Raw genomic sequence first — 56,781 nt, 5'->3', positions numbered from 1 at the left:
GCTCTGGCTCGGGCGCACCCGCGTCGAGGAGGCCTGGACGATCAAGCCGGACGTCAGGGCGCGGGCCGTGCAGGCGCGGCGCGTGCAGGCGTTCCAGGAGGCCATGGAGTCGGCCAGGGGGCCGCTCTTCACCGCGGCCTCGCTCGCGCCGTCCGATCCGGTGCCCTGGGAGTCGATCATGTGGCTCTATCTCGGCCTCGACCGGCCGCGCCAGGAGAAGGACGCGGTCTGGTACGAGGCCGTCCGCCGTTATCCGACGCTGTTCCCGGCCCACGTGGCCCGGCTCATGACGTTGTCCCCCGCCTGGGGCGGCAGTGCCCAGGAGATGCTGGAGTTCGCCAGGCAGGCCGTCTCGCGGGCGCCGGACGGGGATCCGATGGCGGCCCTGGTGCCGCTGGCCCACTTCGAGCGGGTGGCCGCCGAGCGGTCGCCGATGTCGCGCGGCGGCTGGTTCTCCGACGGGGCGCTGCGCGAGGTCGTCTCGCACTCGGGGCGCTGGCTGGGCCGCGACGGCCATCCCCGGTCGATCGAGGCGCACAACCTGTTCGGGGCCGCCTTCTACCTCGCGGACCTGCGACGGCCCGCGCGCGGGCACCTGATGCGGACGGGAGGCAGGGCCAGCCGGTTGCCGTGGTCCTACCTCGGTGATCCCGCCCAGCAGTTCCAGCGGGCCTGCGGGCGGCTCCACCTCGTCGCGGCGTGAACCCGGCCGGGCCTCCGGCGTGGCCGTGGAAGATCACACCATGACGTCGAGGGTCCACGGCCGTTTCCCCGTGGGCGGCGCGGAGAGGGTGACGGAGTGGCCCAGGTGATCCAGGACCTTGGCGAGCTCCCCGGGGCTTTCCGGATCGACGTCCCCCTCCAGCAGGGAGCGGGCGATCACCCCGCGGGTGGCCTTGGCCATGTGGCTGACCACCTTTCCGTCCTTGAGCACCCGTACCGCCACCGCCCGGTCGCCCGGCTGCCAGGCCGCCGCGTACGTGCTGGAGCGCAGGTCCACGACCAGGCCGGGCTCGGCGTCGAGCAGCGGGGTGACCGACCGGCGCCAGAAGGCGCCCAGGCCGCCGAGAGGCGGCAGCCGCACCCCCATCGACAGGCGGTACGGCGGCACGCGGTCGCCGATCCGCAGCAGGCCCCAGAGGCCGGAGAAGATCAGCAGGCTCTCCGAGGCCCGTGCCGAGGCCTCCGGGGACAGCGAGGCCAGGCCGAGGTTGTCGTAGAGCACGCCGGTGTACAGGTCGGCGGCCGCCAGCGTCGGCGCGGTCCGCAGGAGCAGGTTCCTGCCCACCTCGCCGGCCTGCCCCGGCGACAGGCCGAGCGTGTCGCGCGCGGCGGGTTCGCGGCACAGCGCGGTGAGCGCGTCCAGGACGGTCTCCCTGGACGTGCCGAGGGCGGGAAAGCTCAGCCCGGGCAGGTCGACGGCCGAGCCGTCACCTCGCGCGGCCTTTCCCTCGGACGGAGGCAGCAGAATCAGCACAGTGGCCGAGCGTAGCGGGGCGATCGGGGGGTTAGGATCCTTCAGCATGATCGATGAGGTCTTCGACCGGCTGGTCGACCGGGCCTGGCCGGCGTTGGAGCGGGTGGACGCGGGAGGCTGGACGCTGCGCGCCTCGGACGGGGTGACCAAGCGGGCCAACTCCGTGCTGCCGCTGGGCGAGCCGGAGGATCTTCGAACGGGCATCGAGAGGGCCGAGAAGTTCTACGCCGATCGGGGTCTGCCCTGCGTCTTCTCGGTGGGAGGCGGCGCCACGCCCGGCCTGGACGCGTCGCTGCGGGCACGCGGCTATCGGGTGGTGGACCCCACACTGGTCATGACGGCGCCCCTCATGCCCGCGGGAGCGGGAGACGAAGAGCCTGGGGAGAGGGTCGAGCTCGCTGAGGCGCCCTCACAGGCGTGGTTGGACGCCTGGTGGAGCGTGGACGGGAGGTTCGGTGACGACGGTCTGGCGACGGCCGCGCGAATCCTCACCGGCGTGCCCGCCGTATACGCCTCGCTCGGCCGGGAGGCCGTGGGACGGGGCGTGGTCCAGGGGGAGTGGTTCGGGATCTACTCCATGGCCGTGCTGCCGCACGCGCGGCGCAAGGGTCATGGACGGAAGATGTTGCGTGCCCTGCTCTCGCATGCGCGGGCGCAGGGCACACAGAGGGCATATTTAGTCGTAGTGGAGTCGAACACCGCCGCCAGGACGCTCTACGAGCGTCAGGGCTTCACGGTGGCGGGCCGATATCACTATCGGGTCCGATGATGGCTCCATTCGTCTGGTTATCGTTCGTCGTTGCCTGCCGTTGCCGGGGCGTCGCTGAGACGAGCGGACTCGTCCTGGATGTTGGCGCCCTTGTCTCTCAGCACGGCCACGTGCTGCCGCCCGTGATGGGCGCAGAACAGCAGCTCCCCACCTACGGGCAGGGTCGCGCGGATGTAAGCCTGGGCGCCGCACCGGTCACAGCGGTCAGCAGCTGTGAGCTGCTTGGCGGGGGCGAGGGTTCCAGTCACGTATCGCCTTTCAGGTCATCCCCTGAGGTGGAGGATCTGGCGTCAGTCACTTGAGAGAACATCTAACCCGATACGAACGTTCCCAACCGACCCCCTGCTACGCCCAGAGCGGAAAGTGGCCGAAAGTAACGATGATCACGCCGGATGTAACACCCGCGCCCCCCGGATGGCAAGCTTGTACGCGGCGTGGTGGGAAGAACGGTAAGCTGCGCACACGTGTTCGACAGAGTGGGAGTGGGCGTGACCGCAGTTAGCGCGGAGACGGGCTATACGGCCCGCCACCTGTCGGTGCTGGAGGGTCTCGAAGCCGTCCGCAAGCGTCCAGGCATGTACATCGGGTCGACCGACAGCCGCGGTCTCATGCACTGCCTGTGGGAGATCGTGGACAACGGGGTCGACGAGGCCCTGGCCGGTTACTGCAGCCGCATCGAGGTCGAGCTCCACCCGGACGGCTCCATCGAGGTCCGCGACGACGGCCGGGGCATCCCCGTCGACGTCGAGCCCAAGAGCGGCCTGGCGGGCGTGGAGCTCGTCTACACCAAGCTCCACGCGGGCGGGAAGTTCGGCGGCGGCTCCTACGGCGCCTCGGGCGGCCTGCACGGCGTCGGCGCCTCCGTCGTCAACGCCCTGTCCTCGCGGCTGGACGTCGAGGTCGACCGCGACGGCCGGGTCCACGAGATCAGCTTCCGCAGGGGCGTTCCCGGCGTCTTCGACGGCGACGGCCCCAAGGCCAAGTTCAAGAAGAAGTCGGGCCTGCGCGACGGCGGCACCGTCGCGAAGAACGTCACCGGCACCCGCGTGCGCTTCTGGGTCGACCACCAGATCTTCCTGCCCGAGGCCGAGGTCTCCCTCGACGAGATCCACGTCCGCCTCCGCCAGACCGCGTTCCTGGTCCCCGGCCTCACCCTGGCCGTGCGCGACAGCCGCGGCGAGGAGGCCGTCGAGGAGGAGTTCCACTTCGACGGCGGCATCTCGGAGTTCACCGAGTTCCTCGCCCGCGACGAGGCCGTCTGCGAGGTGCTGCGCCTGCAGGGCGTCGGCCACTTCCACGAGACCGTCCCGGTCCTCGACGACCTGGGGCACATGACCCCGACCGAGGTCCAGCGGGAGCTCACCGTCGACGTGGCGGTGCGCTGGGGCAAGGGGTACGACAGCACCGTCCGCTCCTTCGTCAACGTGATCGCCACCCCCAAGGGCGGCACCCACGTCAACGGCTTCGAGCGCGCCCTCGTCCGCACCCTGAACGAGCAGCTGCGCGAGACCCGCCTGCTCAAGAACGGCGACGCCCCGGTGACCCGCGAGGACATCATGGAGGGCCTCACCGCCGTGGTGACCGTCCGGGTGCCCGAGCCGCAGTTCGAGGGCCAGACCAAGGAGGTCCTGGGCACCTCCGCGGCCTCCAGGATCGTCGCCCACGTCGTCTCGCGAGAGCTCAAGGAGCTGCTCGCCAACCCGTCGCGCAACGCCAAGGCGCAGCTTCGCGCGGTCCTGGAGAAGATCGTCGCGGCGGCCAAGGCCCGCATCGCCGCCCGGGAGCACCGCGACAACCAGCGCCGCAAGACCGCCCTGGAGAACTCGGCGCTCCCCGCCAAGCTGGTCGACTGCCGCAGCGACGAGGTCGACCGCAGCGAGCTGTTCATCGTCGAGGGCGACTCGGCGCTGGGCACCGCCCGTGCGGCCCGCAACTCGGAGTTCCAGGCGCTGCTGCCGATCCGGGGCAAGATCCTGAACGTGCAGAAGGCGTCCGTCGCCGACATGCTCAAGAACGCCGAGTGCGCCGCGATCATCCAGGTCATCGGCGCGGGCTCCGGCCGCTCCTTCGACATCGAGGCCGCCCGCTACGGCAAGGTCATCCTGATGGCCGACGCCGACGTCGACGGGGCGCACATCCGCTGCCTCCTGCTGACCCTCTTCCACCGCTACATGAAGCCGATGGTCGAGGCCGGGCGCGTCTTCGCCGCAGTGCCGCCGCTGCACCGCATCGAGGTGATCAACCCCACGCGCGGTCACGGCAAGTACGTCTACTGCTACTCCGACGCCGAGCTGCAGAAGGTGCTGCGCGACCTGGAGCGCCGGGGCAAGCGCTGGAAGGACCCGATCCAGCGCTACAAGGGCCTGGGCGAGATGGACGCCGACCAGCTGGCCGAGACGACCATGGAGCCCCGGCACCGCACCCTGCGCAGGGTCCGCATCGAGGACATCGAGGAGGCCGAGCGCATCTTCGCCCTCCTGATGGGCAGCGACGTGGCCCCGCGCCGGGAGTTCATCGTGAGCAGCGCGGCTGAGATCGACCGCGACCACATCGACGCGTGACCGCCCCCGCCGGGTGATCTCCCGGCGGGAACGGCCGACGGCGGATCTCGCGGCACCGGTCGGCCGGTCGTGGCGCCGGTCGGCGTGTTTCGTGGCGCCGGTCGGGCTGATCGGGCGCCGGTCGGCATACTCCGCTGCCCGGTCGAGTTGATCGGGGCGTCGGCAGGCGTGTTTCGCCGCCCGGCCGGCTGATCGGTGCGTCGCCGCCGATCGCGTGTGCCCGCGCCTCCCTCACCGTGCCCGGCGCCCCCGGACGCCGGGGAACACGGCCGATCGTGAAACCGTGATCCGGCCCGGGCCCGGGCCGGATCACGAGGTTCAGATCTCCACCGGCGTCAGCTTGCCGGTGCGCACGTCGTAGATGGCCCCGCCGACCGGCATGCCGACGGGCAGGAACGGGCTCGTCCTGATCCGTACGAGATCATGACGGAGCGCCGCGTCCTGGTCGGGGACGGTGTGGAAGTCCAGGCTGCGGGTGTCGACGCCGCGCCGGGCGGCGATCGCGTGCACCTCGTCGTCGGTGACCTTGGTCATGCCGCAGTCGGTGTGCGGCATGACCAGCACCCGCTCCACTCCCAGCAGGTCGACCGCCAGGACGAGCGTGCGCAGGACGTCGTCGGTGACCCGGGCCCCGGCGTTGCGGAGGATCTTGGCGTCGCCCGGTTTGAGGCCGAAGAGCCCCAGCGGGTCGATCCGCGAATCCATGCAGGTCACCAGGGCGAGGCCGCAGGCGGCCCTGCCGGTCAGCCCGGCGTCGGTGAACGTGGTGGAGAACTTCTCGTTGGCGGCCAGCAGGTCGTCAAAAGCACTCACGTGTGCATCCCTCGGTCGGTGCGATCAACGGACTAATGATGCTTCATGCCCGTTCCAGGGATGTTGCCGGGGGCGCACCGGGTGACGACTTCACCAAGATCCCACCACCGCTCATCGCTCTGGGTCATGATGTCGTCACCCAAAGTCCGGAAGTGTGGAGAGGCTGATGAGCAGGACCGAATCGCTGGCGGACTATCTGCGTGACCAGGGGAGGCGAAAGCTGGACCGGGTCGAGGTCAGGGACGGGGGGCGCAACGCGCGCTCGGCGCTGTCCCTGCTCGACGCGGCGGTCTACACGCGGTCACTCAAGGAGGACGACCCGTTCGTGGCCGTTCTCGCGGAGGCGGGGTGTTTCGGCCCCGAGGGCACCGGTGAGTTCGAGCCGACGGACCGGGTCGCCAGGGTCGTCCGCTTCTGGGAGTCGGGGGAGCCCTGGCAGCTGCTGATGGCGATCCGGTTCGCGCTCCAGGGCGCGCTCACCTGAGATCACGGGTTTCGGCCCGTCCGCCGGGGAAAGGCGGACCGGGGCCGGAGGTGTGGCACCGGGCCGATCGGCGCGGCGGCCATTGAGGCTCCCGGTGACACCGCCATAGGATCTTCGTCGGTGCCGAGTTCGGGAGGAAACATGGGAATCGCGCAGCTGAGGTCGATCGTCCTCGACTGTCCAGACCCCAAGCAACTGGCCGATTTCTACAGCGCGCTGCTGGGCTGGAAGATCGCCAGCGTCGAGGAGGACTGGGTGGTGGTCACCGGAGGCAGGCCCGGACGGCTCTGTTTCCAGATGGTCTCCGACTATCAGCCGCCGCAGTGGCCCACCACCGAGCGGCCCCAGCAGTTCCACCTCGATCTGACGGTCGAGAACCTCGACGAGGCCGAGAAGGAGGCGCTGGCGCTGGGCGCGTCCAAACATTCGTACCAGCCGGGCGAGGACGAGGGTTTCCGGGTCTTTCTCGACCCCGCCGGGCACCCGTTCTGCCTGTGCGTCGACTGACCCTCCTGGGTGATCTCAGGGCCTCCGGGCGATCGGGCGTCCCGGACGCTCCCGGGGGCTCCTGGGGGCTTCGTGCCGGCCGGACGCCCGGTGAGGCGGCCGATCGGCCGCCCCGCGTGATCTCAGGCAGGGGCGCACCGCCGGAAGCCTCGTGGCCCACCGGCCATCTCAGGTGATCTCGCAGCCGCACAGGGCCCCGGGGGCTCCCGCCGTCACGGCGGGAGCCCCCGGGGCCCTGTCGCGGACGAGGGTCACTCCTCGGGGGCGGGAGCCGCCGCCGAGCCCTCCTCGCCGTCTCCGGTGCCGAAGGCGCCGAGGGCGCCGCCTACGGCCGACACGGTGTGGGTGAGCCGTACGCCGGAGCCGTCACGGCGGCCCAGCTCCTCGGGCAGCGGCACGGGCTTGCCGACGGCCGAGACCGCGCGGGCCGGGCCGGGGCCCGCCCAGGCGAGCAGCAGGACGTCCTCGCCCTTGAGGAACCGCTGGACGCGGACGCCGCCGGTGGCCCGGCCCTTCGGCGGGTATTCGGCGAAGTCGGAGACCTTGGCGCCGCCGACCTGGGTGCCGGGCAGCGCCGTCGAGGAACCGGCGATGGTCACGACCTGCGACTCGCGCGACGGATCGACCGCGCCGAACCAGACCACCACGGCACCGCCGTCCAGCCGCACCCCGGCCATGCCGCCCGCGGGACGGCCCTGCGGGCGGACGACGGAGGCGGAGTAGCGCAGCAACTGCGCCTCGGAGGTGATGAAGACGAGGTCGTGGTCCTCGCTCTCGAGCTCCACCGCGCCCACCACCGTGTCGCCCTCCTTGAGGGTGATCACCTCGAAGTCGTCGCGGTTGGCCGGGTAGTCGGGCACGACCCGCTTGACCACCCCCTGCGCCGTGCCCAGCGCCAGGCCGGGACCGTCGGGATCGAGCGAGCCGATGCCGACGACCGTCTCGCCCGGGTTGAAGGTGACGTACTCCGCGACCGGGTGGCCGCCGGACAGCGACGGCGGGTTGGCCGAACGGGGCAGCGTGGGCAGGTCGACCACCTGGACCCTGATCATCCGGCCCTGGTTGGTGACCACGCCCACCTCGCCCCTGACCGTGCTCCGCACGGCGGAGACCAGCACGTCGTGGGACGATCGGTCACCGTCGCCCGCCAGCGGCGAGGCGTCGAAGGTGCGGGCCAGCAGGCCGGTGGAGGAGAACAGCACCAGGCAGGGGTCGTCGGCCACCTCCAGGGGGACCGAGACGTTCCTCGCGACCCCGGAGGACTCCAGCAGCACCGTGCGGCGCGGGGTGCCGAAGGTCTTGGAGACCTGGGCGAGCTCGTCGGAGACGACCTTGCGGAGCTTGTCGTCGGAGGACAGGATCGCGGTCAGCTCGGCGATCTCGTCGCGCAGGGTCTGGCTCTCGCGGTCGAGCTCCAGCTTGTCGTAGCGGGTCAGGCGGCGCAGCGGGGTGTCGAGGATGTAGTTGGCCTGGGTCTCCGACAGCTCGAAGACCTCCGTCAGGCGCTCGCGGGCCTGGGCGGAGTTGTCGGAGGAACGGATGACCTGGATGACCTCGTCGATGTTGAGCAGGGCGACGATGAGGCCCTCGACGAGGTGCAGGCGCTCCTCGCGCTTGCGCCTGCGGTAGAGCGAGCGGCGGCGGACCACGTCGATGCGGTGGTCGACGTAGACCTGGAGCAGCTCGCGCAGGCCCAGCGTGCGCGGCTCGCCGTCGACCAGGGCGACGTTGTTGATGCCGAAGGTCTCCTCCATCGGCGTGAGCCGGTAGAGCTCCTCCAGCACGGCCTCGGGGATGAAGCCGTTCTTGATCTCGATGACCAGGCTCAGGCCCTTGTGCCGGTCGCTGAGGTCCTTGAGGTCGGAGATGCCCTGGAGCTTCTTGGCGGTCACCAGCTCCCTGATCTTGGTGACCACGCGCTCGGGGCCGACGTTGAAGGGCAGCTCGGTGACGACGATGCCCTTGCGGCGGGGGCTGACCTGCTCGATGGCGCACTTGGCGCGCATCCGGAAGGTGCCCCGGCCCTTGGCGTACGCGTCGCGGATGCCGTCGAGGCCGATGATCGTGCCACCGGTGGGCAGGTCGGGGCCGGGGACGAACCGCATCAGGTCGTCGAGCGTCGCGTCGGGCTTCTTGATCAGGTGGCGGGCGGCGGCGACGACCTCGACGAGGTTGTGCGGCGCCATGTTGGTGGCCATCCCGACCGCGATGCCGGTGGCACCGTTGACCAGCAGGTTGGGGAAGGCCGACGGCATGACCGTGGGCTCGGTCTCCTGGCCGTCGTAGTTGGGCTTGAAGTCGACCGTGTCCTCGTCGATCGACTGGACCACGGCCATGGCCGCCGAGGCCAGCCGGGCCTCGGTGTAGCGCATCGCGGCGGGCAGGTCGTCGGGGGAGCCGAAGTTGCCGTGCCCGTCGATGAGCGGCAGGCGCATCGAGAACGGCTGGGCCATGCGGACCAGCGCGTCGTAGATGGCGGTGTCGCCGTGCGGGTGGAGCTTGCCCATCACGTCGCCGACGACGCGCGAGGACTTGACGTGGCCCCGGTCGGGCCGCAGGCCCATCTCGCTCATCGAGTAGAGGATGCGGCGCTGGACCGGCTTGAGGCCGTCCCTGGCGTCCGGCAGCGCACGCTGGTAGATCACCGAATATGCGTATTCGAGGAAGCTGGTGCGCATCTCGGTGGAAACGTCGATGTCGACGATCCGCTCCTCGAAGCCCTCGTCGGTCGGGGGTGTGGTCGTCCGTCGAGCCATCTGATTTCCTGCGCGCGCGCCCCGGCCGTCAGGCCGGAGGGAGGCGCATCCTCCTTCTGTCTTCGTGGTCCAACCGTCGGCGCCGGCTCTCCGGGGAGCCTTGGCCGGGATGTCCGATGGGAGCCCGGTGACGGGGGCGACCGGGCATCATACCGAGACTCGATACCATACCCAGCGCATACGACACTTCCGGGCCCTCCCGGCCTGTTTAAGGGTGCCGGGGCCGTTCCGGCGTGGTTCCCGGGGCGGCCGTGGCGCCGGTGGCGCCGGTGGCGCCGGTGGCGCCGGGGAGGGCGCGGGTCCGGGGGCCCGCCCCCGGCCAGGGGCCGGGGGTCTCGCCCTCGTGCTCGTCGCCGGGCACGTTCACCTTGGTGTCGTAGACCCTGAAGCCGCGCGCCCTGTAGTTGGCGAGCGCCACCGGGCTGTCGAGGGAGCAGGTGTGCAGCCACACCCGCCGGGTCGCCTCCCGCTCCGGCTGCCGGTCGGCCAGGTCCCAGGCCCTGGCCACGCAGGTCTCCAGCAGGTGGCCGCCGACGCCCTTGCCGATCGCCCACGCCAGGAGGCCGAAGGAGGCGATCTCGACGGTCCCGCCGTCCTGCGGGACGAGCTCGGCGTAGCCCGCCGGGGTGCCCCGGTGGTAGGCCACCCAGGTCTCCACGCCGCCGGCCAGCCAGTCGGCCCACTCGTCCCAGGTCCACGGCAGCTTGTTGGTCCAGTGCCAGTCTCCGCCGACGGCCGTGGTGAGGAACCGGCTGAACTCGGGCGAGGGCAGCTCGGCGCGCACGACGTCGACCTCGATCGACGGCGGCTTGGCGGGCAGCAGGTCCGAACGCGAGGTCTGTTCGAGGTACCAGGTGGTGACGTCCATAGTGGATGCATCAAATCACGGCTCGGAGCCCCTGCGGTCCCCCGTTCCCGGCGCCGCGGGCCCGGCGGCGCCTCACGGCGCCCTGCCGGGCACCCGTCTCGTGCCCGGAGGCCGTCGATCACCCCTCTGACCTCCTGTCCGGTACGGCGCACGCCGGGCTCCATCCCCCTCCGGACACGGCATGTGCCGCCCGTGTACGCCGTACCGGGGAAAAACAGTCGGCGAGACCTGGTACCAATGACCGGGTGAGCGAAGAGCTGATGCTGCGCGAAGAGGCCGCCGACCGGCTGCGGGCGCTCGCCGGGGAGCACGCCCGGTTGCGCGAGGACCAGTGGGCGGCGATCAAGGCGCTGGTCATGGACCGGCGCCGGGTGCTCGTGGTGCAGCGCACCGGCTGGGGCAAGTCGGCGGTCTACTTCATCGCCACCGCGCTCCTGCGCGAGCTGGGCGAGGGGCCGACCGTGATCGTGTCGCCGCTGCTGGCCCTGATGCGCAACCAGATCGCCGCCGCCGAGCGCGCCGGGATCAACGCGGTCACGGTCAACTCGGCCAACCCCGAGGAGTGGGAGCAGGTCTACAGCCAGGTCGCCGAGGGCGAGGTCGACGTGCTGCTGGTCAGCCCCGAGCGGCTCAACAACCCCGACTTCCGCGACCACGTGCTGCCCGAGCTGGCCGAGAGCGCGGGCCTGATCGTGGTCGACGAGGCGCACTGCATCTCCGACTGGGGTCACGACTTCCGCCCCGACTACCGGCGACTGCGCACGCTGTTCGAGGAGCTCACCGAGGGCGTGCCGATCCTCGCGACCACCGCCACGGCCAACGCCAGGGTCACCCGCGACGTCGCCGAGCAGATGGGCGAGGAGACGCTCGTGCTGCGCGGCGCGCTGGAGCGCGACAGCCTCCACCTCGGGGTCGTGCGCCTGCGCGGCGCCGAGCAGCGGCTGGCCTGGCTCGCCCGGACGCTGCACGAGCTTCCCGGGTCCGGCATCGTCTACACGCTCACCGTGGCCGCCGCCCAGGAGATCGCCGCCTACCTGCGCGAGCAGGGCCACGAGGTGATCGCCTACTCCGGGCAGACCGAGCAGGCCGAGCGGCTCGCCGCCGAGCAGGCGCTGCTCGACAACAAGATCAAGGCGTTGGTCGCGACCTCAGCGCTCGGCATGGGCTACGACAAGCCCGACCTCGGCTTCGTCGTGCACGTCGGCGCGCCCCAGTCCCCGGTGGCCTACTACCAGCAGGTCGGCCGCGCGGGCCGAGGGGTCGAGCGGGCCGAGGTGATCCTGCTGCCCGGCGCCGAGGACCGCGACATCTGGGCCTACTTCGCCTCGCTGGCCTTCCCGCCCGAGCCCGTCGTGCGCGCGGTGCTGGCCGCGCTGGAGGAGGGCGGCGTGATGTCCACGGCCGCCCTGGAGAACCGGGTTGACCTCAGCAGGAGCCGCCTGGAGACCATGCTGAAGGTCCTCGACGTCGACGGCGCGGTGCGCAGAGTCAAGGGCGGCTGGGAGTCCACCGGCGAGCCCTGGGGCTACGACGCCCCGCGCTACGCCAGGGTCGCCGCCGAGCGCGAGGCAGAGCAGCGGGCCATGCTCGAATACCTCGACACCACCGGCTGCCGCGAGGAGTTCCTGCGCCGCCGCCTCGACGACGACACCGCCTCCCCCTGCGGGCGCTGCGACAACTGCACCGGCGCCCACCGCTCGCCCGAGGTGGACGAGCGGGCCGTACGGTCGGCGGCCGACCGGCTCCAGCGGCCCGGGGTGGACGTCGAGGCGCGCAAGCAGTGGCCGACCGGGCTGACCGACCTCAAGGGCCGGATCAAGCCGGAGCTGGGCGCCGAGCCGGGGCGGGTGCTGGGCAGGCTCACCGACATCGGCTGGGGCAACCGCCTGCGCGGCCTGCTCGCCGACGGCGCCGCCGACGGCCCGGTCCCCGACGACGTCTTCGCCGCCGTGATCAAGGTGCTGTCGTCCTGGGACTGGGCCCAGCGCCCGGTCGGCGTCGTCGCGGTGCCCTCGGGCAGCCGCCCCCTGCTCGTCCGCAGCCTGGCCGAGCGGCTGGCCCAGGTCGGGCGCCTGTCCTACCTGGGCGACCTCGGTTACCGGTCGGGTCCGCCCGGGCGGCAGTTCAACAGCGCGCAGCGCGTCCAGGCGATCAGGGGCACCCTCGCCATGCCCGCCGCCCTGGGCGCGGCCGTCGCCGGGGCCGGGGGCCCGGTCCTGCTCGTCGACGACCTGGTCGACACCGGCTGGACGATGACGCTGGGAGCCGCGATGCTCCGCCACGCCGGGGCCCCGGCCGTGCTGCCCCTCGCCCTCGCTGTCACCAGCTAGGCCCGCCCGCTCGGGGGCGGGCCCTCAGGGAGGCGGGCTCCCGGGAGGGCGCGGCCCAGGGACGCGCCCCTCAGGAAGGGCGGGCCCTCAGGAGAGCCCGAGGTCGACGTAATCGTAGTCGGAGAAGGCGTGGCTGACGTGCACGTTGGTCAGGCGCTTGCCGCGGAGCAGGACGCGGGTGTCCCACTGGACGGGCAGCACGAGGGCCTGTTCCATGACCGTGCGGTCGACCCGTGACCACAGCTCCTCGCGCCGGGCGGGGTCGAGCTCGGCGCCGGCCTGGTCGATGAGGTGGTCGGCCTCGGGCAGGCGCACGCTCACGTTGAACGACAGGTCGTCCTCCAGGATCTCCCGGCTGTCGGCCAGATAGGGAAGATAGCTGGCGCCCTCCGGCCAGTCGGCGGTCCAGGCCCGGAGGGAGAGGCCGATCTTCTCCTTCCTCAGATAGGACGGGCTGCCGCCGTGCTGGGCCGTGTGCTCGGCCTGGGACAGGCCCTTGAGCGTGAGCCGGATCCCGACGCGCCCCAGGGCCGTCCTCAGGGCCTCGGCGGCCTTCCGCTCGGAGGGCTGCGCGGCCCGGAAGACGATCGTGGCCGCGAAGCCGCCGGGCCGCCCGCACGCGGCCAGCTGCCCGCGAGCCGCGGCCACGTCCCCCTTGCCGGTCTGGTACAGGTTCAGCGGGCGGTGCCCGGAGATGGTCGGCGGGAGCAGCCCGGTGGCGATCGTGCCCGCGCGCAGGCCGCGGCCGTAGGCGTCGCGCAGGGCCTCCCGGTCCGCGGCGGCGAACACGGCCCTGCGGCAGGCCACGTTGTCGAAGGGCAGCACCTGCGGGTTGATCGTGACGTACCGCAGCCAGCCGATCGTGGGCGTGTCGGCCCGCGCCTTGAGGGCCGGGTCGGCCGCGATCCGCTCGGGCAGGCTCGCGCTCGCGCCCGAGTCGAGGTCCAGGTCGAGGTCGCCGGAGACGAGGCCCCTGTCGACGGCGCCCTGGTCCATGGCGAAGGTGATCTCGTAGCGGTCGGGGAGCGCCCGGCGGTTCGGGTCGGTCGCCGGTGACCAGTGGGGGTTGCGGACCAGGACGAGCCGCTTGCCCCGCTCCGCGCTCTCGAACCGGTAGGGGCCCGAGGAGAGCACGTGCTTCTCGTACGCCACGCCGGTGTCCTTCGCCTCGGGGACCGGCATGGTCTGGGTGACCTGGGCGACGTGGTCGAACGCCCCGTGGGGCTTCCTGAGGTGGAACACGATCGTCCGGTCGTCCGGGGTCCGGATCGCCCCGTCGGTGTCGGCCTTCGGCGAGGCGAAGTAGCCCCGGTAGCCCGAGGGCAGGTTCAGCAGCTGCTCGAAGTGGTACGGGCCCCGGCTGAGGGTGTCCTTGCCGATCGCGCGGAGCACGGCGTGCTTGACGTCCGCGGCGACGATCGGCGTGCCGTTCTCGTACTTCAGGCCCGCCCTGAGCCGGTACGTCCACGTCCTGCCCCCGTCGCCGGGCACGCCGGGGCCCTCCGCCAGGTCGCCCACGAGCTCCCGGCTCCCGGTGCCGGGGGCGGGCCGGTACATCGTCAGCGAGCGCCCGTAGAGCCGCGCGACGTTCCACATCGACGGGTAGTAGGTGTTGCCCGGGTCGAAGGAGTCGGCGACGAAGCCCGCGCCGAACCGCATCGTCCCGCCCTTGCGCGCCGACGGGTTGACGACCGAGGCCGAGGCCGCGTCGAAGCCGGTCGGCGCGGGCTTCGGCGTCACCCGCGAGACGGCGTCCGGCTCGCCGGACGGCAGGACCAGCCAGGTGGCGACGCCCAGCACGCAGGCGGCCGCCAGGGTCGAGGCGACGGTCAGGACGCGGCGGCGCTCCGCCGTACCGGCGAGCCGGGCGAAACGGGCGGGCAACGACGAGGAGAACCCGGTGGAGGGCGTCGCCGGGGCCGGGGCGGGGGAGTCGGCCGGCACCGGCGCGGGAGCCGGCGCGGGGCTCCCCGAGGAGGAGCCGGCCGTTTCCGGCGCGCGAGGCGGCGGGGGAGACACGGGTGCGGGGAACGTTCCCGGGGCCGGGGCCGGGGTAGGTACAGGGGCGGGACCGCCCGCGTCCAGCAGCATGTCCAGCACCTCGGCCGAGCCGGGCCGGGACCGGGGGTCCTTGGTGAGGGCCGCGCCCAGCAGCGGGCGCAGCGACTCCGGCACCCCGGACAGTTCAGGCTCCGCGACGAGGATCCGGCGCATCACCACGGGCAGGTTGCCCAGCCCGAACGGGGGCTGCCCGGTCGCCGCGAACACCATGGTCCCGGCCCAGGCGAACACGTCGCCCGCCGGTCCGACCTCCTGCTCGTGGAACTGCTCGGGCGCCATGTAGGCGGGCGTGCCGACCAGGTCGGTGGTCAGGCTGTACGCGGCGTCCAGCGCCCTGGCGATGCCGAAGTCGATGACGCGGGGGCCGTCGGGGCCGAGCAGGACGTTGCTGGGCTTGAGGTCGCGGTGCACGATCCCGGCGCGGTGGATCGCCGCCAGCGCGGTGGCGGTGGCGACGGCCAGCCTGAACAGCGCGTACCTGTCGCGCGGCCCCTCCCTGGACACCACCTGCTGCAGCGACTCGCCGTCGACGTACTCGCTCAGGATGTACGGCCGGTCGCCGGTGGCGTCGGCCTCCAGCACCCGGGCGGTGCAGAACGGGGCGACCCGCCGGGCGGCGTCGGCCTCCCGCTGGAAGCGCCGCTTGGCGTGCGCGTCGTCGGAGAGCCTGGCGTGCAGCACCTTGAGCGCGACGCGTTCACCCGAGGGCGTGCGCGCGAGGTAGACCACGCCCTGGCCGCCCTCGCCGAGGAACCCGACCAGCCGGTGCGGGCCGATCAGCTCCGGGTCGCCCGGCCGCAGGGGGCGGGGCTCCGGCATGCGTCACTCCAGGGGGTCGCCGCGAACATGGTCCGACCACATTATTGGATCACTGTGGGGACGGGGCACCCGGCGCGGACGGGCGGTCAGAGGCGGGGACGGGCGCCCAGGTGCGAGATGGCCCGGGAGGCCAGGTGGCAGCCGGAGGCGAGGGCCTCGGCCGGGGGCTTGCCGCCGAGCCAGGCGGGCAGGAACCCGGCGGTGAAGGCGTCGCCGGCACCGGTGCCGTCGACCACGCGCTCCACGGGCTCGGCGGGGACCTTGATCGGGTCGGGGCGGTTGTTGGCGTACCAGAGCGCGCCCTCGTCGCGGAGCTTCACGACGACCTGGGGGAACCAGGCGGTGAGGACCTTGGCGGCGGCGGCGGGGTCGTCGCGGCCGGTGAGGACCTTGGCCTGGTCGGCGTTGGCGAACAGGAGCTTGGCGCTCTGCGTCCATTCCAGGAACGGCTCGGCGCCGGTGCGCTCCAGGGGGGCGGAGGAGGAGCAGTCGACCGAGACGGACATCCCCGCGCGGCGGGCCATCTCCAGGGCGGCCATGCCGGCGTCGCGGGACCCCTCGTTGATCAGGGTGTAGCCGGACAGGTGCAGGTGCCCGCCCTGGGAGAACAGGTCGCGGGGCAGGTCCTCGGGGGACAGGGCCGCGTTCGCGCCGGGGTCGGACAGCATGGTGCGCTCGCCCTTGTGGGTGACGAGCACCACGCAGGTGCCGGTCGGGCGCTCGGGGTCCATGACGAGGCGGGCGTCGACGCCGTAGCCCATCAGCTCCATGTCGCGGTTACGGCCCGTGATGTCGGCGCCGCGCCGCCCGATGAAGGCGACCTCGGTGCCCTCGACGGCGAGCCAGGAGGCGATGTTGGCACCCGAACCACCGCCGTGCATGGTGACGATCGCCGGTGTGTCGCTGGCCCTCGCCAGCGGGTAGCGAGCCCGCGCGACCGCGTCGGTCATGAGATCGCCCACCACGACCACCCGCGTCATGATGTCACCACCTTGCTGCCTTCGATGCCGACGTGCCTCTAGACATGCTTCAAGCCATACCTCTGGTCGTGCCTCTAACCGCGAAAAACTTAACAGCTTCCGGCCAGCGTATGGGGTCTTGACCGGACACCGGACCATAGTCGATGCACAAGCGTTGCGTGAATCCGTCCGGGTGGTCTTCCGGATGAGATTCGCGTCTACTCTCGGGACTGTGGAGGCTGCTCAGTATCCCGCTCACTGGGAGGCGGACGTCGTCCTGTCGGACGGCGGCACCGCTCACGTACGCCCGATTCGGCCCGCCGACGCCGACCGGTTGCGTTCCTTCTACGGCCGGCTGTCCGACGAGTCGATCTACTTCCGCTTCTTCGGTCCCCGGCCGCGGCTGTCGGAGCGGGAGATCACCTGGTTCACCAACGTCGACTACGAGAGCCGCGTGGCGCTGATCGCCACGATCGGCACCGAGATGGTGGCGGTGATCCGCTACGACCGGATCGAGCCCGGCGAGGCCGAGGTCGCCTTCCTCGTCGAGGACGCCCACCAGGGCCGGGGGGTCGCCTCGGTGCTCCTCGAACACCTGGCCGCCACCGCCAGGGAGAAGGGCATCGCCCGCTTCGTCGCCGACGTCCTGCCCGCCAACCAGAAGATGATGGCGGTGCTCAAGCAGGTCGGCTACACCGCGCAGAGCCGCTTCGCCGACGGCGTGGTCAGGATGACCCTCGACCTCACCCCGACCGAGACCGCCCAGGAGGTGACCGCCTCCCGCGAGCACCGCGCCGAGTCCCGCTCCATCGAGCGGCTGCTCTCACCGGGCTCGGTGGCGGTCGTGGGGGCGGGCCGCGAGCCGGGCGGCATCGGCCAGACCGTGCTGCGCAACCTGCTGGGCGCCGACTTCGCCGGCCCTGTCTACCCCGTGCACCGCGAGGCGCGGTCCCTCGCGGGGGTGCGGGCCTACCCGAGCGTGACGGCCATCGACGGCGAGGTGGACCTCGCCGTGCTCGCCGTACCCGCCGACGGGGTGATCGACGTGGTCAAGGAGTGCGCGGAGAAGGGCGTGCGAGGCCTGATCGTGGTCTCCTCGGGGTTCGGCGAGACCGGCGCCGAGGGCCGGGCCAGGCAGGACGAACTGGCGCGCATCGCCCGCGCGTACGGCCTGCGGGTCGTCGGCCCCAACTGCCTCGGCATCGCCAACACCGACCCCGCGGTACGGCTGAACGCCACCCTCGCCGCCACCCTCCCGGAGCTCGGCCGGGTCGGCTTCTTCAGCCAGTCGGGCGCCCTGGGCACCGCGCTGCTGCAGCGGGTGGCCCAGCGCGGCATGGGCATCTCCTCGTTCGTCTCGGCGGGCAACCGCGCCGACGTGTCGGGCAACGACCTGCTGCAGTACTGGGAGGAGGACCCGCGGACCGACGTGATCCTGCTCTACCTGGAGTCGCTGGGAAACCCCCGCAAGTTCGCCCGCCTCGCGCGGCGCATCTCGCGCCGCAAGCCGATCGTGGTCGTCAAGAGCGGCGGCACCACCCAGAACGTGCCCACCGGCCACGCCGCGCCCGTGCTCGGCCTGCCCGACACCGCGCTCAGCGCGCTGTTCGAGCAGGCCGGGGTGATCAGGGTCGACGACCTGATCCAGCAGTTCGACGTGGCGCAGCTGCTGGCCTACCAGCCGCTGCCCGCCGGGTCCAGGGTCGGCCTGGTCAGCAACTCCGACGCGATGGCGCTCCTCGCGGCCGACGCCTGCGTGCGGGTGGGCCTGGAGCCCCGGCCGCCGGTCAACCTCGGCGCGCGGGCCTGCGCGCGGGAGTTCGGCGAGGCCCTGACCTCGGTGATCCCGGACGTGGACGCCGTGGTCGCGATCTACATGCCGCCCGTCCCCGGCGACGGCGCGGAGGTCGCCGCCGAGCTGTTGCGCGCCTCCCGCGACTGCGGCAAGCCGGTGCTGGCCACCTTCGAGGGCAGGATCGGCATGCTCGACGAGCTGCGGGTCGGCACCGTGCCGGGGCGGGGCTCCATCCCCTCGTACGCGGCGCCCGAGGAGGCGGTCCGCGCGCTCGCCCACGTCGTGCGGCACGCGCGCTGGCTGGAGCGGCCCGCGGGACTGCCCGAGGAGATCGAGGGCGTCGACACCGCCGCCGCGCGCGACCTCGTGCTCGCGACGCTCGCGGACGCCCCGGCCGAGATCGACGCCTCGGCGCTGCTCGCCCGCTACGGGGTGGAGGTCTGGCCGTCGGAGACGGTGGAGTCGGCGGAGGAGGCCGTCGAGGCGGCGACGAGGCTCGGCTGGCCGGTCGTGCTGAAGGCGGCGGGCCCCGAGGCGGCCATGCGCGCCGGGACCGTGCGTCTCGGGCTGTCCGGGCCCGACGGGGTGCGCGACGCCTACGCCGACCTGACGCGCCAGCTCGAACCGGAGGCCGTGCTCGCGGTGCAGCGCATGGCCCCGCAGCCCGCGGTGCCGACCGTGGCCGGGGTGACGGACGACCCGGCCTTCGGCGCGGTGGTCTCCTTCGGGCTCGGCGAGATCACCGCGCGGCTGCTGCGCGACGAGGCGTACCGGCTGGCCCCGCTGACCCGCGAGGACGCCGCGGCGCTGGTGAGGTCACCGCGCGCCGCGCCCCTGCTCCTCGGCGAGTACGGCTACCCGCCGGTCGCCGTCGAGGCCCTGGAGGACCTGCTGATCCGGCTCGGGCGGCTGGCCGACGACCTCCCCGAGGTGTCGCGGCTCACCCTCGACCCGGTGCTGGTGGGGGAGTCCGGGGTGATCGTGCTGGGCGCCCGGGCCGTGCTCCGCAGCCACGAGGGCCCGCGCCCCGACGGCGGCCCCCGGCGCCTCGGGTAGGTCGTCTCGTGCGGATCGCCGCATCGGCGGTCCGGGGATGCCGTCGACCGGCACGCGGCGGGCATGGATCCGGCCGGATCCAGCCGCCGCCTCCCGGCCGGGACACGCCCGCCCCCCGAGGGTGGCGGCCCGGCGGGGTGGGCCCGGGGCCCGTTACCCGAACTGGCCGGGCTGGTAGTCGCCGGCGGGCTGCTGGACGACGACGTTCACGCGGTTGAAGGCGTTGATGACGGCGATGAGCGACACCAGGGCGGCGAGCTGGTCCTCGTCATGGTGCTTGGCGGCGTTCGCCCAGGCGTCGTCCGTGACGCCGCCGGCCGCGTCGGCGATGCGGGTGCCCTGCTCCGTCAGCTCCAGGGCGGCGCGCTCGGCCTCGGTGAACACCTTGGCCTCCCGCCAGGCCGCGACCAGGTTGAGGCGCGCCGGGGTCTCCCCGGCGTGGGCGGCGTCCTTGGTGTGCATGTCGGTGCAGAAGCCACAGCCGTTGATCTGGCTGGCGCGGATCTTCACCAGCTCCTGCGTCGCGGCCGGCAGCGTCGAGTCCACGACCGCCTTGTTCGCGGAGGCGAGGTATCTCATGACTCTGGCGCCGACCGGGTTGCCGGAGAGGTTCAGGCGGGCATCCATGGCGTGCTCCTTGTCGTTGTCGGTGGTCACACCTCTCGGACGGGACAGCCCGGCGGGATGTGACACGTGTCCTTCCCGCCTCTCGACGGCGGGGGCCCGGACGACGCCCGGGCCCCCGCCAGAGAGGCCGCCCCTCCGGCCCGGCTCCGCACGCGGCCGGTCCGCCCGACGGTCCGGACGGAACCTCCTGACCTGTTCACCGGGTCGCGGGGACGATCTGGACGGTGCTGGCGACGGTGGCGGGCGCGGGACCGTGCTCCACGTGCTCCACATCCTCCACGTCCTCCCGGACGAAGTGGACGGCCCTGCCGGACGCGGTCAGCGTCCCCGAGGCGTCCGGCGACACGGCCACGCCGACCGTGATCCGGGGAAGCTGGAACCCGGGGGCGGCCAGGTCACGCGTGCCGCAGCCGACGATCCCGGCCGTGATCCGGCACCTCCAGCCCGTACCCGAGGCGCTCACCGGCGTCAGGCCCGAGGGGAAGTGGTAGGTCACGCCGGTCGGACGGGTGATCCCGCCGGAGCCCGGGGCCGCCGTGACGTCGATGGAGAACGTGCCGGAGCCACCCGCCTCGAACGGGCCGTCGTGGACGGTGGTGAGGATCAGGTCGCCGGGTGGGCGCGTCCCCCAGGTGGGCGGGCCCACGGCGGTCGCCGCCGCGGTGGTCATCGCGGTCGTCACGACGGTCACCGGGACGGCCATCGCGAGGCGCGAGAGGCCGGTCCACCACCCCGGCCGTGCCCGTCGCGGTGAACCCGGCCGGGCCACTTCGGCCCGTTCCGCCGGCTCGGACGATGTCACCTCGGCCCGTTCGGCCGGCTCGGACGATGTCACCTCGGCCCGTTCGGCCGGCTCGGACCGTGTCATTCCGGCCCGTTCCGCTGGATCCGCGTCCTCGTCGGCCATATTCCCTTGCCCCCGATTCCGGTAGGGATTTACCGTTTCCGATTTCGGCGCCGCACGCCGCATGTCCCGGATATGTGAAACAAGGCGGGAGAATGCTAAGAATCGCCCGTCACCGCTGTCCGGGACGGCACGCGCACGCCACCGCCACTGTTCCCGGTAGCCCCGATGGAGCCATGCCAAACCAGGCGAGGGGTAAAGCCGCAGGCAGGAAAGGGCTCCCGGACCGCCTCCGATGACGTTTTCCCGGCCGGAAGAAGCCGATGGCGGGCCGCATCACGATTTGCACCGCCGGCCGAAGGTCACGTGCTCCCGGTGAAAGCGCTGCCCCGGACAGGGCAGGATGGACCCATGAGGGAAACCCGACTCTCGTCCGCCGGCCTGCGCGACGCCATCGACCGCAGTGGCTACTATCCCGACCTGGTCGCCGACGCGGTCGAGTCCGCGCTCGGCAAGGAGCAGGTGGGCGCCTACGTCGTGCACCACGAGGCCACCTTCGACCCGGCCATGGAGGTGCGCAGGCACGTCACCGTGCTCGTGCTCTCCCCGACCCGGCTGCTCGTCTGCCACACCGACGAGCACCCGCCGGTGGAGGGAGTGTCGGCGTCCCACGCCTCCACGACCACCGAGGCCGTGCGTCTCAGCCGGATCCAGTCGGTCGCGGTCACCCGGGTCGTCCCCGATCCCGCCTCCTACGTGCCCGGAGTGCCGCCCACGGAGGTCACGCTCACCATCGGCTGGGGGGCCATCTCCCACGTCGACCTGGAACCGGCGACCTGCGGCGACGAGAACTGCGACGCCGACCACGGATACACCGGCGCCATCACGGCCGACGACCTCTCCCTGCGGGTGAGCGAGGCGGCCGACGGGCCGGAGGCCGTCTCCCACGTGCTGGCCTTCGCCAAGGCACTGTCGGAGGCCACCGCCCGCACCGCCTCGTGAATCCCGTGAACCCCCTGGTCCCCGCGTACGGGACGGCCTCGCTCGCGGACCTGTCCTCCTCGCTGCTCGCCGCGGTCGGGGTGGACGGCGACAACCCGCTGGATCTCGCCCCGGCCGGGCGGGTCCTGCTGTTCCTCGTCGACGGCATGGGCGCCGAGCTGCTCCGTGCCCACCCCGGCGTCGCGCCGTTCCTGTCCTCCCTGTCCGGCGGGGTGTCCGGCGGGGTGCTCACCGCGGGCTTCCCCGCCACGACCGTGACCAGCCTGAGCACCCTCGGCACCGGCCTGCCGCCGGGCGGCCACGGCATGCTCGGCTACCAGCTCGCCGTGCCCGGCGCCGGTTACCTGCTCAACTGCCTGCGCTGGACCGCTCCGGGCCCCCTCGTCGAACCCGGCGAGTGGCAGCCGACCCCGACCGTCTACGAGCGCGCGGCGGCGGCCGGCGTCCAGGTCAGCTACGTCGGCCCGGCCAAGTTCGAGACCACCGGTTTCAACAGGGCCGTCTACCGGGGCGTGCGCTTCGTGGGGGCCGACGAGGTCGACGACCGGGTCGCCGGGGTCCGCCACGCGCTGGCGGCAGAGCCCCGGGCCCACGTCTCGGTCTACTACGGCGACCTCGACGCCACCGGCCACGTCACCGGCTGGGGCTCCCCGGCCTGGCTCGACCAGCTCGCCCTGGTCGACCGGATGGCCGAGCGGCTGGCGGAGACGCTCCCGCCGGGCTCGGCGATGTACGTCACCGCCGACCACGGCATGATCAACGTCGCCGAACGCGTCGACGTCGACGCCCTGCCCGCGCTGCGCGAGGGCGTCGCCCTGCTCGGCGGGGAGAGCAGGGCCCGCCACCTCTACACCGCCCCCGGAGCCTCGGCGGCGGTCCTCGACACCTGGCGCGAGGTCCTCGCCGGAAAGGCCTGGGTGGCCTCCCGGGAGGAGGCGGTCGAGTCCGGCTGGTTCGGGCCGGGGGTCCGCGCGGAATGGCTGCCCAGGATCGGCGACGTCCTCGCGGTGCCGTACACCGACTGCGCTCTCGTCGCCTCGGTCGCCGAGCCGCACGAGGCGGGGTTCATCGGCTGCCACGGCTCGCTGACACCCGCCGAGCAGTACGTTCCCCTTCTTGAGGTAAGCACCCGTTGACATCCCCCCACAGCCAGAGCCGGGATCTTCACGCTGGAGGTATTCGATGAGCCCGCTGATCACTCCCGCCGAGCTGGAGGGCCTGACCGGGGTGAGCGTCCTCGACGTGCGCTGGAAGCTCGCCGTCGCGCCCACGGGGCCGGCCGGGATCGACTCCTACCGCGAGGGGCACATCCCCGGCGCGGTCTTCTGCGACCTGGAGACCGACCTCACGGCCCACCCCGGGCCGGGAGGCGAGGGAGGCCGCCACCCGCTGCCCTCCGCCGAGGCGTTCCAGGAGGCGATGCGCCGGCTCGGCGTGTCCGCTTCCCGGACCGTCGTCGTCTACGACGGCGCCGACTCCACCGCGGCCGCCGCCCGCGCCTGGTGGCTCCTGCGCTACTTCGGTCACCCCGACGTGCGGGTCCTCGACGGCGGCCTGCGCGCCTGGGTCTCCGAGGGCCTGCCGGTCTCCGCCGAGGAGAGCCGCCCCGAGCCCGGCGACTTCGAGGCGCGGCCGGGCGGGATGCCGCTGCTCGACGCCGCGCGGGCCGGTGAGCTCGCCGCCGACGGGGTGCTGCTCGACGCCCGCGCCGCCGAGCGCTACCGGGGCGAGGTCGAGCCGATCGACCCGGTCGCCGGGCACATCCCGGGCGCCGTCAGCGCCCCCACCGGCGAGAACGTCGACCCCTCCGGCCGCTTCCACCTGCCCGACTTCCTGCGCGAACGCTTCAACACCCTGGGCGTCGTCCCCGGGGTCGAGGCCGGCGCCTACTGCGGATCCGGTGTGACGGCCGCGCACGAGGTGCTGGCCCTGGAGGTGGCGGGCATCCCGGCCGCGCTCTACGTCGGGTCGTGGTCCGACTGGGTGACCGACCCCTCCCGGCCGGTCGCCACCGGCTGACCGCTCCGGGCGACGGGCTCCTCCCGCCGGTCGCCACCGGGCGACCGGCTTCGCCCTGCCGGTCGTCACCGGCCGACCGCTCTAGGCGACCGGCTCCTTTGGGCCGGTCGCCGCCGGCAGGTCCCCGCACCCGAAGCAGACGAAGCCCGCCACGCCGGTCTTCCCGCTCGCGAGGGCCAGCGCCCGCGCGGGAGGGGCACCGGCGGCCAGCGCCCGGTGGAAGGCGGTCATCAGCGTCAGCGTCTCCTCGTCGCGCACCGGCACCAGGCTGGCCACCACGCACCGCGTCCCCAGCGACAGGAACGTGCCCGCCAGCCCGAGGGGCGCGCCGTCCGCGGGGGCGTGCGCCATCCCCGCGTCGCACGCCGACAGCACCACCAGCGCGGGCGGGGTGCGCAGCCGCAGCAGGTCGTACGCCATCAGCGGGCCGTCGTCGAGGTCGATGCTCGACAGCAGCGGGCTGCGCGGGGAGAACATCCCGTGCGCGGCCAGATGGGCCACGTCGGCCCGCTCCAGAGCCGCCATCACCTCCGCCCGCCGCGCCGCCACCCGCTCGGTCCCCGGATGGCACTCGCCGACCATGCGTGCCTCGGTCTTCGCGTACCGCAGCCCCGGTCCCGCCACCGCCATCGGCACCGCCGCGCCCCTCCCGGCGCGTACGGCCGGCACCCGGCGCCCGGCCAGCCAGGCGGCGGCGCTGGCCGCCACGGTCACCGGCCGGTCGGCGTTCATCGGCAGCAGCGGCCAGGGCAGGGTGTGCAGCGTCCCCGTCGGCACGATCACCAGCGGCCGGTCGCCCAGCCGGTCACGCAGCGAGCCGAAGAGGAGCCGTTCCAGCTCCGCGGCCTCCGCGCCGGGCTCGGCGGCGCTCCCGTCGAGCAGGTGCGTCCTGCGCAGCCCGTAGCGGAGGCGGACGGTGGCCTCGGCGACGGCGGGGAACGGGCCGAGACGGCGCAGCGTCACGCGGTCGCGGGTGACCACGACGGCGGCCAGGTCACCCTCGTGGCGGACGAACTCCACCAGGACCGACTCGCCGAGCGCCGCCCGCAGCGCGGCCGGGTCGGGCGCGAGCGGCCGGCCCGCACCCCCGGTGACCGCCCGCCACCGCTCGGCCCAGGCCAGGACCGCGCTACCCCGCCCGGTCCGCATGGCCAGGGCCAGCCCGAACCCGGCCAGCGGCTCACCGGCCCTGGCGGCGTGCGCGCGCACCACCGGATCCTCGAACGTCCGCGTCCCGGCGCCCACCTCCGCCAGCCCGGCCAGCACCGCGGCGAACGCCCCGCGCCGGTCTCCCGCCAGGGATCGCCGCAGCGCCGTCGCCTGGAGGGCGACCACCCCGTGGCCCGGGCGGGACAGGAGGGCCAGCTGGTCCTCGGCGGACGGCCGGTCGCCGAGGCCGAGCGCGACCTCGGCGGCGGTGAGCCTGAGCGCCGCCGAGGCGTCCCGGTGCCCGGAGGCGTCGAGGGCGTCGGCGCACGAGAGCATCGCCGAGGGCAGCTCCGCCGAGGGCGGGTCCAGCGCGAGCCGGGCCCGCAGGACGATCTCGTCGGCGACCGGGACCAGGACCGTCCGCCCCTGCGCGGCCAGCTCGCGGGCGGCCAGCTCCGCGCTCTCCCGGGCACGGCGGGGATCACCGGTGCGCAACTCGACCCTGGCGAGCAGCAGGAGGGCCTCGGCCAGGACCGTCCCGGCACCCGCCGCCGCCAGCTCGGGAACCGCCATCTCCAGCAGCACCCGGGCCTCGCCGGGCAGATGGGCGCCGACCAGCGCCTCGGCCAGGTCGCAGCGCACCGTCGCCAGCCGTTCGGGAAAGCCGACCAGGATGCTCTCGGCGCGCCGGTAGGCGCCGAACGCGGCGGCCAGGTCACCGCGCCGCGCGGCCAGGAACGGCAGGTTGCCCTCGGCGAGCGCGAGAACGTGTTCCAGGCCCGCCTCCCTGGCCAGCTCCGCGCACCGGCTCAGGTCGGCCTCCGCGGCCTCGAACTCCCCGAGGAACACCCGGGCGAGCCCGCGGTTCAGCATCGCCCCGGCCAGGAACCTGACGTCGCCGCCGAGGACGGGAACGGCGAGGTCGCAGTGGTCGACGGCCTCGCGGTAGCGGCCGAGCCGGGCCAGGGCCACGGCCCGGTGCACGCCGAGCTTGCCCACCTCGGCCGGGGTCAGGCCGGGCTCGGCGTCCGCGGCGACGGCCAGCGCCTGCTCCGGGTGCCCCAGCTCGGTGCGGACGTGGACCAGCGACAGCCGCGCCTGGGCCGCCCGGTGCGGCAGCCCCGCCGAGATCGCGATGCGCACCGCCCGGCCCAGGCGTTCCTCGGCGAACGGCAGGTCGCCCAGCTCGCGCGCCGCCACCGCCAGCGCCCGGTGCGCCACCACCTCGACCTCGCAGTGCCCGCACCCCGCGACCCGGCCAGAGATCGCGCCGCCGTCATGACCGCCGTCGAAATCGTCGTCGGGGCCGCCTTCCGGATCGCGCCCCGGGACGCCGTCGTCCGGAGTGACACCCGGGACGGCCCCGCGGGCCGCCTCCCGGCAGGACGCGGGCAGCGCGGCGAGCACGGTGCGGGCGAGCGCGAGGGCGCGGGCCGGGTCGCTGCCCGAGAGGTCGACCGCGTGCTCGGCGGCGGCGAGCGCCTCGTCGGAGGTCACCTACGGGCGGATCCGGGTCCAGCTGGTGACCACGGAAGAGCCCTCGGGCCGGTGGCACACCACGCTGAACCAGCCCGGAGGCAGGCCGGTGACGGCGAACTGGCCCGTCGGGGACAGCGCGCGTGACTCGGTGAGATGCAGGGTGCGGATCTCGACCAGCGTGCCCGCCTCGGGGCAGGGCGAGACCTGGCCCGCCAGGTCGACCAGGCCGTCCAGGGAGGTGACCTCCAGCTCCACCGTGAGCCCGCCGGCGGTGAACCTCAGCAGCCGGGGCTCCTCGGCGGACCGGACACCTCGCGGCACGGGCGTGGCCACGGGGCGGGCCGTGGTGGCGTCGGGCAGCCGCAGGCCGAAGGTCGCGCGGGCGGCGGCCGTCACCCGCGCGGGCACCGGGTCACCGCCCGAGGCCAGGCGCAGCGCGGCTATCAGGGACTCGTCGTCGATCGCCGTCGGATGTCGCGTCACGGTGTCGCCTCCCGGGCGGTGAGCAGGGTGCGGAGCCGGTTCAGGCAGCGGCCCCGGGTAGGGCCGTAGCTGCCGCTGGGCATGCCCAGACGCCCGGCCAACTGGTGGACGCCCGCGTCGGGGGCCGTGGCCATCAGCCGGAACAGCGAGCGGCACGGCTCCTGCATCTCGTCGACGGCCTGCCACAGGCGGCGGCCCTCGTCGGCGCTCAGCACGGCCAGTGCGGGGTCGGCGTGGGCGTGCCCGGCGCCGGCCGGGGCGAGGTGCGCGTGCTCGGCGTCCGCCGGGTCGGCGACCAGCCGCTCGCCCCGGTGCCGCCGGCTCAGCAGGGACGCCTCGCGCTTGGCCGTGGTGAACAGCCAGGGGCCGATCCTGCCGGGGTCGCGGATGGTGTGCAGGCTTTCCAGCAGCCGCAACCAGGTGCCCTGCACCGCGTCGGCGGCGTCGGCCGGGCTCAGGTCGTAGGCGCGCACGGCCGACCACAGCAGCCCCTGGAAACGGACGACCAGCTCGTCCCAGGCCACCTGGTCGTCCACCAGGACGGCGTCGATCGTGTGCTGGTCGCCCACCGGCACCTCCATGACCGCGTAGAACACTCTGAGTGTTCGCGTGAAGACTTTGGGTGAGACTTTAGCCGGGCATGGGCACGACGGCTCCCAAATCGGGGATCCGCCTGACCCCGGACGGGGCGAGGACGTGCTTCACGGCCTCGGGGGAGGGCCGGTCCGCGCACGCCGCGGCGATCGCGCCGCTGACCAGGGCGGTCGCGAAGGAGGTCCCGCTCCAGCGCGCGTAGCCCTCGAACGCCCCGTGTTCGAGGAAGGTGCTGGACAGCCACTCGCCGCGGGCGCACGCGTCCACCCACGGGCCGTACGCCGAGAACGGGGCCCTCGCCTCCCCGGCGGTGTCCAGCGCTCCGACGGCGATCACCCGGGGCGACGCGGCGGGCCAGAAGGGGCGGTCGGAGGCGGTGTTGCCCGCGCAGGCCACGGTGACCGTGCCGGCCAGTTCCTCCAGGGCCGCCTCCACGAGCGGGGAGGGCTGGTCGTCGAAGGTGTGCCCGCCGAAGGACAGGTTGAGCACCCGCGGCGGCCCGGCCCGCAGCCGCCCCAGGACGTGCAGCAGCCCGGCCTCGTCCCCGATCCCGTGGCCGTCCAGCACCCTGATCGGCCGCAGCCGCGCCAGGGGAGCCGATCGCAGGACCAGCCCCGCGACGAACGTGCCGTGCCCCGCCTGGAGGTCCATCTCCCCGTCGCCGTCCGAGTCGGGGATCTCGGCGGACTCCCGTCCCCGCTCCAGGAACCACGGGCTCTCCTGCCACCAGGGGTGCTCGGCCAGGCCGGTGTCGGCCAGGGCCACGGTCACGGCGCTCGCGGAGGGCCCGGCGGGGGCCGGCTCGGGCGCGGGGAGGGCGGCGCTGGGGAAGGGGCGCGAGGCCGGGCCCCCGAAATAGAGCGGCTGGCCCGTCAGGACGTGGTTGGGGGAGGCCAGGACGCCCCGTGCCCGCACCGACGCCACCAGGTCGCAGACGTCCACGCCCGGTGAGAGGCGCACCCGGTAGATTCCCCCGGTCTCGGTGACGGCGTCGGCCCAGCGGGCGGTGGCCGCGAGGCCCGAGGCGTCGGTGAGCAACTGGCCTTTCCTGATCAGGGCGGGTGAACCAGGGAAGGGTTCGACCCGTTCGATACCGGTATGCATCTGGTCCTCCGGGGGGCGATCACCAGTTCGTGGGTTTCCTTCATTCCCGAGGATGCCCCGGCCAATTGTCCGCGCCGCAACATCTCGGTATGACCCCCCTCTGGTGCGGCGTCACAACCGACGGTAGTCTCTCCTTCAGTCACTTGTGATCATCCTGGTATGAGGCCGTTGGGGAAGGCGCACCTCGTACGAAACGGGAGGTCCGGTGTCTGCTCGTGGCGTGCTTTACGTCCACTCGGCTCAGCCTGCGCTGTGCCCTCATATTGAATGGGCGGTCGCAGGTGTCCTTGGCGTGCCCGTAGACCTGACCTGGACGCCACAGCCCGCCGCGCCCGGCCACGTGCGCGCGCAGGCCGAGTGGGAGGCCCGTGTCGGTACCGCGGCGGCCATCACCTCGTCGCTGATGGGCTGGCAGCGGATCCGCTTCGAGATCACCGAGGACGCCTCGCCGGGCGCCGACGGGACCCGGCACGCCTACACCCCCTCCCTCGGCGCCTTCACGGCCGTGGTCGGGGCCACCGGCGACATCCTGATCCCGGAGGACCGGCTGCGCTCCGCCATGCTGATGGCCCGCCAGGGTCGCGTGGTGCTCGAGGAGGAGCTCGACCGCCTGCTGGGCAAGCAGTGGGACGCCGAGCTGGAGTCGTTCCGCTACGCGGGCGAGGGCGCTCCGGTCCGCTGGCTGCACGCCGCCGTCTGATCGGGCGTGTCCGGCCGGCGCCGTCCGCCTCCTCGTGGAGGAAGGCCGTCCCGGACACGGTTTTGGAACGTGCCCGGGAGCCGTGCCCTTTCCCGGCGCGGGGAAGGGCGGCGGGAAAACGGGTGAGCCCCCGCCGGGGAGACCGGCGGGGGCTCGTCGGACGACCGTCAGAGGGGGATGTTGCCGTGGGCGCCCCTGGCGGGGGTCGCCTGGGCCAGGACCCTGGCGATGGCGCCCCGGGTCTCCTCGGGCTTGATGACCTCGTCGATCACGCCGAGCTCGATGGCCCGGTCGAGGCCGCCGGCGAGGATCTCGTGCTCCTCGGCGAGCCTGGCCTCCAGGGCGGCGCGCTCCTCCTCCGGCGCGGCGGCCAGCTCGCGGCGCTTGAGGACGCGCACCGCGGCGACCGCGCCCATGACCGCGATCTGGGTCGTCGGCCAGCCGAACACTTTGGTCGCGCCCAGCGAGCGGGAGTTCATCGCGATGTAGGCGCCGCCGTACGCCTTCCTGGTCACCAGGGTGACGCGCGGCACGGAGGCCTCGGCGAAGGCGTGCAGGAGCTTGGCGCCGCGGCGGACCACGCCGTCGTGCTCCTGGCCGACGCCCGGCAGGTAGCCGGGGACGTCCACCAGGACGACCAGCGGCACCCCGAAGGCATCGCACATCCGGACGAACCGTGCGGCCTTCTCCGCCGAGGCGGAGTCGAGGCAGCCGCCCAGGCGCAACGGGTTGTTGGCCACCACACCCACGGTCCGGCCCCCGAGGCGGCCCAGGGTGGTGACGACGTTGGGCGCCCACTTGGCGTGCAGTTCCACACCGGGCTCGTCCAGCAGGCCCGTGACGAGCGGCTTCACGTCGTAGGCGCGGCGCACGTTGTCGGGAAGCAGGCCGGAGAAGTCGACCTCCTCGACCTCGGTGCGCACCCGGCCCTGGTGGCCGAGGAGCACCGCCAGGCGACGGGCCTGCAGGTAGGCGTCGGTCTCGGTCTTGGTGACCACGTGGACGACGCCGCTGCGCCTGCCGTGCGGCTCGGGACCGCCCAGGGCGGCCATGTCGATCTGCTCGCCGGTGACGCTTCGGACCACGTCGGGGCCGGTGACGAAGATGCGCCCCTCGTCGGCCAGGATCACGATGTCGGTCAGCGCCGGGCCGTACGCGGCACCGCCGGCCGCGGGGCCGACGACCACCGACAGCTGCGGGACCACGCCGGAGGCGCGGGTCATCGCGGCGAAGACGCGGCCGACGGCGTGCAGCGACTCCACCCCCTCGGCGAGGCGAGCACCCCCGGAGTGCCAGACGCCGATGACGGGAACCCGCTCGCGGACCGCGACGTCGTAGGCGTGCACGATGTGCTCGCACCCCTCGCTGCCCATCGCACCGCCCTGGACGCGGGCGTCGCTGGCGAACGCGACGACCGGCACCCCCTCGACACGGCCCGTCGCGGCGAGGACGCCGCTGCGGTCGACCGGCGAGATCAGGCGCAGCGAGCCCGCGTCGAACAGGGCGGAGAGACGCACCTGGGGGTCACGGGGATCGGGAGGGTCCTGTTCGGACCCCTCGCTCACCACCCTGTTGTCGAGCACGGTCATCAGCTACCTCCGGCATGGAGACCTTGGATCTCGGTCCTGGGCGGGAAACGCGGCGCGTCGCCGCGCGATGTGGGCAGGGTCCGGCGGTCCGGTCGTCCGGCCGTCCGGCGGAGAGGAGCGGGCCGCCGGGCCTGCCGCCCTAAGCCCGTGGGAACCGGGTGAGACCCCGTCCCCGGTCCGATCGCCCGCGAAGCCCGGCCCCTGAGGGCCGGAACTCCCCGGCGCGCGTCGCGGGGGGAGACCGGTTCCCTGCCGGGCCGGCCCCCCGCCGGATGGTGGTGAACCGTCAGATGCTGGTGAAGGCCACGGCGACGTCGTGCCCGCCGAACCCGAAGGAGTTGTTGATGGCGGCGATCTGACCGTCGGGCAGGGCGCGCGGCTCGCCGCGCACGATGTCGACCTCCACGCCGTCGTCGAGGTCGTCCACGTTGATCGTTCCAGGCGCGCGACGCTCGTGCAGCGCGAGGACGGTGAAGACGGACTCGATGCCGCCGGCGCCGCCGAGCAGGTGCCCGGTCATCGACTTGGTGCCGCTGACCAGGGGGTGGTCGCCGATGACCTCCTTGATCGCCATCGTCTCCACCACGTCGCCCGCGGGGGTGGAGGTGGCGTGCGCGTTCACGTGCTTGATGTCGGAGCCCGTGAGGCCGGCGTTCTCCAGGACGCGGCGCATGGCCAGCATGACCCCGGCGCCGCTGGGCTCGGGCTGCGCGATGTGGTGGGCGTCGGCCGAGTAGCCGACGCCGGCGGCCACGGCGTAGATCGTGGCGCCGCGCGCGAGGGCGTGCTCCTCGGACTCCAGCACCAGGATGCCCGCGCCCTCGCCGAGGACGAAGCCGTCGCGGCCCTTGTCCCACGGCCGGGAGGCGCGCTGCGGCTCGTCGTTGCGGGTGGACATGGCGCGCATGGCGGCGAAGGACCCGATGTTCAGCGGGTGGATGGCCGCCTCGGTGCCGCCGGCCACGACCACGTCGGCCCGGCCGGAGCGGATCATCTCGATGGCGTACCCGATCGACTCGGCGCCGGTGGCGCAGGCGCTCACCGTGGCGTGGACGCCGGCGCGCGCGCCGACCTCGATGCCGATCCAGCCCGCCGAGCCGTTCGGCATCAGCATGGGGACGGTGAACGGCGAGAGTCGCTGCCAGCCCCTCTCCTTGAAGGTGTCGTAGGCGGCGAGGATCGTGGTGATGCCCCCGATGCCGCTGCCCACGACGACGCCGAGCCGCTCGGGGTCGACCTTGTCGATCGCGGCGTGCGCCCACGCCTCACGGGCCGCGACCAGGGCGAACTGCTCGGCCCGGTCAAGCCGCCGCGACTCCGGCCGGGGCAGGACCTCGGTCGGGTCCACGGCGGCGAAGCCGGCGAACTTCACCGGGACGGAGTCGACCCAGTCGGCGGTGGTGGTGCGTACCCCCGACTGACCGGCGAGAAGCGCCGACCAGGTCGAGGCGACGTCCCCACCGAGGGGCGTGGTCGCGCCGAGCCCGGTGACGACGACGCGTACCTGGTCTGTACTCACTGCTGCGCTCCTTGTGAATCGCTGGTCAAAAGGGTCGGAGGGAAAAGCCGTGACGTCTCAGTTCTGGATGAAGTTGATGACGTCCTTGACGGTCTTGAGGTGCTTGAGCTGGTCGTCCGGGATCTCGACGCCGAACTCGTCCTGAGCGGCGACGGCGATCTCGACCATGGACAGCGAGTCGATGTCGAGGTCGTCGACGAAGCTCTTCTCCGGGGTGACCTCGGTGGCCGGGATCCCGGTGATCTCATTGATGATCTTGCCGATGCCGGCGAGGATCTCCTGCTCGGTCAGAGCCATGTCGCGTGTTCTCCTTGCGATCGGTTTTCTTCTTTGTTTCCCGTGCGGCGGGGCCGCGCGGAAGCTCCAAGGGGGTGCTTCAGGGGATCTCGACGACCTGGCCCGCGTAGGTCAGGCCCGCGCCGAAGCCCAGCAGCAGGGCGAGCCCGCCCGACCGCACCTCGCCGCGCTCGATCATCCGGGACAGGGCCAGCGGGATCGAGGCGGCGGAGGTGTTGCCCGCCAGGACGATGTCCTTGGCGACGACGGCGTTGTCCGCGCCGAGCTTGCGGGCGATCGTCTCGATGATGCGCAGGTTGGCCTGGTGGGGTACGAAGGCCGCGAGGTCGGCCGGGTCCACCCCGGCACGGTCGCAGATCTCCTTGGCGACGGGGTGAAGCGTGGTGGTCGCCCAGCGGAACACGGTCTGGCCCTCCTGGTGCAGGAAGGAGTCGCGGTCCTTGATGATGATCGCGTCGAACTTGTCCCCGGCGCTGCCCCACACCACGGGGCCGATGCGCGGGGTGTCGGAGGGGCCGACGACCGCGGCGCCCGCGCCGTCGGCGAAGATCACCGCGGTGGCCCGGTCGGTCCAGTCGATCCACTGGGAGAGCTTCTCGGTGCCGACGACGAGCACGTGGGTCGCCGAGCCCGCGCGGACCGCGTCGTTGGCGAGCGCGAGCGCGTAGCAGAAGCCCGAGCAGGCGGTGTTGACGTCGAACGCGCCGGGGGCGTCGATGCCCAGCCGGGTGGCCACCCGGCCGGCGGCGTTGGGGATCTGCGTCTCCAGCGTGCAGGTGGCGACGATCACCAGGTCGATGTCGGAGGCCGACAGGCCGCTCGCGGCGAGGGCCTTGCCGCCCGCCTGCACGGCCAGGTCGATCTCGGACTCGTTGTCCGGGGCGATGCGGCGCTCCTTGATGCCGACGCGGCTCTGGATCCAGGCGTCGTCGGTCTCCATGGTCGCCGACAGGTCGTCGTTGGTGACCACGTTGGAGGGCTGGTAGTGGCCGAAGGCCAGGATCCTCGCGCCCGGCGAGCCCTGTGAGATCCTCATTCGTCGATCACCGCTCCTCATTCGACCCAAGGGCGGCTCGCGCGGCCTCCAGGTCGTCGGGGGTCTTCAGGGCGACGGTCGTCACCCCGCGCAGAGCACGCTTGGCCAGGCCGGTGAGCGTGCCGCCGGGGACAAGTTCGATCATCGTGGTGACGCCGCGCTCGGCCATCGTGGCCATGCAGGCGTCCCAGCGCACCGGGTTGGCGACCTGGGCGACCAGGCGCTCGACGAACTCGGCGCCGCCGGTGACCACCGCGCCGTCCCTGTTGGACAGCAGCGTGACGGAGGGGTCGGCCGGGGTGAGGCCCGCGGTGGCCTCGCGCAGGTGGCCGACCGCGGAGGCCATGTGCTCGGTGTGGAACGCGCCGGCGACCGACAGCGCGACCACCCGGGCCCGCGCGGGCGGCTCGGCCTTGAAGGCCTCCAGCTGCTCCAGCGTGCCGCCGATCACGATCTGCCCGGCGCCGTTGATGTTGGCGGGGGTGAGGCCCTTGTCGGCGATGGCCGCCAGGACCTCCTCCTCGACGCCGCCGAGGACGGCGGACATGCCGGTCTCGGTGATCGTCGCGGCCTTGGCCATGGCCTGGCCGCGCTCGCGGACGAGGCCGACGGCCTGCTCGGGGGTGATCACTCCGGCCAGGGCGGCGGCGGTGAACTCGCCGACGCTGTGCCCGGCGACCATGTCGGGGGAGGCTCCGAGAACCTCGGCGACGGCCAGGCCGGCGGCCACGAGCAGTGGCTGCGCGACGGCGGTGTCACGGATCTTGTCCGCGTCGGCGGTGGTCCCGTAGGCGATCAGATCGAGGCCGGCCAGCTCCGACCACGCGGTCAGCCGATCGGCCACGCCCGGTAGTTCGAGCCATGGACTGAGAAAGCCTGGAGTCTGGGCACCCTGGCCCGGAGCGACGATGACGAGCACAAAATCCAGCCTGCCCTGTAGAGGTTCACTACATGGATGGAGATCCAGACGAAGTTTGTCCCTACTTCTTTGTAGGGAAGCTACAGCGGGAGTTTCGCGAAGGTTAAGTAAAGAGCTTCAGGTAACCGGCGTTTCGGACAGACGCCCGAGAATCAGCCCCACCTGGAGGGTGAAGGCGGACCGCCCCTCGGTCGGCTGGTAGCCGGTCAACTCCGTGATTTTACGAAGACGGTAGCGCACCGTGTTCGGATGGACGAACAACAGCCGGGCCGTCGCCTCCAGTGAGGTGCCCTGCTCCAGGTAGGTCGCGAGGGTGTCGAGGAGCGGGGTGCCGATCAGCGGCAGGTAGACGTTCTCGACCAGCTGCGCCCTGGCGTCGGCGTCGCCGTCGATGGCCCGCTCGGCCAGCAGGTCCTCGGCGTGGACCGGCCTGGGCGCGTCCGGCCACCCCGCGGCGGCCCGCAGCCCGGCCATCGCCGCCCGCGCCGAGCTGGCGGCCGAGTGCAGGTCGGCCACCTCCGGCCCGATCACGATCGGGCCGGGGCCGAAGCGCGGCACCACGTGCCTGGCCGCCGCGGCGACGCTGTCCGCCCCGCCCACGATCACGATCAGCCGGTCTCCCTGCACCCCGGCCAGCATGTCCAGGCCCGACCTGCGGCCCCGGTCGCGCAGCGCGTCGATCACCGCCTGCGGGTCGTCGTCGGGGGTCTGCCCGGCCAGCACCACGACGGGCGCTGAGGTCCAGCCGAGCGCGGCGGCCCACGAGTGCAGGCCGTCGTCGACCTCGCCCCGGACCAGGGCGTCCACGATGAGCGCCTCCAGCCGCGCGTCCCAGGCCCCGCGCGCCTCGGCCTCCCGCGCGTACACCTGCGCGGCGGCGAACGCGACGTCGCGGGTGTAGCGGAGCATCGCCTGCTGCAGCTGGTCCTCGCCGCCCGGCGCGGCCAGCTCCCCGGTCTGCGCCTCGACCACCTCGACCACGACCCGCACGATGTCGACGGTCTGCTGCAGCGAGATGGACCGCTTCAGCTCCCTGGGCGCGGTGCCGAAGAACTCGATGCTGGGCGTCGGCCGGCCCTCGCCCGCGTGCTGGAACCACTCCACGAACGCGGCGATCCCGGCCTGGGCCACCAGCCCGACCCAGGATCTGTCTTCGGCCGACAGGGCACGGAACCACATGAGCCGGTCGTCCATCCGGGACATGGCCGCCGTGCCCAGCGTGCCCATGGCCCGCTCCAACCGGCGCGTGGTGTCCTCCCGGACCCGGTCCGAGTCGAGATCACTCCCGTCCTCCCCGGTCACGACGTCGCCGTTCCTGAACCCTCGCGCGTTCCGCTCCCTCACGCCACTAAGAGTGCCAGGTCGCGCGAGATGCGCCAGCCGCGGCCGGTGACAGCGCGCGCTCCCGGATCCTGTACGTCTCGCACGAACGGATCCGTGCGTCTCGTATGAACGGATCCGTGCGTCTCGTATGAACGGATCCCGTACGTCTCGCACGAACGGCCCCCGCGCGCCTTGCACGAACGGCCCCGCGCGTCTCGGACGAACGGATCCGTGCGTCTCGCACGAACGATCCCGTACGCCCGCCGGGGCGCGGACGTACGCACGGCGGTGCGCCGGCTCAGATGACCGCGACGGCGGTGATCAGCCCGATGGCCAGGTGGGTGACCGCCAGCAGCCGGGCGCCCGGCTGGAGATCCGGCTCCGTGACCAGCTCGCGCACCGAGATGCCGGCCACCTTGTCGAACGCGACCATCGCCACGGTCTGCACGGCGATGCCGACCAGGCCGAAGACGAACGTCGCGAGCAGGCCCTCGTGCAGGGCGCCGCCAGAGGACCAGATGGAGGCCGCCACGATCAGCCCGACGGCCGCCAGCCCCGAGCCGGTGAGCAGGGTGGCGTTGGGGTTGCGCTCCTCCTTGATGAGCCTGCTGAGCTTGCCGGGGATGACCAGGTCGATCACGTAGAAGCCGATGATCAGCAGGATCACGCCGAGGGCGGCGTACGAGACGATCGCGAGCGCGCCGCGCCCGAGGGTCTCGGCGAGCGAGACCGTCATGTCGGGCACGGCGGGCACGGACGTCAGGGCCGGCGCGGGGGTGGGACTCATGTGTTGTTTCTCTTTCCGGGACTCAGAGTTCGATGCGGTGCGGGACGAATGACGACGTGTCGTCGGTGATGAACCCCGAGGTCTCGCGGATGCCGACACCCGCCGCCTCGTCGTGGACGACCCAGGCGCCGAGCACGGGGCGCCAGCCCTCGAAGACGGGCAGCGCCTGGAACTCCTGGTAGACGTATCCCTCGGCGCCGTAGCCGCCGGTGGTCTCGACGTGCTCGCCGGGGGTGACGATCCGCATGTTGGCGCCCTCGCGGCCGAGCAGCGGCTTGACGATGTACGAGGGCATGTCGCGGGGACCGTCGAGATAGGCGGGCAGCAGGTTCGGGTGCTGGGGGTACAGCTCCCAGAGCACCGCGAGCAGCGCCTTGTTGGACAGCAGCATCTTCCACAGCGGCTCGATCCAGGTCGTCGAGACCTGCTGGCGCACCGCCCGCGTCCCGAACGGGTCGGCGACGGCCCACTCCCACGGGTACAGCTTGCAGAGCGAGCGGATCACCCTGCGCTCCATGTCGACGAAGCGGAGGTTGAGGTCGTCCCAGCCGATGTCCTCCATGGCCACCGCGACGGTCTTGAGCCCCGCCTGGTCGGCGGTCTCCTGCAGGTAGGCGAGGGTCATCACCTCCTCGCCCGACTCGTCCATGTTGGTCCAGGCGAAGTGGGTGGGCCCGGTGGGCAGGCCGGTCGAGATCTGCTGCCACCTGGCGATCAGCCGCTCGTGGATGGAGTTCCACTGGTCGTCGTCGGGGTAGCGGTCGCGCAGCCAGAACCACTGCACCACCGAGCTCTCCAGGAGGCTGGTGGGGGTGTCGGCGTTGTACTCCAGCATCTTGGCGGGGCCGGTCCCGTCGTAGCGCAGGTCGAAACGGCCGAACAGGTGCGGGTCGTTCCGCTCCCAGGAGGCGGCGATCTCCGGGGCCAGCCACTCGGGGATCGCGAAGTCGGCGTAGCGGCCCTTGGCGACGACGTGCTCCACGGCGTGCAGGCACATCCGGTGCAGTTCCTCGACCTGGTTCTCCAGGTCGAGGACCTCGTCCATGGAGAAGACGTACTGGACGGCCTCGTCCCAGTACGGGCGGGTGAGGCCCTCGGGGTGGGCCGAGCGGTGGTAGGCCAGGCCGTGGCCCTCGATGACGCTCTCCCAGTCGTCGCGGGGGAGCGAGGTCTCGCGTCTCATCTCCTGCTCACCTGCTGCTCACCTGTTGCTCATCGGGCCGGATCAGCTTCCGCCGCCCGATCCGCTGCGCCCTCCGAAGCCGCCCCGCTGGATCACCGTGCCCTTACGGCTGGTGATGTGGACGTCCGCGGGACGCACGGTGGTGCCCTGCCGGATGTGGGTGCCGGATCTGACGCCACCGTAGTACCAGCCGTAGGCGCCCCGTGACCCGTAGTAGTGCCTGTCGTCGCAGTAGTCCTCGTCCACGACCGCGTAGGTGCCGTCCGGCTGGCGGCTGTTGAGGTCGACGCACTCGGCGCCCACCTCCTCGTAGTCCTCCTGCGCGGAGCAGTAACCGATCAGGAGCAGGGAGACGACACCGATCCCGGTGATGGTGACCGCTTTGGAGGCCTTGAAACCCGAGGACTTCTGGGGCATTTTGCCCGAAGGGTTCTGCGGTGAGGCCATTGGGTGTTTTGGTCGTGCGGCCATCGAGCTCCAATGAGATGCGTCGCCACAGGTTACCGAGGTGGTTTTGTCTGTTCAACCGTCATCCGGATCTTTCACAGGAATTCGTCCGCGCGGGAAACCGCAGGTGCCCGCCGGGGCGGTGGTGAGCCGCACCGGCCCGGCGGCCCGGACGCGGAGCCGGGATCACAGTCGTACGGTGACCACCAGCCCCCCGCCGGGGCGGGGGCGGGCCTCCGCGGAGCCGCGGTGGGCCCGGGCGATCGCGCGGACGATGGACAGGCCGAGGCCGGCGCCCCCGGCCGAGCCGGTGCGGTCGCTGTCGAGGCGGCGGAACGGTTCGAAGAGGTCCTCGACCCGGCCCGAGGGGACGACGCGGCCGGTGTTCTCCACGGTGACGACGCTTCCCCAGCGGTCGCTGTGGGTGCGCAGGACGACCAGGGCGCGCTCGTCGTTGTACTTCACCGCGTTGTCCAGCAGGTTGCCGATCATCCGCTCCAGGAGCACCGGGTCACCCTCCGCCGGGGCCGGGCGCAGGTCGGCGGTCGTCTCGGGAACCGAGGTCATCGCGCTCCCCGCGAGCTCGGCGAGGTCCACGGGCAGGCGTTCCGCGGGCTCGCGCTCGCTCTGCGCCAGCAGGAGCAGCCCCTCGATCAGCCGCTCCTGGCGGGCGTTGGCGTTCAGCAGCTCGGTGCCGACCGTCCTGACCTGCCGGGGCAGTTCGGGGTCGGTCATGGAGACCTGGAGCAGCGCCCGGTTGATCGCCAGGGGGGTGCGCAGCTCGTGGGAGGCGTTGGCGACGAACCTGCGCTGGCTGTCGAACGCGTGGCCGAGGCGTTCCAGCATCGAGTCGAAGGTGTCGGCCAGGTCCCGGATCTCGTCGCGGGGACCTCCCAGGGCGATCCGCTCGTGCAGGGTGCTCTCAGACAGGCGGCGGGCCGCCTCGGTCATCGTCTGCAACGGGGCCATCGCCCGGCGGGCCACGATCCAGCCGATCGCGAGCCCGGCCACCCCGACGACGGCGACCGCCAGCAGGGACCACTGGAGCATCGACCCCATCACGTCCTCGCGGTACTGGGTCCGCACGTCGCTGATGGCCCGCAGGAAGAGCGTGTCCTTGGGGATCGACGCCACCATGGACGGTTCCGACGGCTTCAGGGCGGCCAGCGCCTCCGGGACCCCCTGGAAGGTCATCTTCGAGGGGCGCGACAGCACGTCCCGCACGAACAGGTAGTTGACCCCGACGAGCACGACCCCCACCCCGAAGAACAGGCTGCCGTAGACCAGGGTCAGGCGCAGCCGGACCGAGACGCGCCGCGAGGTCAAAGCCGGTATCCCGACCCTGTCACCGTCTCCACCACCGGCGGGGCGCCGAGCTTCTTGCGCAGGGTCATCACGGTGACCCTGACCGAGTTGGTGAAGTAGCTGATGTTCTCGTCCCATGCCTTCTCCAGGAGGTCCTCGGCGCTGACCAGGCCACCGTCGGCGCGCATCAGGATTTCCAGTACCGCGAACTCCTTGGGGCTCAGCGCCACGTACCGGCCGTCGCGGAAGACCTCGCGGCGGCCGGGGTCCAGGGTGATGCCCGCCCTGCTCAGCACCGGCGGCACCGACCGGGGGGACCGGCGGGCCAGCGCGCGCAGCCGGGCGACCAGCTCGGGGAAGTCGAAGGGCTTGGTGAGATAGTCGTCGGCACCGATCGACAGGCCCTCGACCTTCGAGCCCAGGTCACCGGCGGCGGTCAGCATGATGATCCTGGCGGGGACCCGGCCGGCCACGAGGCGGCGGCAGACCTCGTCCCCGTGCAGCACCGGCAGGTCCCGATCCAGCACGATCACGTCGTAGTCGTTGACCGCCGCCCGCTCCAGCGCCGCGTCACCGTCGTAGACGACGTCCACGGCCATGGTCTCCCGGCGCAGGCCGGTCGCCACGATGTCGGCGAGCACCCGCTCGTCCTCCGCAATGAGCACTCGCATGGGCGCCATCCTGCTTTCCCGCGGCTAAACATCGGATAAAGGTCCCCGGCCCCCTCTCCTCGGGTCACGGGCCCCGGGCAGGGGCGTACGGGAGAGAGGGCCGGGTGTTCAGGCGGCGCCGAGGGCGAGGGTCGGCGACATGCGGGCCGCGCGCGTCGCGGGGTAGATCCCCGCGACGGTCCCGACGAGCAAGGTCGCCCCGACACCGCCCGCCAGGGCCCAGAGGGGGATCACGGCGGGCAGGTCGCCCACGGCCGCGTACCCGACCGTCACCAGCGTCCCCAGCACCGCCCCCGCGACGCCGCCCGCGCCGGACAGCAACAGCGACTCGGCCAGGAACTGGGCGCGCACCTGGCCCCTGGTGGCGCCGAGCGAGCGCCGCAGGCCGATCTCCCCCCGGCGCTCCAGCACCGAGATGACCATGGTGTTGGCCACCCCCACCCCGCCGACCAGCAGTGCCACCCCGCCGAGGCCGAGCAGCAGGCCGGTGAGGGCCCCGTCGGCCGCCGCCCTGGCCACCAGCGCGTCGGACGGCCGGCTGACCTCCACCTCCTCGGGGTTCTCCGGGCTGACGGTCCTGGGCAGCACCTCCCGTACGTCGCCGACGGCCTCGTCGGCCGAGCGGATGTAGAGCGTGGTCGGGTGGCCGTCGAAGCCCAGGTGGGTACGGGCGGCCTCGAAACCGGTCAGCACGGACCGGTCGATCTCCGGGGCGAGCGGCGAGGGAGCCAGGACGCCGACGACCGTCCACCACTGCCCGCCGATCCAGACCTGGTCGCCCACGTCCCGCAGGCCCAGCCGCGGCGCCGCCACCGCTCCGAGCACCACCGCCCGCTGCCCTCCCGTCGCCCGGTTGAGCCAGACACCCCGCTCGACCCGGGTCTGGAGCGTGGCCGGCAGGTCCGGCGAGGCCGCCCGGACGGCGATCCCGCCGGTGCGCTCCCGGGGGATCGCGGCGGTCCGCCGCACGCTCTCGCCGGTGTCGCCCGTGGCGCTCGCGCTCGTCACCGGGCCGATCCCGGCGGCCATGGCGACCGAGCTCTCGGGCAGCGCGGCCTTGTCGCCGAAGAGGGTCTGGCCGGGGGTGACGGTGAGCAGGTTCGTGCCGAGCCTGTCGAGCTCGTCGAGGAGCCTGGCCTTGCCGGAGGAGGAGATCCCGACGACCGAGACCATGGTGGCGACGCCGAGCGCGATGCCGAGCGCCGACAGCACCACCCGGCCCGTCCGGGTCCGCAGTCCTGACGCCCCCACCCGCAGCAGGTCCGCCCAGCCGAGCCGCCCCGGCACCAGGTCACGCCCGGTCCCGGCGCTCATGACGTGCTCCCCGTGCTCCCTGCGCTCTCTGTGCTTCCCGCGCTCTCTGTGCTTTCCGCGCGGGTCGTGCCGAGAGGCCGCTCATCGGCGACGATCAGGCCGTCGCGCAGCCTGACGCGGCGCGGGGCGGCGGCGGCCACCTCCTCGTCGTGGGTGATGATCGCCACGGTGGTGCCGGAGGCGTTGAGCTCGCGCAGGATCGCCAGCACGTCCTGGCCCGAGGAGCTGTCGAGGTTCCCCGTCGGCTCGTCGGCCAGCAGCAGCGACGGCCCGCCGGCCACCGCCCTGGCCACCGCGACCCGCTGGCACTCGCCACCGGACAGCTCGTGCGGCCGGTGCGCCAGCCGGTGCCCGAGGCCGACGCGCCCGAGCGCGTCGGCGGCCCGTTCCCGCCGTTCCCGGCGCGGGGTGCCGCCGTACAGCATCCCGTCGGCGACGTTGTCGAGCGCGCTGACCCCGGCGGCCAGGTGGAACCGCTGGAAGACGAAGCCGATGTGCCGGGCGCGCAGCGCGGACAGCTCCCTGTCGGGGAGCGTTCCGGCGTCGTGCCCGGCGATGCGGACGGTTCCGGCCGAGGGACGGTCGAGAGTGCCGATCAGGTGGAGCATGGTCGACTTCCCCGATCCCGAGGGGCCGACGATGGCGACGAGCTCGCCCGCGTCCACGAGCAGGTCCACGCCCCGCAGGGCGCGCACCCCGCCCGGGTAGCCCTTCTCCGCCCCCGACAGCTCGATCACCGGCCGCCGCCCGGCCCGCACGGCCCGTCCGGCGGGAGCCCGGGAGGCAGGGTCCTGTACAGCCGGGTCCTGTGTGGCCGGGTTCTGGACAACCTGGTTCTGTGTGGCCAGGTCCTGTACGGCCTGGTTCTGCGCGGTGGGGAGGGGCGGTCGGTCGAGGTTCCGGCTCATGAGCGCGGCACCTCGGCCTTCATGCCCTCGGCGAGACCGTTTCCCGAGACCTCGACGCGGCCCGCCGCGAACAGGCCGGTCTCGACCGGGACGATCCGGCCACCCGCCAGGCGCAGGCCGTACCCGCCCTCGCGCAGGGCGAGCAGGGCCTCGACCGGCACCGACAGCACGTCCGCGTGCCGCTCGCTGCGGAGGTTCACCGTCACGGGGGCCTGGTCGAGACGGCCGAGGCGGCCGAGGTCGCCGGGGTCGTCCAGCGTGATGTCGAGGTCGATCGTGGACTCGCCGGTCGGCTGTCCGTTCTGCTGCGCGGGCTCGGCGACCGTGCCGACCGAGGTGATCCGGCCCTTGCCCGCACCGCCGCCCGGCAGGTCCACCGTCACCCGGGCGCCGATCCTGGCGAGCCGCTGGTCGTCGGAGTCGAGGTCGACGTGGACGACCCTGCGGGTGCTCGTCGTGGTCACCACGGACCGCCCGGCCGGGTCCCCGGCCTCCGCGACCACCTCGGCGATCCTGACCGGGCCCGAGGCGACCGCGACCTGCGCCGCGCCGACCGTACCGGTCTCGGCCAGGCCCGCCTCCTCCTGCCACTCCCGTACGGCCCGTTCGGTCCGCCAGGAGAAGTCGCCGTCGACGGTTCCGGGATCGTGGCCGAGGGCTTCGAGGTTGCGTTCCAGCTGCTCGACGTCCTTGCCGCCCGCCCCGGCGGACAGGGTGCGATATATCGGGATATCGCCGTACATGAGGATCACCGGTCTGCCGTCCACCCGGTAGAGCGGGCCGCCCCGGCGCACGACGGCGCCCTCCTTGCCGACCCGGGTCACCGTTCCGGGGGCGTGGTTGGGCAGCTCCCTGCGGCCCGCGTAGCCGAGCATGCCGTCCACCGCCTTGGTGTCCACCAGGTCCGAACGGGTGATCTCGGCCATCGCGGCCGGAGCCGCCGAGGCGGCGGCCGGGGCGCCGTCCCGGCCGGTCAGCGCGACCGCCGTCACGCCCCCCGCGCCGAGGAGGACCGCCGCGGCCGTCCCGGCGAGGACCCCGCCCCGCCTCACGGCCGCTTCCCGAGACCGCCGGGCAGGTGCTTCTGGCAGGCGTCGATGGCCTTCCTCGTCCGCGGCGACCCCGGGTCGATCCCCTCGCCCCCGATGCGGACCGCGCCCCCCGAGAAGTCGGGATCCTTCATGTCGACCCCGTTCTCCCGCATGCACCGGGCGAACCTCAGGATGGCGTCCTGAGTTTTCGGGTCGGCCAGCATTTTCTTTCCGGAACCGATCGGACTGTATTCGCGGCAGGCTTCCGACGCCTTTTTCAGGATCGCCTCGTCGGTCTTGCCGCGCAGCATCACATTGCCTGCCCCCGGTTCGGGATCGGGCATGTCGACCCCGTTCTCCCGCATGCACTGGGCGAATTTCAGCCCGTCGGCCTGCGACGACGCGGAGGACGAGGCGGAGGACGACGCGGAGGGGGCCGCCGAGGTGACCGCTTCCCCGGCGGAGGCGACCTTCGCGCCCTCCGCCCGCCCGCACCCGGCCAGCGCCGCGAAAGAGATGAGCGCCGCCACTGTCACGTATTTGTTCATCGCCATTCCCTTCGTGTGGGAACAGGTATAGCGAAGACCCCGTTAAACACCCCTTAAACGAATTCGCTTAACTCGTCCTTACGTCCGCGGTCCGGAGCAGGGGACGATCGCGGCCGTCCGGGTGTGTAATGTTCTGGCAAAGCACAGGGAACGAGGGGTCCGCGGTGCCGGAGATCAGACCGTTGCGGCCGGGGGACCCGCCGCGGCTGGGGACGTACGCGCTCAAGGGCAGGCTGGGGGAGGGCGGGCAGGGGGTCGTCTACCTCGGCGAGTCCGACGACGGCGAGCGCGCCGCCGTCAAGCTGCTGCATGTGCGCTTCACCGAGGAGATCCACGCGCGCTCCCGCTTCGCCCGCGAGCTGGCGGCGGCCCGCAGGGTGGCCGCCTTCTGCACCGCCCGGGTGCTCGACGCCGACCTCGACGGCGAGGCGCCCTACATCGCGAGCGAGCTGATCGAGGGCCCCTCGCTGCGCGAGATCGTCGAGCGCGACGGGCCACTGGACGGCGAGGCGCTCGAACGCCTCGCCGTCGGCACCGCCACCGCCCTGACCGCCATCCACCACGCGGGCATCGCGCACCGCGATTTCAAGCCCGACAACGTCATGCTCGCCGCCGACGGCCCCCGCGTCGTCGACTTCGGCATCGCGAAGATCATCGACGAGAGCGGCACGATCACCACCCGCGCGGTCGGCACCCCCGCCTACATGGCGCCCGAGCAGATCGCCGGAGAGCGGGTGGGTTTCCCCGCCGACGTGTTCGCCTGGGGCTCGACCATCGTCTTCACCGCCACCGGCAGGGCCCCCTTCGGCAGCGACACGATCGTGGCGACGCTCAACCGGGTCATCAACCACGAGGCCGACCTGAGCGGCCTGCCCGACGGGCTGCGCGAGGTCGTCGCCGGCTGCCTGAACAAGGACCAGACGCTCAGACCCACCTCGGACACCCTGCTGAAACGCCTGCTCGGCCACCCGGTGGACGAGGCGGAGACGCCGGAGGCCTCGCAGGAGGAGCTGGCCGAGGGCGCGCGGGCCGCCACCGGGGACCTGACGCGGCCAAAGAAGCGGGTCCAGCCCGCGCGACGCCGGTCCGCGGTCGTCGCCGCGCTCGCCGGTGGGGCCGCGGTCCTCGGAGTGGCGGGCGCCGTGCTGCTCGCGCAGTTCGGCGTCGCGCAGGGAGGGCGGGCCGAACCCACCCGCTCGCTCTCCCACCCGTCCACGTCCCCGCCCACCTCTCCGTCCCCGTCCGCGTCGCCTCCGGAGGTCTCCACCGGCTCGCCGCTGCTCGACCGGGTCAGGAAGACCGGCAGGCTCCGCGTGGGGTTCAGGAAGGGCCTGCCGGGGATCTCGCTGGGGGAGGACCCGCCCCGGGGGTTCGAGGCCGACGTGGCCGCCCACCTCGCCACGGCCCTGGGGGTGCCCGGCGACGGGCTCAGGTTCGTGCCGGTGGGGTACGCCGTCCGCGAGGAGGCGGTGGAGAGGGGCAGGGTCGACCTCGTGATCGCCAACTTCTCCATCGACGGCGCCGACCGCGACCGCGTCGCCTTCGCCGGGCCGTACTACATCGCCCACCGCGACGTGCTCGTCCGCGCCAGCGCGGGAATCGACACGCTGAGGGACCTGCGGGGCAGGAGGATCTGCCTGTCACCGGGCCAGACCACGGGCACGATGCTCCGCGAGAAGGGCGTCGGCTTCGTCGCCGTGGATGGGAAGGACCCCGCGATGTGCGCGTCCCAGGTGGCCGACGGCCGCGCCGACGCCATGGCCGGGGACGACCTGCTGATCGCCGGCTTCGGCGCCCGCCTGCGCGACGTCAAGCTGGAGGTCGCCGGGCTCGGGCTCACCACCGAGAGGTACGGCGTGGCGCTCAGGTCCGGAGACCCCGTGGCCTGCCGGAAGATCAACGAAGTGATCACCTCGATGTACGCGGACGGGACCATGAAGGACCTGCTCGAAAAGCACCTCGGCAGGGTCGGCTTCCGCTTCGAGACCGCTCTGCCCCGCCTGGAGACCTGCTGAGGTCCGCCCGCTTCGAGATCGGGCCGCCCCGCCCGGAGACCCGCTGAGGTCCGCCCGTTCCGGGAGCGAGCCGCCCCTGCCTGGAGACCCGCTGGGATCCGTCCGTTTCAGGACCGGGCCGCCCCGCCCGGAGACCTGCCGGGGTCCGCCGGGCGTCTCGGGGGAGGCCGGGTCACGAGCCGGTGCAGACGACTCCCCGGTCCGGGACCTTCCCGTCGATCAGGTAGGCGTCGATCACCTTCTTGATGCAGGCGTTCCCCGACAGGTAGGCGCCGTGTCCCTCGCCCTTGTAGGTCACCAGCACGCCCGTCCTGAGCTCGGCCGTCAGCTTCGGGGCCCACTCGTACGGCGTGGCGGGGTCGCCGGTGCCGCCGACCACCAGGATCGGCGCCGAGCCCGTGGCGTTGATCCGCCTGGCCCCGTCGTCGCCGGGGGTCGGCCACATCGAGCAGATCAGGCCCATCCCCGCGCCGCCGAACAGCGGGGAGACCTTCAGCGTCTCGTCCTCCAGCGCGTTCAGCTGCTCGGGGGTGGGCCGCTCCGTGGTGTCCGCGCAGCTGATCGCGGGGAAGCTGCTCATGAGCGTCGTGTAGCTCCCGTCGGGCTGGCGGCCGCTGTAGCTGTCCGACAGCGCCAGCAGGATCCGCCCGTCGCCCTTCGTCGCCTGGCTCAGCGCCTGGTCCAGCAGCGGCCAGGTCATCCGCGAGTACAGCGCGGCGGCGATGCCGGTGCCCGCCAGCCCCTGCGTCAGGAGGCGCTTGCCGACCTTGAGCGGCTTGTCGTTCAGCTCGTCCATGAGCTTGATGACGTTCTTGTTGGCGATGGTCGCGTCGCTGCCGATCTCGCACTCGCGGGGCTGCTTCGCGCAGTCCTTCAGGAAGGCGTCGTAGGCGTGCTGGAACCCCTTCGTCTGGACCATCGTGCGCGTCGCCAGGGTGACGCTCGGGTCCAGCGGGGCGTCCAGCACGAACCGGCCCACGTTCTTCGGGAACCTGGTCGCGTAGACCGCGCCGAGCTGCGTCCCGTACGAGATGCCGAAGTAGTCCAGCTGCTTCTCGCCCAGGGCCGCGCGGAGGCGGTCCATGTCCGCGGCGGCGTTCACGGTGCCGACGTAGGGCAGCAGCCTGCCCGAGGTCCGCTGGCAGGCCGTCACGAACTCCTTGGTGGTCTCCCGGCTCCTGGCGCGCTCGGCCTCGTTGGCGGGCAGGGTGTCCATCGCGGTGAACCGCTCGATCACACCGCTGTCCCCGCACTGGACGCCGGAGCTGCGGCCGACCCCGCGCGGGTCGAAGCTGACCAGGTCGTAGCGGCCGTTCAGGGTAGTGAAGGCCTTGGCGGCCTGGGCCAGGGTGTCGACGCCCGAGGCGCCGGGGCCGCCGAAGTTGAAGACCAGCGAGCCGATCCGCCTGCCGGGGCCGGTGGCCTTGACGCGGATGACGGCGATCTCGATGGACTCGCCGTCAGGCTTGGCGTAGTCGAGCGGGACCTTGATACTCCCGCACTGCTGCGCGGGGTCCGGCTTCGCGGGAGTCTCACCGCCGGGCCGTTTGATGTCGGTGCACGGGCCCCAGGCGATCGCCTCCCCGGGGGTGGGCGTGGCCGTCGCCGGGGTGGCGACCGGTACCGAGGTGCCCGAGACGGCATCGCCCTGGCCGGTACCGCCTCCGCCGGCGCCGTCCTCTTCGGGACCGCCGCCGCAGGCGGAGAGCGCGATTGACAGGGCCGTGACCGTCGCGGCGGCCCTAAGGATTCTTGCCATGGAACAGCTCTCCCCTGGAATCGTTCGCCGGGGGAAGCGATTCAACACTAACCGGGCGGGCCCTCCATGGAAAAGGAGAACCCGCCCGGGGACGATCAAACTCCCATGGACTGGGTGTCGTTGCTCTCGGCGCCCGCGGCCTCGGTGACGCCGTTCTTCAGGTGGTACATGGAGATGGCGTCGCCCAGGACCTCCTGGTCGAGCTCGCCCCGGTTGACCAGCTGGGTGAGCACCGCCAGGGTGATCGAGGCCGCGTCCACGTGGAAGTGGCGGCGCAGCGCCGACCGGGTGTCCGACAGGCCGAAGCCGTCGGTGCCGAGCGAGGTCCAGTCACCGGGAACCCACTGGGCGATCTGGTCCTGGACCGCCCGCATGTAGTCGCTCACGCCCACGAACGGCCCCTGGGCCGCCGAGAGCGCCTGCGTGACGTACGGCACGCGCTTCTCGGCCTCGGGGTTGAGCATGTTGTGCTCCTCGGCGGCGAGCGCGTCGCGGCGCAGCTCCGCCCAGGAGGTGGCCGACCACACCTCGGCCGCCACGCCCCAGTCCTCGGCCAGCATCCGCTGGGCCTCCACGGCCCACGGCCCGGCCACGCCGGACGCGAGGATGTTGGCCTTCGGCCCGGACACGGCCGGAGCCGGGGCGAACCTGTACAGGCCCTTGAGCAGGCCCGCCACGTCCAGGTCCGAGGGCTCGGCGGGCTGGAGGTAGGGCTCGTTGTAGACGGTCAGGTAGTAGAAGACGTTCTCCTGCTGCTCGCCGTACATCCTGCGCAGGCCGTCCTTGACGATGTGGGCCACCTCGTACCCCCACGAGGGGTCGTACGAGATCGCCGCCGGGTTCGTCGAGGCGATCAGCGGGGTGTGGCCGTCCTCGTGCTGCAGGCCCTCGCCGTTCAGCGTGGTGCGCCCGGCGGTGGCGCCGAGCAGGAAGCCCCGGCCCATCTGGTCGGCGAGCTGCCACATCTGGTCGGCGGTGCGCTGCCAGCCGAACATCGAGTAGAAGATGTAGATCGGGATCATGTGCTCGCCGTGCGTGGCGTACGACGAGCCGACCGCGATCGTGGAGGCCATCGAGCCCGACTCGCTGATGCCCTCGTGCAGGATCTGACCCTCGGTCGACTCCTTGTACGACAGCAGCAGCTCGCGGTCGACCGCCTCGTACGTCTGGCCGTGCGGCGAGTAGATCTTCGCCGTCGGGAAGATCGCGTCGAGACCGAAGGTGCGCGCCTCGTCCGGGATGATCGGCACGAACCGGTGGCCGATCTCCTTGTCGCGCATGAGGTCCTTGAGCAGGCGGACGAACGCCATGGTGGTGGCGACGTTCTGCTTGCCCGAGCCCTTCTTCAGCTGCGCGTAGGCGGCGTCGCCGGGAAGCTTGACCGGCTTGGCACGCGTCACGCGCTTGGGCAGGAAGCCGCCCAGGGCCGCGCGCCGCTCCTTCATGTACTGGATCTCGGGGTCGTTCTCGCCCGGGTGGAAGTACGGGGGGAGGTCGCCTTCGAGCGCGGAGTCGGGGATCGGCAGGTAGAGCCGGTCGCGGAACTCCTTCAGGTCGGCCTTCGACATCTTCTTCATCTGGTGCGTCGCGTTGCGCGCCTCGAAGTCCTTGCCGAGGGTCCAGCCCTTGATGGTCTGGGCGAGGATGACCGTCGGCTGGCCGACGTGCTCGCGGGCCGCCTTGTAGGCCGCGTACACCTTGCGGTAGTCGTGGCCGCCGCGCGACAGCTTGCGGATGTCCTCGTCGGACAGGTGCTCGACCATCTTGCGCAGGCGCGGGTCGTCACCGAAGAAGTTCTCGCGGATGTATCCGCCGGCCTCGACGGAGTACGTCTGGAACTGGCCGTCGGGGACGGTGTTCATCTTGTTGACCAGCACGCCGTCGACGTCGGCCGCGAGAAGCGGGTCCCAGTCGCGGCCCCAGACGACCTTGATGACGTTCCAGCCGGCGCCCCTGAAGTAGGACTCCAGCTCCTGGATGATCTTGCCGTTGCCGCGTACCGGGCCGTCGAGGCGCTGCAGGTTGCAGTTGATGACGAAGGTGAGGTTGTCGAGCTCCTCACGTGCCGCCAGGCCGATCGCGCCGAGCGACTCGGGCTCGTCCATCTCGCCGTCGCCGAGGTAGCACCATACGTGGCTGCGGCTGGTGTCCTTGATCTTCCGGTTCAGCAGGTAGCGGTTGAACCGGGCCTGGTAGATCGCCCCGATCGGGCCGAGGCCCATGGAGACCGTGGGGAACTCCCAGAAGTCGGGCATCAGGCGCGGGTGGGGGTAGGAGGGCAGTCCCTTGAACCCGTGCGAGAGCTCCTGCCTGAAGGCGTCGAGCTGGCCCTCGTTGAGGCGGCCCTCCAGGAAGGCGCGGGCGTAGATGCCCGGCGCGGCGTGGCCCTGGAAGAAGACCTGGTCGCCGGACTCGCCGTGATCCTTGCCGCGGAAGAAGTGGTTGAAACCCACCTCGTAGAGCGAGGCGGCGGAGGCGTAGGTGGCGATGTGCCCACCGACGTTGGTGCGGGCGTTGGCCCGGGTCACCATCACGGCCGCGTTCCAGCGCGTGTAGGCGCGGATCCGGCGCTCGACGTACTCGTCGCCGGGGAACCAGGGCTCGCGCTCCGGCGGGATGGTGTTGATGTAGTCGGTGCTGCGCAGGCCGGGCACCCCGACCTGGTGTTCACGGGCGCGCTCCAAGAGCCGGAGCATCAGATAACGGGCCCGAGTGCGACCTTCCGTCTTGATGACGTTGTCGAGCGACTCGAGCCACTCCTGGGTCTCGCTGGGGTCGACATCAGGAAGCTGGCTGGGTAGGCCGTCACTGATGATCGAGAAACGCTGGCGTCCGGAAGCCACTGGGTCTCGCCTTCCGAGGATGGACTTTTGTCTGGTGTAGGTCGTCTTCCATCCTGGTCGCTTACCCCGGAAAGTGCATCTCTACTTACCGGTAACCAGGAGATCCCTGCTGGCAGTGATACGAAAGTGGCCTAGACCACCGATGGTAGGACGAATCAACGCCAAAGGTTACATCGAGGTTCCTCCTTTTTTACAGGCTCCCACCCCCCTGGGAATCCGGGACCCGCTGCCGGGCCTGTCCTGCCGCCTGTTTCGTGAGGTTCTCCGGGCTCCCGGAGCTCCTTCGGTGGGACTCTACGAGGCTCCTCTGGAGAACCGCTGTGAGGTCCTTGGAGGATCTCTGTAGGAGCCTCGTGAGAGCCCTGCGAGGACCTCGCGGAACTCTCACGAGGCTCTCTGACGACCCCTTGCGGAACTCTCACGGGGAGACCTCGCAAGAGGTCTCCGAGGAGCGGAGAGCGCCCTCCGCCGCCGAGCGATGTGCCCGCCCGCGACGATCGGGACCCTCGCCGTACGCAACGCACGATCCTCCCCCGAAGTGCCCTGCCGGGCGCCTTCCGCACTGACTTTCGCCCTGTTTTCCGCCACTTTTCCGTTACCTCTTTCCATCTTCCGGTGCTTCCGACGGAGGGAACGTGGACGGAGCCGGGGAGCCGCGGGGAGATAGGGGTGGACGCAGGGGGAGGGCGCCCGGCGCCACGGCGTGCCGGGGCGTTCCGTGCCGAACTGGTAACGATTCGCCCGCAGGCCGGGAGCGGCCCGCGGCCGGCCCGTACGAGGCCGTCATCCGCCCGTATGACCGGGACATGCCACATCCGGCCGGGGTGTCCGGAAACCGCACCTCGGCTTCTTCCGTCCAGGGAACGGTCCAGACGAGGACATTCCGGGAGCCGGACACGGCGATCTTGTCTCCGCGCCGGTCGGAGATCAGGCGGCGGCGGGGAGCGCCCGGCGTCCCCGGGACCGGGTGCGGTCGTCATCGCAGCTCACGATGGATCGTAGGATCGGTATGTGAGATCTCAGACGATCGAGGTGGTAACGGGTTCCCGGGAACGGGTGCACGACATCACCTCCGAGTGCGAGAGCTTCGTCCGGTCATGTGGGGGCGACGGCCTGTTGAACGTCTTCGTACCCCACGCGACCGCGGGGGTCGCGCTGCTGGAGCTGGGCTCGGGCAGCGACGACGACCTGCTCGCGGCACTGGAGGATCTGCTTCCGGCCGACGACAGGTGGAGGCATGCGCACGGATCACGAGGGCATGGACGGTCGCATGTCATGCCCGCCCTCATTCCGCCGTACGCCACCGTCCCGGTTCTCTCCGGGCGGCTCGCGCTGGGAACCTGGCAGTCCATCGCCGTGGTGGATCTCAACGTCGACAATCGGGAACGCCAGGTCCGTTTGTCATTTTTGTCGGACTAATTCATACGTAGCCCAGTCGTTGCCGTGGCGACCGTTGACGACTGAGGGTCACAACGTGTGGACTGTGCCGAAGCACTCTGAGCACCGTGTGATTGCGGGGCCATTCAAGCAGGAGGGACAAACGTGAGCGCGACCGCGGGTCAGGCGCAGGGCGAACGCGGCCTGGCCGAACGACTCGGCCTCAAGCCGGGTCAGGTGGTGCAGGAGGTCGGATGGGATGAGGACACCGACGACGATCTGCGCGACTCCATCGAGGAGTTGACCGGCAACGAGCTGGTCGATGAAGACTTCGAGGACGTCGTCGACGTCGTGCTGCTCTGGTGGCGTGACGGTGACGGCGATCTGTTCGACGCTCTGAGCAGCGTGGTGACCAACCTCACCGACGGCGGCCAGATCTGGCTGCTCACTCCCAAAGCCGGCCGGGACGGGCACGTGGAGCCGAGCGACATCGGGGAAGACGCGACCACTGCGGGTCTTTCGCAGACCAGCAGCATCAGTGCCGCTCCCGACTGGTCGGGGACGCGTCTGGCGACGCCCAAGGCGCGCCGCTAAGGGTCCGCCCTGCCGTACGGCTCGCGCGGGCCGTACGGCAGGATGATGACGCCTGCCGTCAGCCGACGAAAGGATCCCCGATCATGGCGATCGAGGTGGGTGGCCAGGCCCCCGACTTCGAGCTGAGGGATCAGCACGGCTCCCCGGTCAAGCTTTCCGAGCACCGGGGCAAAAAGATCGTGTTGATTTTCTACCCTCTCGCCTTCAGCGGCATCTGCGGCAACGAACTCGACGCCGTCCGCGACGAGTTCGCCGCCGACCTGCCCGAAGACATTAAAGTTCTCACGATCTCAGTTGATTCAATCTTCGCTCACCGTGCGTGGGCGGACCAGAAGGGCTACACCTTCTCGCTGCTCTCCGACTTCTGGCCGCACGGACAGGTCGCGCGGGCGTACGGTGTGTTCGATGACGAGAAGGGCTGCGCGGAACGCGGGACCTTCATCATCGACGGCGAGGGCGTGGTCCGCTGGCGCGTCGTGAACCCGATCTCGCGGGCCCGTGACGTCGCCGAGTACCGCAAGGTGCTCGCCGAACTTCCCTAAGCGGTGATCCGGCGGACGCCCGCTCACGAGGTGCCTGCCGGTCCGACCTCTCGGAGGCGATCATGCCCTGCTTCTCCTGCGGGGCCAGGCAGACCGACCCGATCCGTGGTGCCAGCCCGTGGACGCGCGGAGTGCGCGACGAGACGCAGGTGCTGATCTGCCCGGACTGCCGGCGCTCCCACGAAACCGACCTCGACAGGTGCTCCTCGTGCGGCTCCGTCGCGCTCATCTGCCGGTTGGGCGAGGTGGAGTGCCGCTCCTGCGGCTCGGTACGGCTCGCGCGAGGCGACAGCAGGCTGGTCGCCTCCTACGCGCCCGGCCTGGCCGACGAGGTGGAGGCCGCCCTGGCCAGGGTCCTGCGCCGGGTCCCCTGAGGGTCCTGCCCGCCCCGGCCGTTTTTTCGAGATCCCGGTCGCTTCCGCGGCCACCCGGCCGTTTCCGAAGCCTCCTGACCGTGCGCGTCGAGCACTGGCGTGTCCCGGTCAGACGGGACAGATCACCCGGACGATGCGCGACTCGCCGCTGTCACGCACACATCCGGTTCATCCAGTGAAGCTCACGCATCCGGCTGATCCGGTGTAGCTCACGCATCCCTTCATGCAAGGGAGATCCCCCCATTCCGGCGTGCCCGGCGTGCGCTAGGGTCGGCCTCGGCCCCGCCCCTTCGATCCGCTGGACAGGTGCATGAGCTCCTTCGTTGTTGCCCTTGACGTCGGCGGAACATCGATGAAGGGCGGCCTCGTCACCCGTTCCGGCGAGATCGTCCGCACCGACCGCCGCGCCACCCCGCGCGACAGGGGGCCGGCGGCCGTCATCGCGACCATCCGATCCTTCATCGACGACCTCGCCGCCGCGGGGGGCGGCACGCCGGAGGGGGTCGGCCTCGCCGTACCCGGCCTGGTCACCGCCGAAGCGGCCCTCTACTCCGCCAACATCGGCTGGCGCGACGTCCCGGCGACGGATCTCGTCCCGCTGGACGTTCCCGTCATGCTCGGGCACGACGTCCGCACCGGCGGTCTCGCCGAGAGCGTCCTCGGCGCCGGCCGCGAGCTCTCCGACTTCCTGTTCCTGCCCATCGGCACCGGCATCGCGGGCGCCACGATCCTGCACGGCGAGCCGTACGGCGGGAGCGCCGGTTGGGGCGGCGAGATCGGCCACATCCCGGTCTTCCCGGAGGGCGAACCGTGCGCCTGCGGCCAGATCGGCTGCCTGGAGACCTACGCCTCCGCCTCCGCCGTGGCCCGCCGCTACTCCACCCGCGCCGCCGTCTCCTCTCCCGCCGCCGTCCCTGTCACCGCTGAGCGGGTCGCCGCCCTGACCGCCTCCGGTGACCCTCTCGCCGCAGAGATCTGGGGAGACGCGGTCGAGGCGCTCTCCCTCGCCCTGGCCGGCTACACGCTCCTCCTCGACCCCTCCGCCATCGTCCTCGGCGGCGGCCTCGCCGAAGCGGGCACCCTCCTCTCCGACCCCCTGGCCGAACGCCTCCAGAAACGCCTCGCCTTCCGGCAGGCCCCACCCCTGCGCCAGGCCGCCCTCGGCATGTCCGCCGGCATGCTCGGCGCCGCCCTCCTCGGTTGGCGCGCCGCAGGCTTCACCGACGCGGGAACCACATGGTCTCTCGATGTACTGAAGTCCCCCCGGGTGCCGTAAAGTGTTATCCCGTCTGTCCAACGGGATTTCCCCGGGCGCTTAGCTCAGCGGTAGAGCGCTCGCCTTACAAGCGAGATGTCACTGGTTCGAACCCAGTAGTGCCCACCAGCCAAAACGCCCCGTTCCTGATCTTCAGGACGGGGCGTGAGTGACTAACTGGGTGACTAACTCCCGAAGATGTCGTCCATCGCCTCCGCCCCCTGCATGAGCACCGGCCGGATCTGCTTCCTGTAGACGGTCTCGGTGACCACCGTGTTCCGATGGCCGACCAGGCGTGAGATGTCCTCGATGGGGACGCCGGAGTCCGACAGCAGCGAGACGAAGCTGTGCCGCATCTCGCGAGGAGTCCAGTCGGTGCCACGAAGTCCCGCCTTCTCAATGATCTTCCGTACATCGCGGCGCACATTCCCCGCGCTCATGGCGGTTCCTTTCAAGGTGGAGAAGACAAGGCCCTCCGTACTGGAGAGCTTCCCGCCTGTCTTCTCCTGCTCTTCCCGGAGCGTCCGCAGTGCGTCCACGCACCGCCGGGGGAGCTTGAGAGAACGGCGCGACTTGACGGTCTTGGTGTCTCCCTTCTGCCGCACGGACCGCCACACGTAGATCGCGAACTGCTCGTTCTCCCAGCCCGTCTCGGTGACTGGCAACCACGCCTTGCGCTCCTCGTCGAACGCGACGACATGAGACCACAGGAGCGCACGCAGCTCCTCCGTACGGGCACCGATCAGCAGCGAGAGCACCACGTACGCCCGCATGCGCGGATTGGCCTGCTCCGCCAGGGCGATGATGGAGCTGGCCTGCGCGAGCGTGAGTGCCTTGGAGATACGGCCCTCGCGCCCATCCGGGATCTCACAGAGATCGACGACGTTCCGCTTCACCTTGTCGCGACGCATGGCGCTCTTCACCGACCGGTTGAGGATGCCGTGGATCAGCTTGAGCGACCGGGTGCTCAGCTCACTCGTCTTGCTCGCAAGCCACCGGTCAACGTCCTCCACAGACAGGTCACGCAGCTTGCGCGCTCCCACCGCGGAGATCACGTGCTTGTCGGCGTAGGTGGTGTACATCTTCACCGTGGTCGCTGATCGCCCGCCCAGGCCGCGCTGTAGCCAGTACTTCACGGCGTCGGCCACCGTGTAATGAGCCGGAGCGATGGCCAGGCCGTCGTCATAGTCGCGGATGATCTCTTTGAGCTTGTCCTTGGCCTCCGTCTTGCTCTTGCCGCTGGCCTTCTTGACGATGCGCTTCCCTGCGGGGGTGTAGCCGACCGTCACCGAGGCGATCCAGCGCTCTCGCTGCTCGTCCCAGTGCAGGCCGCCGTCTCCCCGGCTGCGTCGTGCGGTCATGATGCCCTCGCTTCCCGTTCGAGTAGAGCGATGTAGTCGGAGATGGCCGAGGCCGGGATGAGCCGGGTACGACCCTGGGTGACGGAGCGCAGGCGGCCCGCCCTGATCTGCTCGTAGATCACGCTGCGACTCATGCTGAGCAGGTGCATGGCGTCGCATATGCGGTAGAGCCGCCGTTCGCCGGGCGGTCCGGATGCTGTCACCCGTCCTCCCGCTCGGTGGCGATCTTCCGAGCGGTGGCGACCTTCTGGCGGATGTGCTCGGCCATGATCGCCTCACCGGGGGAGTAGCCCGATCCGGCGAACCGCCAGTGACCGAGTACGAGGGTCGTCTCGTCACCGAGGGCCGGAAGCCCGTGCCGTTCGCGCGCTTCGGCGGCCCTGTGCGCGGTGCGTACCTGCCGGAGATCGCCGAGAGTGGTGGAGTAGCGGCGCGACTTGGTGGAGAAGTGGGATCTGGCAAGATTTTCGTGATGGGGTGACGGAACGTCACTGCGGTGGCATCGTGGCCATTGTGTGAAGACCTTCT

51 protein-coding genes and 1 tRNA gene (1 of these 52 only partly in view) are annotated in these 56,781 nt (G+C 72.1%); 19 read left to right on the top strand and 33 right to left on the bottom strand.

The window, feature by feature from the left end; translation table 11 throughout:
* On the top strand, nt 1-703 hold the 3' portion of the coding sequence (locus AC5L38_RS25780; RefSeq protein ID WP_495245388.1) for a hypothetical protein. 263 nt of this gene lie to the left of the window's left edge; only the last 703 of its 966 coding nucleotides appear in the window; the start codon falls outside the window, past its left edge; its stop codon occupies nt 701-703.
* 33 nt (nt 704-736) lie between these two features.
* Here the strand turns inward: AC5L38_RS25780 and AC5L38_RS25775 are convergent, their stop codons facing one another.
* On the bottom strand, nt 737-1,477 hold the full coding sequence (locus AC5L38_RS25775; RefSeq protein ID WP_495245387.1) for a YaaA family protein: 741 nt from the start codon (nt 1,475-1,477) through the stop codon (nt 737-739).
* 46 nt (nt 1,478-1,523) lie between these two features.
* Here AC5L38_RS25775 and AC5L38_RS25770 point away from each other — a divergent pair, with 46 nt between their 5' ends.
* Nucleotides 1,524-2,246, top strand: a complete 723-nt coding sequence (locus tag AC5L38_RS25770; RefSeq protein WP_495245386.1) for a GNAT family N-acetyltransferase — start codon at nt 1,524-1,526, stop codon at nt 2,244-2,246.
* A 17-nt stretch (nt 2,247-2,263) separates the two neighbouring features.
* Here the strand turns inward: AC5L38_RS25770 and AC5L38_RS25765 are convergent, their stop codons facing one another.
* Nucleotides 2,264-2,494, bottom strand: coding sequence for a DUF7455 domain-containing protein (locus AC5L38_RS25765; RefSeq protein WP_030920243.1), 231 nt, complete (start codon nt 2,492-2,494; stop codon nt 2,264-2,266).
* A gap of 240 nt (nt 2,495-2,734) precedes the next feature.
* Between AC5L38_RS25765 and AC5L38_RS25760 the strand changes: the two genes are divergently transcribed.
* The gene (locus AC5L38_RS25760) at nt 2,735-4,807 is read left to right on the top strand and encodes a DNA gyrase/topoisomerase IV subunit B (protein WP_495245385.1); all 2,073 of its coding nucleotides are present in this window, start codon (nt 2,735-2,737) and stop codon (nt 4,805-4,807) included.
* Nucleotides 4,808-5,125: 318 nt separating this feature from the next.
* Here AC5L38_RS25760 and AC5L38_RS25755 read toward each other — a convergent pair whose 3' ends face one another.
* Entirely contained in the window at nt 5,126-5,620 is a 495-nt protein-coding gene (locus AC5L38_RS25755) for a beta-class carbonic anhydrase (RefSeq protein ID WP_495245384.1), read from the bottom strand.
* A gap of 166 nt (nt 5,621-5,786) precedes the next feature.
* Between AC5L38_RS25755 and AC5L38_RS25750 the strand changes: the two genes are divergently transcribed.
* Both AC5L38_RS25750 and AC5L38_RS25745 read left to right on the top strand, forming a co-directional pair.
* Entirely contained in the window at nt 5,787-6,104 is a 318-nt protein-coding gene (locus AC5L38_RS25750; RefSeq protein WP_495245383.1) for a hypothetical protein, read from the top strand.
* Between the two features lie 141 nt (nt 6,105-6,245).
* Nucleotides 6,246-6,611, top strand: a complete 366-nt coding sequence (locus AC5L38_RS25745) for a VOC family protein (RefSeq protein WP_495245382.1) — start codon at nt 6,246-6,248, stop codon at nt 6,609-6,611.
* A 251-nt stretch (nt 6,612-6,862) separates the two neighbouring features.
* Here the strand turns inward: AC5L38_RS25745 and AC5L38_RS25740 are convergent, their stop codons facing one another.
* Both AC5L38_RS25740 and AC5L38_RS25735 read right to left on the bottom strand, forming a co-directional pair.
* Nucleotides 6,863-9,367 (bottom strand): DNA gyrase/topoisomerase IV subunit A, encoded by a 2,505-nt coding sequence (locus AC5L38_RS25740; RefSeq protein ID WP_495245381.1) that lies wholly within the window; start codon nt 9,365-9,367, stop codon nt 6,863-6,865.
* A 208-nt stretch (nt 9,368-9,575) separates the two neighbouring features.
* The gene (locus AC5L38_RS25735) at nt 9,576-10,235 is read right to left on the bottom strand and encodes a GNAT family N-acetyltransferase (protein WP_495245380.1); all 660 of its coding nucleotides are present in this window, start codon (nt 10,233-10,235) and stop codon (nt 9,576-9,578) included.
* A 260-nt stretch (nt 10,236-10,495) separates the two neighbouring features.
* Here AC5L38_RS25735 and AC5L38_RS25730 point away from each other — a divergent pair, with 260 nt between their 5' ends.
* Nucleotides 10,496-12,565, top strand: a complete 2,070-nt coding sequence (locus tag AC5L38_RS25730) for a RecQ family ATP-dependent DNA helicase (protein WP_495245555.1) — start codon at nt 10,496-10,498, stop codon at nt 12,563-12,565.
* Nucleotides 12,566-12,652: 87 nt separating this feature from the next.
* Here AC5L38_RS25730 and AC5L38_RS25725 read toward each other — a convergent pair whose 3' ends face one another.
* Together AC5L38_RS25725 and AC5L38_RS25720 are read right to left on the bottom strand one after the other, a co-directional pair.
* The gene (locus AC5L38_RS25725) at nt 12,653-15,445 is read right to left on the bottom strand and encodes an ABC transporter substrate-binding protein (protein WP_495245379.1); all 2,793 of its coding nucleotides are present in this window, start codon (nt 15,443-15,445) and stop codon (nt 12,653-12,655) included.
* Nucleotides 15,446-15,531: 86 nt separating this feature from the next.
* Nucleotides 15,532-16,425, bottom strand: coding sequence for a carbohydrate kinase family protein (locus AC5L38_RS25720; protein ID WP_495245378.1), 894 nt, complete (start codon nt 16,423-16,425; stop codon nt 15,532-15,534).
* Between the two features lie 184 nt (nt 16,426-16,609).
* Here AC5L38_RS25720 and AC5L38_RS25715 point away from each other — a divergent pair, with 184 nt between their 5' ends.
* Nucleotides 16,610-19,255: a bifunctional acetate--CoA ligase family protein/GNAT family N-acetyltransferase gene (locus tag AC5L38_RS25715; protein ID WP_495245377.1), complete on the top strand. Its 2,646-nt coding sequence runs from the start codon at nt 16,610-16,612 to the stop codon at nt 19,253-19,255.
* Nucleotides 19,256-19,408: 153 nt separating this feature from the next.
* On the opposite strand, the gene AC5L38_RS25710 is transcribed toward AC5L38_RS25715, so the two are convergent.
* A complete protein-coding gene (locus AC5L38_RS25710) occupies nt 19,409-19,882 on the bottom strand; it encodes a carboxymuconolactone decarboxylase family protein (RefSeq protein WP_495245376.1) in 474 nt (157 codons plus the stop codon).
* Between the two features lie 196 nt (nt 19,883-20,078).
* On the bottom strand, nt 20,079-20,573 hold the full coding sequence (locus tag AC5L38_RS25705) for a hypothetical protein (protein ID WP_495245375.1): 495 nt from the start codon (nt 20,571-20,573) through the stop codon (nt 20,079-20,081).
* Between the two features lie 564 nt (nt 20,574-21,137).
* Between AC5L38_RS25705 and AC5L38_RS25700 the strand changes: the two genes are divergently transcribed.
* The 3 genes from AC5L38_RS25700 to AC5L38_RS25690 are packed head-to-tail and all read left to right on the top strand — an operon-like array spanning nt 21,138 to nt 23,747.
* Nucleotides 21,138-21,728, top strand: a complete 591-nt coding sequence (locus AC5L38_RS25700; RefSeq protein WP_362874374.1) for a DUF5998 family protein — start codon at nt 21,138-21,140, stop codon at nt 21,726-21,728.
* 5 nt (nt 21,729-21,733) lie between these two features.
* Nucleotides 21,734-22,864 carry an alkaline phosphatase family protein gene (locus tag AC5L38_RS25695; RefSeq protein WP_495245374.1) on the top strand — a complete coding sequence of 377 codons (1,131 nt, stop codon included), beginning with the start codon at nt 21,734-21,736 and terminating at the stop codon, nt 22,862-22,864.
* A gap of 46 nt (nt 22,865-22,910) precedes the next feature.
* Nucleotides 22,911-23,747: a sulfurtransferase gene (locus AC5L38_RS25690; RefSeq protein WP_495245373.1), complete on the top strand. Its 837-nt coding sequence runs from the start codon at nt 22,911-22,913 to the stop codon at nt 23,745-23,747.
* Nucleotides 23,748-23,828: 81 nt separating this feature from the next.
* Here the strand turns inward: AC5L38_RS25690 and AC5L38_RS25685 are convergent, their stop codons facing one another.
* From AC5L38_RS25685 to AC5L38_RS25670, 4 genes are read right to left on the bottom strand one after another with little or no spacing between them, the layout of a single operon-like run.
* Nucleotides 23,829-26,393 (bottom strand): CHAT domain-containing protein, encoded by a 2,565-nt coding sequence (locus AC5L38_RS25685; protein ID WP_495245372.1) that lies wholly within the window; start codon nt 26,391-26,393, stop codon nt 23,829-23,831.
* Nucleotides 26,394-26,858 carry a hypothetical protein gene (locus AC5L38_RS25680; RefSeq protein ID WP_495245371.1) on the bottom strand — a complete coding sequence of 155 codons (465 nt, stop codon included), beginning with the start codon at nt 26,856-26,858 and terminating at the stop codon, nt 26,394-26,396.
* Nucleotides 26,855-27,454, bottom strand: a complete 600-nt coding sequence (locus AC5L38_RS25675) for an RNA polymerase sigma factor (protein ID WP_495245370.1) — start codon at nt 27,452-27,454, stop codon at nt 26,855-26,857. The genes AC5L38_RS25680 and AC5L38_RS25675 overlap by 4 nt, the downstream gene beginning before the upstream one ends.
* A gap of 34 nt (nt 27,455-27,488) precedes the next feature.
* Nucleotides 27,489-28,556, bottom strand: a complete 1,068-nt coding sequence (locus AC5L38_RS25670) for a S8 family peptidase (RefSeq protein WP_495245369.1) — start codon at nt 28,554-28,556, stop codon at nt 27,489-27,491.
* Between the two features lie 205 nt (nt 28,557-28,761).
* On the opposite strand from AC5L38_RS25670, the gene AC5L38_RS25665 reads away from it, so the two are divergent.
* Nucleotides 28,762-29,256 carry a DUF3145 domain-containing protein gene (locus AC5L38_RS25665; protein ID WP_344747901.1) on the top strand — a complete coding sequence of 165 codons (495 nt, stop codon included), beginning with the start codon at nt 28,762-28,764 and terminating at the stop codon, nt 29,254-29,256.
* Between the two features lie 167 nt (nt 29,257-29,423).
* On the opposite strand, the gene AC5L38_RS25660 is transcribed toward AC5L38_RS25665, so the two are convergent.
* The 15 genes from AC5L38_RS25660 to AC5L38_RS25590 all read right to left on the bottom strand — a co-directional run bounded on the left by AC5L38_RS25660 (nt 29,424) and on the right by AC5L38_RS25590 (nt 43,929).
* Nucleotides 29,424-30,845, bottom strand: a complete 1,422-nt coding sequence (locus tag AC5L38_RS25660) for an acyl-CoA carboxylase subunit beta (protein WP_495245368.1) — start codon at nt 30,843-30,845, stop codon at nt 29,424-29,426.
* A 286-nt stretch (nt 30,846-31,131) separates the two neighbouring features.
* The gene (gene fabF, locus AC5L38_RS25655) at nt 31,132-32,364 is read right to left on the bottom strand and encodes a beta-ketoacyl-ACP synthase II (protein WP_495245367.1); all 1,233 of its coding nucleotides are present in this window, start codon (nt 32,362-32,364) and stop codon (nt 31,132-31,134) included.
* 57 nt (nt 32,365-32,421) lie between these two features.
* Nucleotides 32,422-32,661 (bottom strand): acyl carrier protein, encoded by a 240-nt coding sequence (locus AC5L38_RS25650; RefSeq protein WP_350945978.1) that lies wholly within the window; start codon nt 32,659-32,661, stop codon nt 32,422-32,424.
* Nucleotides 32,662-32,740: 79 nt separating this feature from the next.
* Nucleotides 32,741-33,697 (bottom strand): beta-ketoacyl-ACP synthase III, encoded by a 957-nt coding sequence (locus AC5L38_RS25645; RefSeq protein ID WP_495245366.1) that lies wholly within the window; start codon nt 33,695-33,697, stop codon nt 32,741-32,743.
* 7 nt (nt 33,698-33,704) lie between these two features.
* Complete coding sequence (locus tag AC5L38_RS25640) at nt 33,705-34,616, bottom strand: ACP S-malonyltransferase (protein WP_495245365.1); 912 nt, start codon at nt 34,614-34,616, stop codon at nt 33,705-33,707.
* A 117-nt stretch (nt 34,617-34,733) separates the two neighbouring features.
* A complete protein-coding gene (locus AC5L38_RS25635) occupies nt 34,734-35,843 on the bottom strand; it encodes a PucR family transcriptional regulator (RefSeq protein ID WP_495245554.1) in 1,110 nt (369 codons plus the stop codon).
* Nucleotides 35,844-36,237: 394 nt separating this feature from the next.
* Nucleotides 36,238-36,726, bottom strand: a complete 489-nt coding sequence (locus tag AC5L38_RS25630; protein ID WP_495245364.1) for a DUF350 domain-containing protein — start codon at nt 36,724-36,726, stop codon at nt 36,238-36,240.
* 22 nt (nt 36,727-36,748) lie between these two features.
* Nucleotides 36,749-37,909 carry a glutathionylspermidine synthase family protein gene (locus tag AC5L38_RS25625; RefSeq protein ID WP_495245363.1) on the bottom strand — a complete coding sequence of 387 codons (1,161 nt, stop codon included), beginning with the start codon at nt 37,907-37,909 and terminating at the stop codon, nt 36,749-36,751.
* 42 nt (nt 37,910-37,951) lie between these two features.
* Nucleotides 37,952-38,326: a hypothetical protein gene (locus AC5L38_RS25620; protein WP_495245362.1), complete on the bottom strand. Its 375-nt coding sequence runs from the start codon at nt 38,324-38,326 to the stop codon at nt 37,952-37,954.
* Nucleotides 38,327-38,542: 216 nt separating this feature from the next.
* Entirely contained in the window at nt 38,543-39,682 is a 1,140-nt protein-coding gene (locus tag AC5L38_RS25615) for a sensor histidine kinase (protein WP_495245361.1), read from the bottom strand.
* Entirely contained in the window at nt 39,679-40,332 is a 654-nt protein-coding gene (locus AC5L38_RS25610; protein WP_495245360.1) for a response regulator transcription factor, read from the bottom strand. The genes AC5L38_RS25615 and AC5L38_RS25610 overlap by 4 nt, the downstream gene beginning before the upstream one ends.
* A gap of 108 nt (nt 40,333-40,440) precedes the next feature.
* Nucleotides 40,441-41,646, bottom strand: coding sequence for an ABC transporter permease (locus AC5L38_RS25605; RefSeq protein ID WP_495245359.1), 1,206 nt, complete (start codon nt 41,644-41,646; stop codon nt 40,441-40,443).
* Entirely contained in the window at nt 41,643-42,554 is a 912-nt protein-coding gene (locus AC5L38_RS25600; protein WP_495245358.1) for an ABC transporter ATP-binding protein, read from the bottom strand. The genes AC5L38_RS25605 and AC5L38_RS25600 overlap by 4 nt, the downstream gene beginning before the upstream one ends.
* Nucleotides 42,551-43,606 (bottom strand): peptidoglycan-binding protein, encoded by a 1,056-nt coding sequence (locus AC5L38_RS25595; RefSeq protein WP_495245357.1) that lies wholly within the window; start codon nt 43,604-43,606, stop codon nt 42,551-42,553. Before AC5L38_RS25595 ends, AC5L38_RS25600 begins: the two co-directional genes overlap by 4 nt.
* Nucleotides 43,603-43,929 carry a hypothetical protein gene (locus AC5L38_RS25590; RefSeq protein WP_495245356.1) on the bottom strand — a complete coding sequence of 109 codons (327 nt, stop codon included), beginning with the start codon at nt 43,927-43,929 and terminating at the stop codon, nt 43,603-43,605. Before AC5L38_RS25590 ends, AC5L38_RS25595 begins: the two co-directional genes overlap by 4 nt.
* Here AC5L38_RS25590 and AC5L38_RS25585 point away from each other — a divergent pair.
* Together AC5L38_RS25585 and AC5L38_RS25580 are read left to right on the top strand one after the other, a co-directional pair.
* On the top strand, nt 43,928-44,164 hold the full coding sequence (locus AC5L38_RS25585) for a hypothetical protein (RefSeq protein ID WP_495245355.1): 237 nt from the start codon (nt 43,928-43,930) through the stop codon (nt 44,162-44,164). The genes AC5L38_RS25590 and AC5L38_RS25585 overlap by 2 nt on opposite strands.
* Before the next feature lie 133 nt (nt 44,165-44,297).
* Nucleotides 44,298-46,148 (top strand): serine/threonine-protein kinase, encoded by a 1,851-nt coding sequence (locus AC5L38_RS25580; protein WP_495245354.1) that lies wholly within the window; start codon nt 44,298-44,300, stop codon nt 46,146-46,148.
* 172 nt (nt 46,149-46,320) lie between these two features.
* Here the strand turns inward: AC5L38_RS25580 and AC5L38_RS25575 are convergent, their stop codons facing one another.
* Nucleotides 46,321-47,907 carry an alpha/beta hydrolase gene (locus AC5L38_RS25575; protein ID WP_495245353.1) on the bottom strand — a complete coding sequence of 529 codons (1,587 nt, stop codon included), beginning with the start codon at nt 47,905-47,907 and terminating at the stop codon, nt 46,321-46,323.
* A gap of 95 nt (nt 47,908-48,002) precedes the next feature.
* Nucleotides 48,003-50,750 carry a pyruvate dehydrogenase (acetyl-transferring), homodimeric type gene (gene aceE / locus AC5L38_RS25570; protein WP_495245352.1) on the bottom strand — a complete coding sequence of 916 codons (2,748 nt, stop codon included), beginning with the start codon at nt 50,748-50,750 and terminating at the stop codon, nt 48,003-48,005.
* A gap of 1,011 nt (nt 50,751-51,761) precedes the next feature.
* Between aceE and AC5L38_RS25565 the strand changes: the two genes are divergently transcribed.
* The 6 genes from AC5L38_RS25565 to AC5L38_RS25540 all read left to right on the top strand — a co-directional run bounded on the left by AC5L38_RS25565 (nt 51,762) and on the right by AC5L38_RS25540 (nt 55,021).
* Entirely contained in the window at nt 51,762-52,169 is a 408-nt protein-coding gene (locus AC5L38_RS25565) for a secondary thiamine-phosphate synthase enzyme YjbQ (RefSeq protein WP_495245351.1), read from the top strand.
* Nucleotides 52,170-52,292: 123 nt separating this feature from the next.
* Complete coding sequence (locus AC5L38_RS25560; RefSeq protein ID WP_329084203.1) at nt 52,293-52,721, top strand: DUF3052 domain-containing protein; 429 nt, start codon at nt 52,293-52,295, stop codon at nt 52,719-52,721.
* Between the two features lie 83 nt (nt 52,722-52,804).
* The gene (locus AC5L38_RS25555; protein WP_495245350.1) at nt 52,805-53,263 is read left to right on the top strand and encodes a peroxiredoxin; all 459 of its coding nucleotides are present in this window, start codon (nt 52,805-52,807) and stop codon (nt 53,261-53,263) included.
* 62 nt (nt 53,264-53,325) lie between these two features.
* Nucleotides 53,326-53,637 carry a hypothetical protein gene (locus tag AC5L38_RS25550; protein ID WP_495245349.1) on the top strand — a complete coding sequence of 104 codons (312 nt, stop codon included), beginning with the start codon at nt 53,326-53,328 and terminating at the stop codon, nt 53,635-53,637.
* 310 nt (nt 53,638-53,947) lie between these two features.
* Entirely contained in the window at nt 53,948-54,913 is a 966-nt protein-coding gene (locus tag AC5L38_RS25545) for an ROK family protein (protein ID WP_495245348.1), read from the top strand.
* A 33-nt stretch (nt 54,914-54,946) separates the two neighbouring features.
* Nucleotides 54,947-55,021: transfer RNA gene (locus tag AC5L38_RS25540), tRNA-Val, on the top strand.
* A 56-nt stretch (nt 55,022-55,077) separates the two neighbouring features.
* Here AC5L38_RS25540 and AC5L38_RS25535 read toward each other — a convergent pair.
* From AC5L38_RS25535 to AC5L38_RS25525, 3 genes are all read right to left on the bottom strand, one after another.
* Nucleotides 55,078-56,253, bottom strand: coding sequence for a tyrosine-type recombinase/integrase (locus AC5L38_RS25535; protein WP_495245347.1), 1,176 nt, complete (start codon nt 56,251-56,253; stop codon nt 55,078-55,080).
* Nucleotides 56,250-56,456: a helix-turn-helix domain-containing protein gene (locus tag AC5L38_RS25530; protein ID WP_495245346.1), complete on the bottom strand. Its 207-nt coding sequence runs from the start codon at nt 56,454-56,456 to the stop codon at nt 56,250-56,252. Before AC5L38_RS25530 ends, AC5L38_RS25535 begins: the two co-directional genes overlap by 4 nt.
* Nucleotides 56,453-56,781 (bottom strand): replication initiator (locus AC5L38_RS25525; RefSeq protein WP_495245345.1); only part of this gene is annotated, 329 nt, incomplete at its 5' end. The genes AC5L38_RS25530 and AC5L38_RS25525, both read right to left, overlap by 4 nt.

This window comes from Streptosporangium nanhuense, from assembly GCF_059358815.1.
This window is presented reverse-complemented; position numbering and strand designations above follow the sequence as displayed.

Excerpts from the sequence above, each read along its gene's own strand:
- AC5L38_RS25730 (WP_495245555.1), top strand. The coding sequence starts at position 10,496 with ATGCTGCGCGAAGAGGCCGCCGACCGGCTGCGGGCGCTCGCCGGGGAG.
- AC5L38_RS25645 (WP_495245366.1), bottom strand. The coding sequence starts at position 33,697 with ATGAGGATCTCACAGGGCTCGCCGGGCGCGAGGATCCTGGCCTTCGGC.
- AC5L38_RS25735 (WP_495245380.1), bottom strand. The coding sequence starts at position 10,235 with ATGGACGTCACCACCTGGTACCTCGAACAGACCTCGCGTTCGGACCTG.
- AC5L38_RS25545 (WP_495245348.1), top strand. The coding sequence starts at position 53,948 with ATGAGCTCCTTCGTTGTTGCCCTTGACGTCGGCGGAACATCGATGAAG.
- AC5L38_RS25635 (WP_495245554.1), bottom strand. The coding sequence starts at position 35,843 with ATGGGCACGCTGGGCACGGCGGCCATGTCCCGGATGGACGACCGGCTC.
- AC5L38_RS25585 (WP_495245355.1), top strand. The coding sequence starts at position 43,928 with ATGTCGACCCCGTTCTCCCGCATGCACTGGGCGAATTTCAGCCCGTCG.
- AC5L38_RS25725 (WP_495245379.1), bottom strand. The coding sequence starts at position 15,445 with ATGCCGGAGCCCCGCCCCCTGCGGCCGGGCGACCCGGAGCTGATCGGC.
- AC5L38_RS25740 (WP_495245381.1), bottom strand. The coding sequence starts at position 9,367 with ATGGCTCGACGGACGACCACACCCCCGACCGACGAGGGCTTCGAGGAG.
- AC5L38_RS25670 (WP_495245369.1), bottom strand. The coding sequence starts at position 28,556 with ATGCATACCGGTATCGAACGGGTCGAACCCTTCCCTGGTTCACCCGCC.
- AC5L38_RS25600 (WP_495245358.1), bottom strand. The coding sequence starts at position 42,554 with ATGAGCCGGAACCTCGACCGACCGCCCCTCCCCACCGCGCAGAACCAG.
- AC5L38_RS25750 (WP_495245383.1), top strand. The coding sequence starts at position 5,787 with ATGAGCAGGACCGAATCGCTGGCGGACTATCTGCGTGACCAGGGGAGG.
- AC5L38_RS25610 (WP_495245360.1), bottom strand. The coding sequence starts at position 40,332 with ATGCGAGTGCTCATTGCGGAGGACGAGCGGGTGCTCGCCGACATCGTG.
- AC5L38_RS25650 (WP_350945978.1), bottom strand. The coding sequence starts at position 32,661 with ATGGCTCTGACCGAGCAGGAGATCCTCGCCGGCATCGGCAAGATCATC.
- AC5L38_RS25535 (WP_495245347.1), bottom strand. The coding sequence starts at position 56,253 with ATGACCGCACGACGCAGCCGGGGAGACGGCGGCCTGCACTGGGACGAG.
- AC5L38_RS25690 (WP_495245373.1), top strand. The coding sequence starts at position 22,911 with ATGAGCCCGCTGATCACTCCCGCCGAGCTGGAGGGCCTGACCGGGGTG.
- AC5L38_RS25700 (WP_362874374.1), top strand. The coding sequence starts at position 21,138 with ATGAGGGAAACCCGACTCTCGTCCGCCGGCCTGCGCGACGCCATCGAC.
- AC5L38_RS25770 (WP_495245386.1), top strand. The coding sequence starts at position 1,524 with ATGATCGATGAGGTCTTCGACCGGCTGGTCGACCGGGCCTGGCCGGCG.
- AC5L38_RS25605 (WP_495245359.1), bottom strand. The coding sequence starts at position 41,646 with ATGAGCGCCGGGACCGGGCGTGACCTGGTGCCGGGGCGGCTCGGCTGG.
- AC5L38_RS25710 (WP_495245376.1), bottom strand. The coding sequence starts at position 19,882 with ATGGATGCCCGCCTGAACCTCTCCGGCAACCCGGTCGGCGCCAGAGTC.
- AC5L38_RS25550 (WP_495245349.1), top strand. The coding sequence starts at position 53,326 with ATGCCCTGCTTCTCCTGCGGGGCCAGGCAGACCGACCCGATCCGTGGT.
- AC5L38_RS25630 (WP_495245364.1), bottom strand. The coding sequence starts at position 36,726 with ATGAGTCCCACCCCCGCGCCGGCCCTGACGTCCGTGCCCGCCGTGCCC.
- AC5L38_RS25590 (WP_495245356.1), bottom strand. The coding sequence starts at position 43,929 with ATGCCCGATCCCGAACCGGGGGCAGGCAATGTGATGCTGCGCGGCAAG.
- AC5L38_RS25745 (WP_495245382.1), top strand. The coding sequence starts at position 6,246 with ATGGGAATCGCGCAGCTGAGGTCGATCGTCCTCGACTGTCCAGACCCC.
- AC5L38_RS25575 (WP_495245353.1), bottom strand. The coding sequence starts at position 47,907 with ATGGCAAGAATCCTTAGGGCCGCCGCGACGGTCACGGCCCTGTCAATC.
- AC5L38_RS25620 (WP_495245362.1), bottom strand. The coding sequence starts at position 38,326 with ATGCCCCAGAAGTCCTCGGGTTTCAAGGCCTCCAAAGCGGTCACCATC.
- AC5L38_RS25625 (WP_495245363.1), bottom strand. The coding sequence starts at position 37,909 with ATGAGACGCGAGACCTCGCTCCCCCGCGACGACTGGGAGAGCGTCATC.
- AC5L38_RS25660 (WP_495245368.1), bottom strand. The coding sequence starts at position 30,845 with ATGACCGTGCTCGACAACAGGGTGGTGAGCGAGGGGTCCGAACAGGAC.
- AC5L38_RS25715 (WP_495245377.1), top strand. The coding sequence starts at position 16,610 with ATGAGATTCGCGTCTACTCTCGGGACTGTGGAGGCTGCTCAGTATCCC.
- AC5L38_RS25555 (WP_495245350.1), top strand. The coding sequence starts at position 52,805 with ATGGCGATCGAGGTGGGTGGCCAGGCCCCCGACTTCGAGCTGAGGGAT.
- AC5L38_RS25720 (WP_495245378.1), bottom strand. The coding sequence starts at position 16,425 with ATGACGCGGGTGGTCGTGGTGGGCGATCTCATGACCGACGCGGTCGCG.